Source organism: Sphingobium limneticum, from assembly GCF_008710155.1.
Classification (GTDB): Bacteria; Pseudomonadota; Alphaproteobacteria; order Sphingomonadales; family Sphingomonadaceae; genus Sphingobium; species Sphingobium limneticum.
Genome location: NZ_VYPZ01000005.1, coordinates 168186 through 223332 on the forward strand (window position 1 = coordinate 168186; position 55147 = coordinate 223332).

General features: G+C 65.7%; 59 protein-coding genes (2 of these 59 only partly in view). 22 read left to right on the top strand and 37 right to left on the bottom strand.

What is annotated here, in order from left to right; genetic code table 11:
- Together F4U94_RS08555 and hemC are read right to left on the bottom strand one after the other, a co-directional pair.
- Positions 1 to 189 carry the beginning of a uroporphyrinogen-III synthase gene (locus tag F4U94_RS08555; protein WP_120251260.1) on the bottom strand. The gene continues 483 nt to the left of window position 1, outside the view, so only the first 189 of its 672 coding nucleotides appear in the window; it begins with the start codon at positions 187 to 189; the stop codon falls past the left edge of the window.
- Positions 186 to 1112, bottom strand: a complete 927-nt coding sequence (hemC, locus tag F4U94_RS08560) for a hydroxymethylbilane synthase (RefSeq protein ID WP_120251259.1) — start codon at positions 1110 to 1112, stop codon at positions 186 to 188. The genes F4U94_RS08555 and hemC overlap by 4 nt, the downstream gene beginning before the upstream one ends.
- 44 nt (positions 1113 to 1156) lie before the next feature.
- On the opposite strand from hemC, the gene tsaD reads away from it, so the two are divergent.
- The 3 genes from tsaD to F4U94_RS08575 are packed head-to-tail and all read left to right on the top strand — an operon-like array spanning position 1157 to position 4734.
- Complete coding sequence (tsaD, locus tag F4U94_RS08565; protein WP_120252231.1) at positions 1157 to 2191, top strand: tRNA (adenosine(37)-N6)-threonylcarbamoyltransferase complex transferase subunit TsaD; 1035 nt, start codon at positions 1157 to 1159, stop codon at positions 2189 to 2191.
- Positions 2188 to 3159 (top strand): NAD(P)H-dependent glycerol-3-phosphate dehydrogenase, encoded by a 972-nt coding sequence (locus F4U94_RS08570; RefSeq protein ID WP_120251258.1) that lies wholly within the window; start codon positions 2188 to 2190, stop codon positions 3157 to 3159. Before tsaD ends, F4U94_RS08570 begins: the two co-directional genes overlap by 4 nt.
- A gap of 54 nt (positions 3160 to 3213) precedes the next feature.
- A complete protein-coding gene (locus F4U94_RS08575) occupies positions 3214 to 4734 on the top strand; it encodes a lipopolysaccharide biosynthesis protein (RefSeq protein ID WP_120251257.1) in 1521 nt (506 codons plus the stop codon).
- A gap of 47 nt (positions 4735 to 4781) precedes the next feature.
- Here the strand turns inward: F4U94_RS08575 and F4U94_RS08580 are convergent, their stop codons facing one another.
- On the bottom strand, positions 4782 to 5783 hold the full coding sequence (locus F4U94_RS08580; RefSeq protein ID WP_120251256.1) for an adenosine kinase: 1002 nt from the start codon (positions 5781 to 5783) through the stop codon (positions 4782 to 4784).
- A 126-nt stretch (positions 5784 to 5909) separates the two neighbouring features.
- Between F4U94_RS08580 and F4U94_RS08585 the strand changes: the two genes are divergently transcribed.
- Both F4U94_RS08585 and F4U94_RS08590 read left to right on the top strand, forming a co-directional pair.
- Complete coding sequence (locus F4U94_RS08585) at positions 5910 to 6581, top strand: EI24 domain-containing protein (protein WP_120251255.1); 672 nt, start codon at positions 5910 to 5912, stop codon at positions 6579 to 6581.
- The gene (locus F4U94_RS08590; RefSeq protein ID WP_120251254.1) at positions 6578 to 6952 is read left to right on the top strand and encodes a hypothetical protein; all 375 of its coding nucleotides are present in this window, start codon (positions 6578 to 6580) and stop codon (positions 6950 to 6952) included. Before F4U94_RS08585 ends, F4U94_RS08590 begins: the two co-directional genes overlap by 4 nt.
- Before the next feature lie 399 nt (positions 6953 to 7351).
- Here the strand turns inward: F4U94_RS08590 and queG are convergent, their stop codons facing one another.
- A complete protein-coding gene (gene queG, locus F4U94_RS08595) occupies positions 7352 to 8377 on the bottom strand; it encodes a tRNA epoxyqueuosine(34) reductase QueG (RefSeq protein WP_120252230.1) in 1026 nt (341 codons plus the stop codon).
- Between the two features lie 55 nt (positions 8378 to 8432).
- On the opposite strand from queG, the gene F4U94_RS08600 reads away from it, so the two are divergent.
- Positions 8433 to 9410 (top strand): ABC transporter ATP-binding protein, encoded by a 978-nt coding sequence (locus F4U94_RS08600; protein ID WP_120251253.1) that lies wholly within the window; start codon positions 8433 to 8435, stop codon positions 9408 to 9410.
- Positions 9407 to 10597 carry an ABC transporter permease gene (locus F4U94_RS08605; RefSeq protein ID WP_120251252.1) on the top strand — a complete coding sequence of 397 codons (1191 nt, stop codon included), beginning with the start codon at positions 9407 to 9409 and terminating at the stop codon, positions 10595 to 10597. The genes F4U94_RS08600 and F4U94_RS08605 overlap by 4 nt, the downstream gene beginning before the upstream one ends.
- Before the next feature lie 3 nt (positions 10598 to 10600).
- Here F4U94_RS08605 and F4U94_RS08610 read toward each other — a convergent pair whose 3' ends face one another.
- The 13 genes from F4U94_RS08610 to htpX all read right to left on the bottom strand — a co-directional run bounded on the left by F4U94_RS08610 (position 10601) and on the right by htpX (position 23117).
- A complete protein-coding gene (locus F4U94_RS08610; RefSeq protein ID WP_120251251.1) occupies positions 10601 to 12370 on the bottom strand; it encodes a hypothetical protein in 1770 nt (589 codons plus the stop codon).
- Positions 12348 to 12746 carry a GtrA family protein gene (locus F4U94_RS08615; protein WP_120251250.1) on the bottom strand — a complete coding sequence of 133 codons (399 nt, stop codon included), beginning with the start codon at positions 12744 to 12746 and terminating at the stop codon, positions 12348 to 12350. Before F4U94_RS08615 ends, F4U94_RS08610 begins: the two co-directional genes overlap by 23 nt.
- Positions 12747 to 12751: 5 nt before the next feature.
- Positions 12752 to 14275, bottom strand: coding sequence for an NAD(P)/FAD-dependent oxidoreductase (locus F4U94_RS08620; protein WP_120251249.1), 1524 nt, complete (start codon positions 14273 to 14275; stop codon positions 12752 to 12754).
- Between the two features lie 266 nt (positions 14276 to 14541).
- On the bottom strand, positions 14542 to 14874 hold the full coding sequence (locus F4U94_RS08625) for a UrcA family protein (protein WP_120251248.1): 333 nt from the start codon (positions 14872 to 14874) through the stop codon (positions 14542 to 14544).
- A gap of 177 nt (positions 14875 to 15051) precedes the next feature.
- A complete protein-coding gene (gene purH / locus F4U94_RS08630; RefSeq protein ID WP_120251247.1) occupies positions 15052 to 16641 on the bottom strand; it encodes a bifunctional phosphoribosylaminoimidazolecarboxamide formyltransferase/IMP cyclohydrolase in 1590 nt (529 codons plus the stop codon).
- Between the two features lie 155 nt (positions 16642 to 16796).
- The gene (locus F4U94_RS08635; protein WP_120251246.1) at positions 16797 to 17075 is read right to left on the bottom strand and encodes a type II toxin-antitoxin system RelE/ParE family toxin; all 279 of its coding nucleotides are present in this window, start codon (positions 17073 to 17075) and stop codon (positions 16797 to 16799) included.
- On the bottom strand, positions 17072 to 17350 hold the full coding sequence (locus F4U94_RS08640) for an antitoxin of toxin-antitoxin stability system (protein ID WP_120251245.1): 279 nt from the start codon (positions 17348 to 17350) through the stop codon (positions 17072 to 17074). The genes F4U94_RS08635 and F4U94_RS08640 overlap by 4 nt, the downstream gene beginning before the upstream one ends.
- 66 nt (positions 17351 to 17416) lie before the next feature.
- Positions 17417 to 19183 carry a heparinase II/III family protein gene (locus tag F4U94_RS08645; RefSeq protein ID WP_120251244.1) on the bottom strand — a complete coding sequence of 589 codons (1767 nt, stop codon included), beginning with the start codon at positions 19181 to 19183 and terminating at the stop codon, positions 17417 to 17419.
- Complete coding sequence (gene rpe, locus F4U94_RS08650; protein ID WP_120251243.1) at positions 19180 to 19842, bottom strand: ribulose-phosphate 3-epimerase; 663 nt, start codon at positions 19840 to 19842, stop codon at positions 19180 to 19182. The genes F4U94_RS08645 and rpe overlap by 4 nt, the downstream gene beginning before the upstream one ends.
- 123 nt (positions 19843 to 19965) lie before the next feature.
- Complete coding sequence (locus tag F4U94_RS08655) at positions 19966 to 20457, bottom strand: diguanylate cyclase family protein (protein ID WP_120251242.1); 492 nt, start codon at positions 20455 to 20457, stop codon at positions 19966 to 19968.
- Positions 20458 to 20507: 50 nt separating this feature from the next.
- Positions 20508 to 21818 carry an RsmB/NOP family class I SAM-dependent RNA methyltransferase gene (locus F4U94_RS08660; protein ID WP_120251241.1) on the bottom strand — a complete coding sequence of 437 codons (1311 nt, stop codon included), beginning with the start codon at positions 21816 to 21818 and terminating at the stop codon, positions 20508 to 20510.
- A gap of 25 nt (positions 21819 to 21843) precedes the next feature.
- Entirely contained in the window at positions 21844 to 22164 is a 321-nt protein-coding gene (locus F4U94_RS08665) for a hypothetical protein (RefSeq protein ID WP_120251240.1), read from the bottom strand.
- Entirely contained in the window at positions 22164 to 23117 is a 954-nt protein-coding gene (htpX, locus tag F4U94_RS08670; protein WP_172598791.1) for a zinc metalloprotease HtpX, read from the bottom strand. Before htpX ends, F4U94_RS08665 begins: the two co-directional genes overlap by 1 nt.
- Before the next feature lie 90 nt (positions 23118 to 23207).
- On the opposite strand from htpX, the gene F4U94_RS08675 reads away from it, so the two are divergent.
- From F4U94_RS08675 to F4U94_RS08685, 3 genes are all read left to right on the top strand, one after another.
- A complete protein-coding gene (locus tag F4U94_RS08675; protein WP_120251238.1) occupies positions 23208 to 23381 on the top strand; it encodes a DUF1674 domain-containing protein in 174 nt (57 codons plus the stop codon).
- A 173-nt stretch (positions 23382 to 23554) separates the two neighbouring features.
- Positions 23555 to 24022, top strand: coding sequence for a hypothetical protein (locus F4U94_RS08680; protein WP_172598790.1), 468 nt, complete (start codon positions 23555 to 23557; stop codon positions 24020 to 24022).
- 172 nt (positions 24023 to 24194) lie between these two features.
- A complete protein-coding gene (locus F4U94_RS08685) occupies positions 24195 to 25073 on the top strand; it encodes a UTP--glucose-1-phosphate uridylyltransferase (protein ID WP_120252228.1) in 879 nt (292 codons plus the stop codon).
- A gap of 15 nt (positions 25074 to 25088) precedes the next feature.
- Here the strand turns inward: F4U94_RS08685 and F4U94_RS25345 are convergent, their stop codons facing one another.
- The 6 genes from F4U94_RS25345 to F4U94_RS08710 form a co-directional block, all read right to left on the bottom strand.
- Positions 25089 to 25220, bottom strand: a complete 132-nt coding sequence (locus F4U94_RS25345; RefSeq protein ID WP_269462511.1) for a hypothetical protein — start codon at positions 25218 to 25220, stop codon at positions 25089 to 25091.
- A gap of 134 nt (positions 25221 to 25354) precedes the next feature.
- Positions 25355 to 25969: a single-stranded DNA-binding protein gene (ssb, locus tag F4U94_RS08690; protein ID WP_120251237.1), complete on the bottom strand. Its 615-nt coding sequence runs from the start codon at positions 25967 to 25969 to the stop codon at positions 25355 to 25357.
- 97 nt (positions 25970 to 26066) lie between these two features.
- The gene (feoB, locus tag F4U94_RS08695) at positions 26067 to 27920 is read right to left on the bottom strand and encodes a ferrous iron transporter B (protein WP_120251236.1); all 1854 of its coding nucleotides are present in this window, start codon (positions 27918 to 27920) and stop codon (positions 26067 to 26069) included.
- On the bottom strand, positions 27917 to 28189 hold the full coding sequence (locus F4U94_RS08700) for a FeoA family protein (protein ID WP_120251235.1): 273 nt from the start codon (positions 28187 to 28189) through the stop codon (positions 27917 to 27919). The genes feoB and F4U94_RS08700 overlap by 4 nt, the downstream gene beginning before the upstream one ends.
- A 103-nt stretch (positions 28190 to 28292) precedes the next feature.
- Positions 28293 to 28958: a COQ9 family protein gene (locus F4U94_RS08705; RefSeq protein WP_120251234.1), complete on the bottom strand. Its 666-nt coding sequence runs from the start codon at positions 28956 to 28958 to the stop codon at positions 28293 to 28295.
- 10 nt (positions 28959 to 28968) lie between these two features.
- Positions 28969 to 29850 (bottom strand): DMT family transporter, encoded by an 882-nt coding sequence (locus tag F4U94_RS08710; RefSeq protein WP_120251233.1) that lies wholly within the window; start codon positions 29848 to 29850, stop codon positions 28969 to 28971.
- A gap of 73 nt (positions 29851 to 29923) precedes the next feature.
- Here F4U94_RS08710 and F4U94_RS08715 point away from each other — a divergent pair, with 73 nt between their 5' ends.
- Positions 29924 to 31018 carry an alkene reductase gene (locus F4U94_RS08715; protein WP_120251232.1) on the top strand — a complete coding sequence of 365 codons (1095 nt, stop codon included), beginning with the start codon at positions 29924 to 29926 and terminating at the stop codon, positions 31016 to 31018.
- Positions 31019 to 31162: 144 nt separating this feature from the next.
- Here the strand turns inward: F4U94_RS08715 and ribH are convergent, their stop codons facing one another.
- The 6 genes from ribH to F4U94_RS08745 all read right to left on the bottom strand — a co-directional run bounded on the left by ribH (position 31163) and on the right by F4U94_RS08745 (position 36014).
- Positions 31163 to 31585 (bottom strand): 6,7-dimethyl-8-ribityllumazine synthase, encoded by a 423-nt coding sequence (gene ribH, locus F4U94_RS08720; protein ID WP_120251231.1) that lies wholly within the window; start codon positions 31583 to 31585, stop codon positions 31163 to 31165.
- 12 nt (positions 31586 to 31597) lie between these two features.
- Positions 31598 to 32881 (bottom strand): 3,4-dihydroxy-2-butanone-4-phosphate synthase, encoded by a 1284-nt coding sequence (ribB, locus tag F4U94_RS08725; RefSeq protein ID WP_120251230.1) that lies wholly within the window; start codon positions 32879 to 32881, stop codon positions 31598 to 31600.
- A 97-nt stretch (positions 32882 to 32978) separates the two neighbouring features.
- Entirely contained in the window at positions 32979 to 33587 is a 609-nt protein-coding gene (locus tag F4U94_RS08730; RefSeq protein ID WP_120251229.1) for a riboflavin synthase, read from the bottom strand.
- Positions 33588 to 33692: 105 nt separating this feature from the next.
- The gene (ribD, locus tag F4U94_RS08735; RefSeq protein ID WP_269462510.1) at positions 33693 to 34679 is read right to left on the bottom strand and encodes a bifunctional diaminohydroxyphosphoribosylaminopyrimidine deaminase/5-amino-6-(5-phosphoribosylamino)uracil reductase RibD; all 987 of its coding nucleotides are present in this window, start codon (positions 34677 to 34679) and stop codon (positions 33693 to 33695) included.
- Between the two features lie 30 nt (positions 34680 to 34709).
- Positions 34710 to 35231 carry a hypothetical protein gene (locus F4U94_RS08740; protein WP_120251227.1) on the bottom strand — a complete coding sequence of 174 codons (522 nt, stop codon included), beginning with the start codon at positions 35229 to 35231 and terminating at the stop codon, positions 34710 to 34712.
- A gap of 81 nt (positions 35232 to 35312) precedes the next feature.
- Complete coding sequence (locus F4U94_RS08745; protein ID WP_427772514.1) at positions 35313 to 36014, bottom strand: energy transducer TonB; 702 nt, start codon at positions 36012 to 36014, stop codon at positions 35313 to 35315.
- Positions 36015 to 36321: 307 nt separating this feature from the next.
- Between F4U94_RS08745 and F4U94_RS08750 the strand changes: the two genes are divergently transcribed.
- Positions 36322 to 36906: an EF-hand domain-containing protein gene (locus F4U94_RS08750; protein WP_120251226.1), complete on the top strand. Its 585-nt coding sequence runs from the start codon at positions 36322 to 36324 to the stop codon at positions 36904 to 36906.
- Positions 36907 to 37113: 207 nt separating this feature from the next.
- On the opposite strand, the gene F4U94_RS08755 is transcribed toward F4U94_RS08750, so the two are convergent.
- From F4U94_RS08755 to F4U94_RS08765, 3 genes are all read right to left on the bottom strand, one after another.
- The gene (locus F4U94_RS08755) at positions 37114 to 38379 is read right to left on the bottom strand and encodes a DUF445 domain-containing protein (RefSeq protein ID WP_120251225.1); all 1266 of its coding nucleotides are present in this window, start codon (positions 38377 to 38379) and stop codon (positions 37114 to 37116) included.
- Between the two features lie 84 nt (positions 38380 to 38463).
- Positions 38464 to 41634, bottom strand: a complete 3171-nt coding sequence (locus F4U94_RS08760) for an efflux RND transporter permease subunit (protein ID WP_120251224.1) — start codon at positions 41632 to 41634, stop codon at positions 38464 to 38466.
- Between the two features lie 83 nt (positions 41635 to 41717).
- Positions 41718 to 42890, bottom strand: a complete 1173-nt coding sequence (locus F4U94_RS08765; RefSeq protein WP_120251223.1) for an efflux RND transporter periplasmic adaptor subunit — start codon at positions 42888 to 42890, stop codon at positions 41718 to 41720.
- A gap of 247 nt (positions 42891 to 43137) precedes the next feature.
- Between F4U94_RS08765 and F4U94_RS08770 the strand changes: the two genes are divergently transcribed.
- Positions 43138 to 43386 carry a GlsB/YeaQ/YmgE family stress response membrane protein gene (locus tag F4U94_RS08770; protein WP_120251222.1) on the top strand — a complete coding sequence of 83 codons (249 nt, stop codon included), beginning with the start codon at positions 43138 to 43140 and terminating at the stop codon, positions 43384 to 43386.
- Positions 43387 to 43449: 63 nt separating this feature from the next.
- Here the strand turns inward: F4U94_RS08770 and F4U94_RS08775 are convergent, their stop codons facing one another.
- The 3 genes from F4U94_RS08775 to F4U94_RS08785 form a co-directional block, all read right to left on the bottom strand.
- The gene (locus F4U94_RS08775; RefSeq protein ID WP_093082464.1) at positions 43450 to 43704 is read right to left on the bottom strand and encodes a GlsB/YeaQ/YmgE family stress response membrane protein; all 255 of its coding nucleotides are present in this window, start codon (positions 43702 to 43704) and stop codon (positions 43450 to 43452) included.
- Between the two features lie 204 nt (positions 43705 to 43908).
- Positions 43909 to 44208, bottom strand: coding sequence for a CtrA inhibitor SciP (gene sciP / locus F4U94_RS08780; RefSeq protein ID WP_120251221.1), 300 nt, complete (start codon positions 44206 to 44208; stop codon positions 43909 to 43911).
- Positions 44209 to 44313: 105 nt separating this feature from the next.
- Positions 44314 to 44613 carry a hypothetical protein gene (locus F4U94_RS08785; RefSeq protein ID WP_120251220.1) on the bottom strand — a complete coding sequence of 100 codons (300 nt, stop codon included), beginning with the start codon at positions 44611 to 44613 and terminating at the stop codon, positions 44314 to 44316.
- A 163-nt stretch (positions 44614 to 44776) separates the two neighbouring features.
- Here F4U94_RS08785 and mnmA point away from each other — a divergent pair, with 163 nt between their 5' ends.
- The 5 genes from mnmA (at position 44777) to thiL (ending at position 49524) form a co-directional block, all read left to right on the top strand.
- Positions 44777 to 45883, top strand: a complete 1107-nt coding sequence (gene mnmA / locus F4U94_RS08790) for a tRNA 2-thiouridine(34) synthase MnmA (RefSeq protein ID WP_120251219.1) — start codon at positions 44777 to 44779, stop codon at positions 45881 to 45883.
- 174 nt (positions 45884 to 46057) lie between these two features.
- Complete coding sequence (hisG, locus tag F4U94_RS08795; protein WP_120251218.1) at positions 46058 to 46720, top strand: ATP phosphoribosyltransferase; 663 nt, start codon at positions 46058 to 46060, stop codon at positions 46718 to 46720.
- Complete coding sequence (gene hisD / locus F4U94_RS08800) at positions 46710 to 47999, top strand: histidinol dehydrogenase (RefSeq protein ID WP_120251217.1); 1290 nt, start codon at positions 46710 to 46712, stop codon at positions 47997 to 47999. Before hisG ends, hisD begins: the two co-directional genes overlap by 11 nt.
- A gap of 73 nt (positions 48000 to 48072) precedes the next feature.
- A complete protein-coding gene (nusB, locus tag F4U94_RS08805; protein ID WP_120251216.1) occupies positions 48073 to 48519 on the top strand; it encodes a transcription antitermination factor NusB in 447 nt (148 codons plus the stop codon).
- Positions 48520 to 48609: 90 nt separating this feature from the next.
- The gene (gene thiL / locus F4U94_RS08810) at positions 48610 to 49524 is read left to right on the top strand and encodes a thiamine-phosphate kinase (protein ID WP_120251215.1); all 915 of its coding nucleotides are present in this window, start codon (positions 48610 to 48612) and stop codon (positions 49522 to 49524) included.
- On the opposite strand, the gene F4U94_RS08815 is transcribed toward thiL, so the two are convergent.
- Complete coding sequence (locus F4U94_RS08815) at positions 49521 to 50147, bottom strand: DUF1345 domain-containing protein (RefSeq protein ID WP_120251214.1); 627 nt, start codon at positions 50145 to 50147, stop codon at positions 49521 to 49523. The two genes, thiL and F4U94_RS08815, sit on opposite strands and share 4 nt — an antisense overlap.
- A gap of 67 nt (positions 50148 to 50214) precedes the next feature.
- Entirely contained in the window at positions 50215 to 50790 is a 576-nt protein-coding gene (locus F4U94_RS08820; protein ID WP_120251213.1) for a Clp protease/crotonase-like domain-containing protein, read from the bottom strand.
- 128 nt (positions 50791 to 50918) lie between these two features.
- On the opposite strand from F4U94_RS08820, the gene ruvA reads away from it, so the two are divergent.
- The 4 genes from ruvA to F4U94_RS08840 all read left to right on the top strand — a co-directional run.
- A complete protein-coding gene (gene ruvA / locus F4U94_RS08825; protein ID WP_120251212.1) occupies positions 50919 to 51527 on the top strand; it encodes a Holliday junction branch migration protein RuvA in 609 nt (202 codons plus the stop codon).
- Positions 51524 to 52546 (top strand): Holliday junction branch migration DNA helicase RuvB, encoded by a 1023-nt coding sequence (gene ruvB, locus F4U94_RS08830; protein WP_120251211.1) that lies wholly within the window; start codon positions 51524 to 51526, stop codon positions 52544 to 52546. The genes ruvA and ruvB overlap by 4 nt, the downstream gene beginning before the upstream one ends.
- A 138-nt stretch (positions 52547 to 52684) precedes the next feature.
- Positions 52685 to 54427 carry an AMP-dependent synthetase/ligase gene (locus tag F4U94_RS08835; protein ID WP_120251210.1) on the top strand — a complete coding sequence of 581 codons (1743 nt, stop codon included), beginning with the start codon at positions 52685 to 52687 and terminating at the stop codon, positions 54425 to 54427.
- Between the two features lie 114 nt (positions 54428 to 54541).
- Positions 54542 to 55147, top strand: the 5' portion of a protein-coding gene (locus tag F4U94_RS08840) for a 3-keto-disaccharide hydrolase (RefSeq protein ID WP_120252226.1). Its footprint extends 162 nt past the window's final position; only the first 606 of its 768 coding nucleotides appear in the window; its start codon is at positions 54542 to 54544; the stop codon falls past the right edge of the window.

Sequence of the window (55147 nt, forward strand, 5' to 3'; positions counted from 1 at the left end):
CCCGGCGAACGTCACGCCATTGGCGCTGGTCAGCAGCAGCGCGTCGAAATCCTCCGGCACCGGCGGCGCCCAGTCGATCGGCTGGGGCGCGAACAGCGGATGCACCCGCGCATCCAGGCCCAGCGCCGCCGCCTTGGCCGCCGTCCTGCCCGCCGCCGGTTCGGGGCGCAGGATCAGGACGCGCCTCACCCCTCGAACAGCGCGCGCAGCGCCGGGCTGGCCCGCTCCAGCAGCCCAAAGCCGATCGCTTCGGCCGCCGGCTCGTCGCCACGCAGCAGCCGCGCTTCCTCACGCACCGTTTCCTGCCCATCCGGGCTGATGATCTCGGCGATCAGATACAGGCCGTCAGCTTCCACCCGCGCCAGTGCCGCGATCGGCGAATGGCAGGTGCCGCCCAGCCCCTTCAGCACGCCGCGTTCGGCCATCACCGCATCGAACGTGTCGCGATCATTGATCGCCGCCAGCGCCGCTACCACGGCATCGTTGGCGGCCAGCGTCTCGATCCCCACTGCGCCTTGCGACGGCGCAGGCAGCATCAGGTCGATCGGAATCGTCACGCCGACATCGCTCTGGTCCAGCCGGTCCAGCCCCGCCGCCGCCAGCAAAGTCGCATGCACCTCGCCCGTCGCCAGCTTGGCCAGCCTGGTCGCGACATTGCCGCGAAATAGGGTGATGGTCGCATCGGGCCGCAACCGCTTCACCTGCGCGGCGCGGCGCGGCGAACTCGTCCCTACCAGCGGATTGGCAGGCAGCGCGTCGAAACTTTCCACCCCGACCAGCCGGTCGCGCACATCGGCGCGCGGCAGCATGGCGGCGATACGGAAGGCGTCCGGGCGCAGCGTCTCCACATCCTTCATGCTATGGACTGCAAAATCGATCTCGCCGGCAACCAGCGCCCGGTCCAGTTCCTTGGTCCACAGCGCCTTGCCGCCGATATCGGCCAGCGCCCGGTCCTGTATCCGGTCGCCACTGGTCTGGACGGTAATGATCTGTACGGCATCCTCCGCCCAGCCATGGACGGCGCAAAGGGCGCGGGCGGTCATATGGGCCTGGGCCAGTGCCAGGGGCGATCCTCTGGTGCCGAGGCGCAACGGTCGATCAGTGAAAAGCATATGCGGCTTGCTCTAATGGCCGTGGGCATTAGATGGAAGCGACAATGACCATCATCCTCGGCCTGGAATCGAGCTGCGACGAAACCGCGGCGGCGCTTGTGACGGCCGATGGCCGAATCCTGGCGCATCGCCTCGCCACGCAGGAGGAAGCGCACCGCCCCTATGGCGGCGTCGTCCCCGAAATCGCCGCCCGCGCTCATGTGGAAGCGCTCAGCCCGTTGATCGAGGCGGCGCTTGCCGACGCAAAGATGACGCTGGCGGACGTGGACGTGATCGCGGCGACTGCTGGCCCTGGGCTGATCGGCGGCGTGATGGTCGGCCTCGTCACCGGCAAGGCGCTCGCCCATGCGGCCGGCAAGCCGCTGGTCGCGGTCAATCATCTGGAAGGGCATGCGCTTTCGCCGCGCCTGGCCGATCCGACGCTGCAATTCCCCTATCTGTTGCTGCTCGTATCGGGCGGCCATTGCCAGTTGCTCAATGTGAAGGGGCCGGGCGATTATGCGCGGCTGGCCACCACGATCGACGATGCGGCGGGCGAAGCCTTCGACAAGACGGCCAAGCTGCTCGGCCTTGGCTATCCCGGCGGTCCGCAGGTGGAAAAGGCGGCGGCGCAGGGCAATCCCAAGGCGGTGCCGCTGCCGCGCCCGCTGGTCGGCACGGCCGAACCGCATTTCTCCTTCGCCGGCCTCAAAAGCGCGGTGATGCGCGCGGTCCAGTCCGGCCAATATGCGACCGAAGACATCGCCGCATCGTTCCAGCAGGCGGTGATCGACTGCCTGATCGACCGCACCCGCCGTGCGCTGGCGACAAGCGAGGGCGTCACTGCGCTCGTCGTGGCGGGCGGCGTGGCCGCCAATCAACCGATCCGCACCGCGCTCGAACAGCTGGCCGCAACGCATGACCTGCCCTTCGTCGCGCCGCCGCTATGGCTATGTACCGACAATGCGGCGATGATCGCCTGGGCCGGGGCGGAGCGCTATGCGGTCGGCCTTGTCGATGATCTGACCGTACCCGCCCGGCCGCGCTGGCCGCTCGACCCGGCGGCGGAAAAGGCGCGTGGAGCAGGAGTGAAGGCATGAAGGCTGGAGTCATAGGGGCAGGTGCCTGGGGCACGGCGCTGGCGCAATTGCTGGCCAGCGACGGCCAGCCGGTCGCCCTGTGGGCGCTGGAGCCCGATGTCGTGGATGCGATCAATCGCACCCATGAAAATCCGCTCTATCTCGCCAATATTCCGCTCTCGCCTTCGATCGCGGCGACGGGCAGCATGGCCGATCTGTCGGATTGCGACCTGCTGCTGGTGGTCAGCCCCGCCCAACATCTGCGCAGCGTCGTCGCGCAGGCGCCGGCAGGCGTCCCGCTCGTCCTGTGTTCCAAGGGGATAGAGGCCGGCACCAGCCTGCTCATGTCGCAGGTCGCGCAAGAGGCGCAGCCGACCTCGCCCATCGCCGTCCTGTCCGGCCCCACCTTCGCCCATGAAGTGGCGAAGGGCCTGCCGACCGCTATCACCCTGGCCTGCGAAGACCGCGAACTGGGTCAGCGCCTGGCCGCCCGGATCGCCCGGCCCGCCTTCCGCCCCTATCTGTCGGACGACGTCATCGGCGCGGAGATTGGCGGCGCGGTCAAGAATGTGCTGGCCATCGCCTGCGGTGTTGCGGAGGGGGCGGGCCTGGGCCTCAACGCCCGCGCTGCGCTGATCAGCCGAGGCTTTGCCGAAATGACCCGCTTTGGCCTGGCGCGCGGCGCGCGGGCGGAAACGCTGGGCGGACTGTCGGGTCTGGGCGACCTCGTCCTCACCTGTTCCTCCACCAATTCGCGCAACTTTTCCCTCGGCAAAGGGCTGGGTGAAGGCGGCAGCGCCGCCGACCTCCTGTCCAACCGTCGCACCGTGGCGGAAGGGGCGCATACCGCGCCCGTCCTGCGCGATGCCGCCCGCGCCGCTGGCGTCGAAATGCCGGTGGTGGAGGCGGTCTGCGCCCTGCTGACGGAGGCCGCGCCGCTGGCGCAGGTCATCGACGCGCTGCTCGCCCGGCCGCTGCGCCCTGAATAACCCGTCGCGCTGCCGCTGCATTGCGCCTACAACGAACAGATATAGCAACAGAGAATGACACAAGGGGTTCACAGTTCGTTGGCGACAGAGGCGTCTCCATCCAAGGATCAGGATGATATCGCCGCTCTGGCCAAGGGCGGGCGGACCAATATCTTCGGTTTCCTGCTGCGGCTGGCCGCGCGCCTGCCATTTTTGTTCATCGCGGGGCGCTGGTATGGCGCCGAAGCGCTGGGCCGCTTCGCCTATGCCGTGCTGGTGGTGGAATTCGTCGCCCAGATCGCGACGCTGGGCCTGAAGCGCGGCCTGGCCGGCGCATTGTCGCAGACGGAACGGCCGCATAATCATGTCGTGACCGACGCGATGGTCGTGACCCTGCTCGCGGCCTTGCTGGGTTCGGCGATCCTCATCGCCTTTCCGCAGGCGATGTTTCCCAACAGCAGCATCAACGGCCTCGACCGGTTGCTGGCGCTGGTGGTGATCGGCGTGGCGGGATCGGACGTGGCGCTGGCCGCTTGCGCCTATCGCTTCGATGTCGGCGCGACCGTCCGGGCGCGGTCCATCATCGAACCCTGGACGATCAGCATCGGCGCCTTCGCCTTCGCTTTCTACTCGACCCGCGACGGCCTCATCCTTTCCTATGCCGTGTCGATGATCGCGGCTTTCGTCGCGTCCATCATCCCGATGATCCGCCATTATGGCCGGCCCACCGGCTGGCGTCCCGATCCGGGCCGGCTCTGGCGCCTCGCCCGTCGCAACCTGCCGTTGGCGGCGGCGGACGGGGTCGAATGGGGATCGCGCCGGCTCGACATGGCGATATTGGGCCTGTTCGTCAGCCCGGCGGTGATCGGCATCTATTATGTCGCGCAGCAGGTCGCGTCGCTGCCGCAGAAATTGAAGACCAGCTTCGACCCGATTCTCGGCCCGGTCATCACCCGCAACCTGGCGGAAAACAACTTGGCCGCCATCGCCAAGCAGGTCAGCCAGGTCGGCTTCTGGATCATCGCGGCGCAGGCGGGCATCGCCCTGGCGCTCGGCATTCCGGGCGAAGCGGTGATGGGGCTGGTCGGTCCGCATTTCGTGGGCGGCACCGGCGCGCTCGCCTTCCTGCTGCTGGCCGAAGTGGTCGCGGCCACCGCAGTCGTCAGCGAATCGGCGCTGGTCTATATCGCCCGCCATCGCAATCTCATGATCTCCCTCTTCATGATCGGGTTGCAGGCGGCCTTCAGCTTCGCCCTGATCTTCGCGGCGCGGGCGCTGGGCATGGAAGTCATGTGGATTGCCGCCGCGCCGGCGCTGGCACTTTGTCTGGCGCTGGGCGTGAGCGCCTTCGTCAAGGCGCGGCTGCTTTCCAGCCTGCTCGACGCGCCGATCAACGCCTGGCGCTGGCCGCTGCTGAGCGCGGCGGGTGTGGCCTGTATCGTCGGGGCGGGCTTCGTCGCTCTGCCGGCCCGTTTCGAATGGGTCGAACTGGCGGTGGGCGTCTGGGCGATATTGGGCGCCTACGGCCTCGTCATCTGGCGCTGGGGCTTCGGCTCCGACGACCGCGCCCTGTTCCGCAAGCAGAAGCCCGCATAAAAAAAAGGCCCGCCTCTCGATGGAGAGGCGGGCCTTTTTCGGTCAGGTCAGGCGAACAGCTTGTCGCGGATCACGCCCAGATCTTCCTCGGGGCGCGCTCCCCAGTGGGAGATGACTTCGGCGGCGGCGGCGGCGCCCAGCGCCAGCGCATCTTCTACGCTGCGCCCGTCGATATGCGCGGCCAGGAAGCCGGCGGCGAACAGATCGCCCGCGCCGGTCGTGTCGATGATCTGCGCGACGGGGGCGGCTGGCGCTTCATGGCGTACGCCGTCGACGATGGCGACCGCGCCCTTTTCGCTGCGGGTCGACACCAGCACCGGCACCTTGTCGGCGAAGCGCGCCAGCGCGGCATCGAAATCGTCGACCTGCGCCAACGACTGGATCTCGCCCTCATTCGAAAAGAGGATGTCGATCAGCCCCTGTTCGATCAGGTCGATGAAGTCGGCGCGATGGCGGTCGATCACGAAATTGTCGGACAGGGTGAAGGCGACCTTGCGGCCGGCGTCATGCGCGGCCTCGATCGCGGCGCGCATCGCCACGCGCGGCTGGGCCGGATCCCACAAATAGCCTTCCAGATACAGGATGCCGGCCGAGCGGATCATGTCCAGGTCCAGCGCCGCTTCGGGCAGGAATTGCGAGGCTCCCAGGAAGGTGTTCATGGTCCGCTGCGCGTCCGGCGTCACCAGGATCAGGCAGCGGGCGGTCGGAATGTCGCCCTGTACCGCGGGCGTGTCGAACCGGATGCCCAGCGCATGGACGTCATGCGCGAAGACCGCGCCCAGCTGGTCGTCATTGACCTGACCGATGAAACCGCACTTCTTGCCCAGCGCCGCCAGGCCGGCCAGCGTGTTGGCGGCCGATCCGCCGCTGATTTCCTTGGCCTGGCCCATATCGGCATAGAGCGTCTCTGCCATGTCGGCGTCGATCAGCTGCATGCCGCCCTTGGTCAGGGCATGCTGCGCCAGAAAGGCGTCGTCGCTGCGGGCGATCACGTCGACGATGGCGTTGCCGATCGCGACGACATCCAAAGTGGGGGCAGAAGCGGTCACGCACTATCCTTAGTCTGATGGAAGAAATAAAATTTCACGGCCTTTACCGGTCCGGCCGGCCCCATGCAACTTTCCCCTGCAACGCCGGTGATTGACCTGATGGCCGGGCGGTAGGATAGCTGGGCGATGGTCCTGACCGCTGCCCTGCGCGCCTTTCCCTCCATCTTTCACGGCGCAGCGCTGCGCCTGTTGATCAAGACGATCATACTGACCCTGCTGCTTTTCGCCGGGCTGGCGGCCGCTTTCTGGTTTGGCTTCCACGCGCTGCGCCTGCATTTCGGCTGGGGAGGCGGCAGCTGGGGCAATTGGGGCGAGGCGACGGCGACAGCCCTGCTGATGGTCGCGTCCGGCTGGCTGCTGTTCCGCGCCACCGCGATGGCGGTGATGGGCCTGTTCGCCGACGATATTATCGAGGCGGTGGAGCGCGACGATTATCCCCATGTCACCGCGCGTCCGGTCGGCTGGGCGCGCAGCCTGCGCTTCGCCTGTCGATCGGTCGCCCGGACGGTCGGCTGGAACCTGCTCGCGCTGCCCGCCTATATCCTGTTGCTGGTGACGGGGGTGGGAACGATCGGGCTGTTTCTGGCGCTCAACGCCTATCTGCTCGGCCGCGACATGGCCGACATGGTGGAGCCGCGTCATCCGACCCTCCCGCCGCTCAGTCGCAGCAGCCGGTGGCTCATGGGCCTCGTTTCGGCGCTTCTGTTCCTGGTGCCGGTCGCCAACCTGCTTGCGCCGATCTTCAGCGCGGCTATGGCGGTCCACATGCTGCTGGGCCGAAAGACGAAGACATCATGAAGACCCTCCGTTCGGGCCTGACGTCCCTGCTGGCCCTGCCGCTGGCCGCCTGCGGCGCCGGGACGGTGGTGCCGCCCGCCCGGCCGATCGCGCCGCCGCCCGGCCCCCCGGCCAGCGCCTTCATGAAGCAGGGACCGCTGATGGGCGCCGACGCGCGGCGGTTGACCCAGATGTTCGGCGAACCCCGGCTCGACATTCGCGAGACGACGGTGCGCAAATTGCAGTTCGCCAACGGCCGTTGCATCCTCGACGCCTATCTCTACGCGCCTGCGCGCGGCAAGGAACCGGTCGTCACCCATGTCGACGCGCGCAGCCCGACGGGCACCGACGTCGATCCGGCCGCCTGCGCCACGGCGTTGCAGGCGAAATAATCGCGGCGGCAAAGTTCACACCGTTACACGGCTTTTCGCCCCGAAGCGCTCGCAACGCGCTCGCGAGGCGTTCCCAAGGCTTTACCAACGCCTCTCCAAGGCTTCCGCGAAGCGTGCGCGCTTGCGCCTGCGATTGCCGCTGTGGGCAGGAGGGGAAAAGCCGGGCCATCCATGAGGATAGATCAGAGCCAATCCTACATTGGAAGGATTTTGCTTGGACCGATGGGACGAGGCGAAACCAGCTATAAGCCCCTCCCTTTTAAGGGAGGGGTTGGGGTGGGTGGTGAGCGAAGCGAGCCTTCTGCCTATAGACGATAGAGCGCCGCTGCGCGGCGTACCCACCCCCAGCCCCTCCCTTAGCAGGGAGGGGAGAAATACCGGCCGCTCTTTCCCCGCCGTTTACCCCGTCAGCTTCCCGATCGCCCATGTCGCCGCTTCCGCCACGACCGGGTCTTCGTCCGCGACCAGCGCCTCCAGCCGCGCCAGCAAACGCGTGTCACCGCTATTGCCCGCCGCGATCGCGGCGTTGCGGACCATGCGGTTGCGGCCGATGCGCTTGATCGGGGAACCGGAGAAAATCTCGCGGAAGGTCGCGTCGTCCAGGTCGAGCAGGTCGCCGATCGCCGGCGCGGCCAGTTCGGCGCGGCCGATAAACGCCTTGTTCGCGGCCGCATGGTCGGCGAACTTGTTCCACGGACAGACCGACAGGCAATCGTCGCAGCCATAGACGCGGTTGCCGATCCCGGCGCGCAAATCCTCCGGGATCGGCCCCTTATGCTCGATGGTGAGGTAGGAGATGCAGCGCCGCGCATCGACGACATAGGGGGAGGGGAAGGCGTCGGTGGGGCAGGCGTTGATGCAGGCGCTGCAACTGCCGCAATGGTCGCGCTCGCCGCCATCGGGTTCCAGCGCCATTTCGGTGTAGATGGCGCCCAGGAACAGCCAGCTTCCATGGTCGCGGCTGACCAGATTGCTATGCTTGCCCTGCCAGCCTAGGCCCGCGCCCTGCGCCAGCGGCTTTTCCATCACCGGCGCCGTATCCACGAACACCTTCAGGCTCCCCGCCTGCTGCTCCACCAGCCAGCGGGCCAGCGCTTTCAGCGCTTTCTTGACGACGTCATGATAATCCTTGCCCTGCGCATAGACCGAAAAGCGCGCCCGGTCGGGCACATCGGCCAGCGCCAGCGGATCGCGCCCCGGCGCATAGCTCATGCCGAGCATTATGACGCTGCGCACGTCGGGCCACAGCCCCTTGGGCGACCCCCGCTGCTCGGCCCGATCCTCCATCCACAGCATGTCGCCATGATGGCCCGCGTCCAGCCATTGGCGCAGCCGCTCCCCGGTCCTGGGCGCGACATCGGCGGGCGCGATGCGGCAGGCGGCAAAGCCCAGCCGCGCCGCTTCCGCCTTCAGGCGCTGTTCCAAGGGTTCGGCCAAGGTTTTAATAGGCACGGGCACGGGTCCAGACTATCAGGGCGGGATGATCGGCGACATAACGGCCTCGTCCCCCGCCTCCATCCCGGCCTATGCCGTAGAGGGGCATGGGCTTGTCAAGACTTTCGGCAGCTTCCGTGCGGTGGATGGCATCGACATCGCCGTGCCGGCGGGCACCATCTATGGCGTGCTCGGCCCCAATGGCGCGGGCAAGACGACGCTGCTGCGCACGCTGCTGGGCATCATCGACCCGGATGAAGGGCATCGCACCCTGCTGGGCGAGGCGCAGCCGCTGCGCATGGCGAGCCAGGTCGGCTATCTGCCCGAAGAGCGCGGCCTCTACCCCTCGATGAAGGCCTATGAAGCGGTCGCCTTCATGGGCGCGCTGCGTGGTCTGCCGCTGGCCGAGGGACGCAAGCGGGCGAAGGCGATGCTGGACGCGCATGGCATGGGCGCGGCTATGGACAAGCCGATCCGCCAATTGTCGAAGGGCATGGCCCAGACGGTGCAGCTGTTCGGCACCATCGTCCATGGTCCCCGGCTGATCGTACTGGACGAGCCTTTTTCCGGTCTCGACGCGATCAATCAGGAGAAATTGGAGGCGCTGATTCGGCAGCAGGCGCGCGATGGCGTCACCATCCTCTTTTCCACCCATGTCATCGCCCATGCCGATCGGCTGTGCGAGCGGATCGCCATCGTCGCGGGCGGGCGCATCCGGTTCGAAGGGACGCCGGGCGACGCGCGCGACCGGCTGCGGTCGCAGGTGCGGCTGCGCACGCGGACGAGCGATGGCGCCTGGCGCCGCGCTTTGCCGGCCGACACGATGGCGGAGGAGGGGACATGGCATTTCGCCCTGCCCGACGAAGGGATCGAACCCTTGTTGCGCGCGCTGATCGACGGGCAGGCGGGAATCGAAAGCCTGTCGATCGAGCGGCCGGGCCTGCACGACGCCTTCGTCGCGATCGCAGGCGAAGCGGCGGCGCGACAGATGCAGGGTGACGGGACGCAGGAGGTGCAGCCATGATGCAGTTGTGGCGCGCCGCCTTCGTCATCGCCCGGCGGGATTTTACCGCCGTCGTGTTGTCGCGGACCTTCATCCTGTTCCTGCTCGGGCCGATGCTGCCGATCCTGATCGGCTTTGCCTTTGGCGGGCTGGGCGACAAGATCAGCAGCACCGATCTGCGCCCGATCGTGGGTGTCGCCATGTCGGCGGCGGACGCGGGCGCGCTGGAGCGGGCGCATGATCGGCTGGCGCAGCGGATGGGCGACCAGTCCTTGCCCCGCCTGCGCACGGTGCCGTCCGCACCCGCGCCGCGCATCCAGCTGGCCCGGCCGGATTCGGAGGTGGTGGCGATCCTGTCCGGTTCGCTCAATCGCCCGGTGCTGACCGGCAAGGCGGAGGATCTGGACAAGTTGCAGGGCGATATCAGCCTTCTGTCCACGGCGGCCCTGACGGAACGCACGCTGAAATTCGTGACCGTCGAACGGCAGGAAGTGACGACCAGCCTGGGCGCGCAGGCGCAGGCGCGCTTGCTGATCGGCCGGGTGGCGCAGGTGGTGATGTTCTTCCTCACCATATTGCTCGCGGGCATGATCCTGTCCAATCTGGTCGAGGAAAAGACCAACAAGATCATCGAGATATTGGCCGCCGCCGTGCCGATCGACGCGATCTTCCTCGGCAAATTGATGGCGATGCTGGCGATGAGTTTCGTGGGCATCGCCTTTTGGGGCGGCACGGCCTTCGCCATCTTCCTGGGCCTGCATGGCGGGGGCGGGCCGTTGCCGGCGCCGGCGGTGGGCTGGCCGCTCTTCCTGCTGCTGGCGGTGCTCTATTTCGCGATGGCCTATACGCTGCTCGGCTCGCTCTTCCTGGGCATCGGGGCGCAGGCGGCGACGGTGCGTGAGGTGCAGACATTGAACATGCCGATCACCATGGCGCAGATGCTGATCTTCTTCTTCGCCAGCTATGCGGTCGATCATATGGGGTCGCCGGCGGAGGTCGCGGCCTGCATCTTCCCGTTCAGTTCGCCCTTCGCCATGATCGCGCGGGCGGCGCAGGACGGGGCGGTCTGGCCGCATCTGGTCGCTCTGGTCTGGCAGGTGAGCTTCGTGGCGCTGATCATCCGGGTGGGCGTGCTGTTGTTCCGCCGGCATGTGATGCAGTCGGGCGGCAGCTGGTGGAAGCGGCTGTTCAGGCCGGCGACCCGTTGATCCTTAGCGCATTTTGAAGTCCGCTTTGATCCGATAGAGGCGCAATGGCGCCTTGGTGGGTATCGGTTCCAGCCAGGCGGGAATCCTGCCCCTGGCGAGCAGCGCTGCCAGCCCCTTGGCATTTTCCTGTCCGTAAAGCCGATATTCGGTCAGGCCGTCGCAGGTCAGGATGTAGCGGGCGCGGGTTCGGCCGATCACGATGCGCGCTTGATCGGGCACATCGACGAAACCTTCGATCACGGCGGTGATGCCGGCCGCGTTGCGATGATGGGCGGTGCCGATGACGCTGTGGTGCGTCTGGACGAGAATGTCGGGGCCAAGGTCGAGCGGCGCGAACAGGGTGCTTGTGGGAAGCGCCTTGAGCGGGGCCAGCACGGAGGCTGCGCGGCAATTGGCGCTGACGGCCTTGGCAGGCTCCGGTTTGGCGGCGATGGCCACCCAGGCGGCGCACAGGCCGGCAGGCGTCAGCAATACCAGCGCGACCGACCCCAGCACCCGCACCAGCGCCATGAGGGATGCCTGCGCCTTGTCGAACAGGCGCAGCAACAGCCAGGCGATACCGGGCAGGGCAAAGACATGGGCGACCGACAGCGCCCGCATCACCAGCAACGACACAAGGGTCGCGCCGGCCAGCAGCATCAGCAGCGTCAGCCAGCGCATCCGCGCTTCGCCATGGGTGTGCCGCGCGGCCATCAGGCTGGCGCCAAGGCCCAGCAGCGGGGGCAGCAGGATAACGCCCTGCATCGACAGGCTCTGTTCCCAGATCGGCCGGCCTTCCATGACTTGCAGATACCAGAGCCGGTAGGCCACCGGGCCCAGCGCGGCGAAGGGATCGCCCGACAGGCATGGCCCGCCGGTGACGAGGAAGGTGGCGATGGCTGCCCCGCCGCCGATCGCGGCGATCAGGAAGCGGGATCGGGCGGTTGCGGTGCCGATCAGCCGGGCCGCGATCGCCGTCGCCAGCGCCAGCGCGACCAGCGGCCAGAGATAGACGAAGGACAAGGCATCGCACTGGCGCGCCAGCAAGGCTTGCGGCCCGCGCAACAGGGCGAGCAGTATGAGCGCGGCCCCGCCCAATGTCAGCGCAAAGCCTATGAAGCGCGGCGCCTGATCGCGCGCATGCCAGTGGCGCAGGGCGAAAGTAGCACCGAACAGCGCACCATAGGGCAGCGCCTCGCTCGAAATCTGGAGCCAGAGGGCGATCGCCAGCCCCGCGACGATGCCGCCGCGCAGGGGCCGGGTATCGATCGCGCCGCAGAGCGCCAGCGCCGCCAGCATGATCTGCCAGCCATGATGGTCGATGCGCAACGGGGTGAATTGCACCAATATGCTGGGCGCGGTCAGCAGCAGCGCGACGCCGAGCAGGGCGATGCCACTGCCGGCCACGCGGCGCGCGGCGATGAACAGGGCGGCAGTCAGCCCGCCCAGCAACAGCAGCGGCACGGTGGCGCAGGCGACCAGTTCCGCGCCGGCCGCGCCGATCATGGGGGTGAGCAGCAGCATCAACGCCGCGATGGGCATGTCGACGATTCGCGACCAGTGCATCGGGCCGCCGACCGGCGGGTTCACGCGATGCTGGCTGACATCCCAAAAGGCTTGCCCGCCGATCCAGTCGCGCACCTGCGCCAGCCGCATCGCATCATCAGGATCGCGAAAGCCCAGCGTCGGCAGGTCGCCCCGAAACAGCCAGAGCATCGCCATGCTGCACAGCAGCCATAGCAGCAGCGCCCATAAGGTGGCGCGCGGGGCGTCAGGCGCGCGCGAAAATGCCATATTTGCGAATCGCATAGACGGACAGGAAACTGACCGGCACCGACAAGAGCTTGGCAATGGCAGGCAGGATGCCGACGGCGCTCAGCGCGCCGACCAGCACCATGGTGATGCCCATGCCGACACCGGCGCTCAGGACGAAGCCGATGCGCTGCGCATGCGTCGGGCCGTCCGTCAGGTCGAAGACGAAGCGGACGGAAATGATCCAATGGACGATCAGGCCGACCAGATAGCCGCCCAGCGCGGCCATCATCGGCGCGGCGCCGCCATGGTCCAGCATCAGGAAGGTGGCGAAATCGCTGCCCAGCGCGCAGATGCTCGCCAGCAGATAGCGGGCGAACATCAACCGTGCCAGCAGCGCGCCGATCCGCGCTGTCATGCGCGTCAGGCGGCCTTCAGGCGCGAAGGGACCGCGCGGACGCTGGACAGGGCAGCCTGTGCGTCGGCGTCCTGGCCTTCATCGCCAGCCTCATGATATTCGGCATCTTCATTGACCTGCCACACGTCATGGACGCGCGCGCCCGCGACGATGTTGCGCACGGTCAGCATCGCCGTCATCATCGCATGGTCCTGATTATTATAGCGGTGCATGCCGTTGCGGCCGACCAGATGCAGCGTGGGGTAACGGGCTTCCAGTTCGCTGCGCATCGCCAGCACATTGGCGGCATAATCGTCGTCATAGACGGGATAGGCCTTTTCCTGACGCACCACTGCGCCGCCCACGACATCGTCGGGGCTGCAGAGGCCAAGCTGCGCCATTTCGCGGGTAGCGAGCGCGATCAGGTCGGCGTCGGGCGCGGACCACAGGCCGTCGCCCTCGAAACAGAAATATTCGAGGCCCACGCAGGCCAGCGAAGGATCGGGCACCATTTCGGGCGACCAGCTGCGGAAATTCTGGATGCGGCCGACCTGCACCTTGCTGTCGTGGATATAGATCCAGTTGTCGGGGAAGATATCCTCCCCCTTCACCATCAGCGCCACGGTCAGGAAGTCGCGATATTTCAGCTCCATCGCCTGCGGCAGCGTCTCGGGCAGGGGGTGAATACGGCCCGCCAGCTCGCGCATCGGCGCCGACGAAATCACATGGGCGGCATCGATGGTGACGTCGCCATCCGGACCGGTCGCGATCAGGCGCCAGCGCTCGTTCGCCTTATCCTCTTCCAGCCGCTTGAAACTGTGCGCCATCAGCACCTGGTTGCCGCCTTCGACCACCTTGTCGCGCGCGGCTTCCCACATCATGCCGGGGCCAAGGCGGGGATAGCGGAACGTCTCCAGCAGCGTCTTGGTCGCCATGCCGTCATTGGGCTTCTTGTTGAGGCCAAGGCTGCGCTTCAGCCCATCGACCACCGCGCCCCAGAGCGACAGGCCCTTGATCCGCTGCGCCGCCCAGTCGGCCGACATTTCGTTGCAGGGCATGCCCCACACCTTCTCCGTATAGGTTTTGAAGAAGATGGAGAAAAGCTTGTGGCCGAACGCGTTGACGGTCCAGTCCTGAAAGGAGCGGACGTTGCGGTTCGGGAAGAGCCGGGCCTTGGCGAAACTCGCCATGCAGAGCGTCGAGCGCCAGATGCCGAGGTTCCACAGCGCTTCGAACGCGCGAAGCGGATAGCTGTAGAATTTGCCCTCATAATAGATGCGGCTCATCCGCGGACGCTGGATGAAATCGTCGGGCAGGATTTCATTCCACAGATCGACGACCTGCTGCGACTTGGAGAAGAATCGGTGTCCGCCAATATCGAATCGGAAACCGTCCAGTTCAACCGTGCGGCTGATGCCGCCGACATAGACCGGGTCTTTCTCGATCACCGTGACGTTAAGTCCCTGCTTTGTCAGCAGATAGGCGGCGGTCAGCCCGGCCGGGCCGGCACCGATGATGGCAACGTCGACGCTGTGATCGGTACGCGGCATGGCAGGCAGTTCCCCGAGAGATATTTCGTGCCTCCGGGACTGAAGGAAATCCTCTAAGGAGTGGTTAATAGGCGGTAAGCATGACGGGCTGCCCACGACAAAGGGCCGCTCCAATATTGTGGAACGGCCCTCGCCATTTCCCTTCGTGGGGAAATGATTCGGCGATTTGGAGCAGCCGATGCGATTGCATCGGCTCGGCTGCTCCAAGTTTTTGGTTTGCCGCGTTTTCCGAGTCAGCAGGTGGTTCCACCTGTTTAGAAAACGCTCTAGCTCTGGCGCTGGGCCAGGGTGCTCAGATCGGCGCGCGCCCCGTCGATCGCGCTGCCATAGCAATCGCGATAGCCGTCGGTAGCGGGCAGGACCGATCCGTTCACATAGCCGCATACCTGCTTGGACGCGCGGACAATGCGGGAATCGGCGCGGCGCATGCCGTTGGTGCTGGCAAGGTTGAGGTCGGCCACCGACACGGCGATGCTGCGCGTTTCGGTGCCGGCATGGCCGTCCACCACCACATCCATGTCGTTGCTGCCGGCGCTCGCCACGCCGGGCAGCGCAAGGGCCATCGTGGCGGCCAGCGCCACCCACGTCTTTCTGGTCATCCTATATCTCCTGTCGAACATGTTTTTATCGTTCGCCCCACGTCTGACGTGGAAGTAGGGTCGCCCCTATAAATAAGCGTGCCCGGCAGGGTTGAAAAGAGGCCACTTCACAAAAATTGGCGGTTTTCCGCGATTTTTGCGGGTGCGAAGACTTTGCCTTCGCACCCGCAACAGCTTTTAGTGGCGGAAGTGGCGCATGCCGGTGAAGACCATGGCGAGGCCGGCGTCGTCCGCAGCCGCGATCACTTCGTCGTCGCGGATCGAGCCGCCCGGTTGGATCACGGCCGTCGCGCCGGCTTCCACCGCGGCCAGCAGGCCGTCGGCGAAGGGGAAGAAGGCGTCGGAGGCGACCGCCGATCCGATCGTGCGCGGCGTCGCCCAGCCGGCCTTTTCGGCGGCGTCCTTCGCCTTCCACGCGGCGATGCGTGCGGATTCGAGGCGGTTCATCTGGCCCGCGCCCACGCCGGCCGTGCTGCCGTCCTTGGCATAGACGATGGCGTTGGACTTCACATGCTTGGCCACGGTCCAGGCGAACAGGCAGTCCTTCAATTCTTGGCTAGTCGGCGCGCGCTTGGTGACGACCTTCAGCGCATCCTGCGTCACCTGGCCATTGTCGCGGCTCTGGACCAGCAGGCCGCCCGCGATGCTCTTGATCTGCAGGCCGGGGCGGGCCGGATCGGGCAAGTCGCCGGTCAGCAGCAGGCGCAGATTCTTCTTCTTGGCAAAGATCGCTTTGGCTTCGTCATCGGCGCCGGGCGCGGCGACGACTTCGGTGAAGATGCCGCTGATCGCTTCGGCGGTCGGGCCGTCGAGCGGGCGGTTGACGGCGATGATGCCGCCAAATGCCGATACGCTGTCGCAGGCGAGCGCGGCTTCATAGGCTTCGATCAGCGTCTCGCCGGTGGCCACGCCGCAGGGGTTGGCGTGCTTCACGATCACCACGGTCGGCGGGCCATCACGAAATTCGCTGACCAGCTCCAGCGCGGCGTCGGCGTCGTTATAATTATTGTAGCTCAGTTCCTTGCCCTGAATCTGCTCGGCCTGGGCGATGCCCTTCGCCGACGGGCCGACGGGCAGATAGAGCGCGGCCGACTGGTGCGGATTTTCGCCATAGCGCAGGGTCGAACCCAGCTTGCTCGCGACGGCCAGCGTTTCGGGGAAGGCGGTGCCCTGATCGGCGAAGGCGAACCAGCTGGCGATCATCGAATCATAGGCGGCGGTGGCGGCATAGGCCTTGGCCGCGAGCAGGCGGCGGAAGTCGTAGCTGGTTGCGCCGCCCTTCTGCGCCATTTCCTCGATCAGCCGGGCATAGTCGGCCGGATCGGTGACGATCGCGACGCTTTCATGATTCTTGGCGGCAGAGCGGACCATCGACGGGCCGCCAATGTCGATATTCTCGATAATTTCGTCGCGGTCCGCACCCTTGGCGACCGTCGCGGCGAAGGGGTAGAGGTTGACGACTACCAGGTCGATCGCGCCGATGGCATGTTCGTCCATCGACGCGACATGCTCGGCATTGTTGCGCACGGCCAGCAGGCCGCCATGCACCTTGGGATGCAGCGTCTTGACGCGGCCGTCCATCATTTCGGGGAAGCCGGTCAGGTCGGAAATATCCTTCACGTCCAGGCCGGCTTCGCGCAGTGCCTTGGCCGTGCCACCGGTCGACACCAGTTCGACGCCATGACGCCCAAGCGCCTCGCCCAGTTCGATGAGGCCGGCCTTGTCGGACACGGACAATAGGGCGCGCTTGATGGTGACGTCAGTCATGAGGCTGTGGCTTTCCTATGGCAAAGAGCGGTACGGCTTTGCGCCGGTCCCTTAGTGCCAGATGGGGCAAAAATACAGCCCCGAGGCATGTTTGTGCCGATGAGAAGGGCAGGGGTGCGATAGCGGACGGGAAAGGATGGCTTTTCTGGAACCCGTCATTCTGGCGGCCATTGCCGTGCGGCGTGGACGATGGTCAGAATCCAGACGATATCATCCCGCACTTCATAGACGAGCCGATAGTTCCGATGGGGGCTGATTTCGCGCGTACCGGCAACCAGTCCCGTGTGGCCGATGAAAGGAAAGTCGGCCAGTCGTCGGGCCGTGTCGCTAAACGCCTTGTCCATCCGGATAGCGGCATCGCTATTGTCGGCAGCGATATGGTCCCAAATGGCGACGCGGTCGTGTCGGGCCTGGGCCGACCAGCGGACCTTCATTCGGAGCGGGTGGCCGCCGCGCGCCGTGCCGCGAATTGCGCTTCCACCTCTTCGTCCGTCAGGCTGTCGCCTGCTGCGATCGCTGCCCGCGCATTGCCGACCTTGGTTTCCAGAAAGGCCTGATAACTGCGCTTTTCCCGTTGTTCATGGATGAAACCGCGCATCAGTTCGCGCAGCACCTGCGATGCCGGGCGATGGAGCGCGCTGGCTTCGGCCATGAAGTCGTCCCTAAGGTCCGCTTCCAACTTCATCGTGAACAAAGCATCTTTGGCCATGGCAGATCCTTTCGTCATGACATCGTATATACGATGTTCATACCAACCGCTAATGGCTATGCCCGTTCAGTTCATCCGCTTGAAGATCCAGCCGATGCTCGATCCGCCGGGCAGCGCTTCGGCGGTCACGACCAGCTGACGGGTCGGATGCGGGCGTCCGTCGCCATCGACCCACAGGCTGTCTTCGACGCTTAGTGCGCCGGCGCCCGCGCGAAACTGCCAGAGTGGGCCGAGGTCGATGCGCAGCAGCGCGCCCATATTGTCGGCGGTCAGGGTGGGTTCCACGCCCGGCGCCAGATGGAAGCGCAGCTGCACCGGCTGTTTCGATGGCTTGCGGCGGCGCTCTGCCGGGGTCAGCATATCCTCGCCGCGAATTTCCTTGCCGTCGCCGCTCATCAGCAGCAGGCGGCGATGCACATAGCCCATGCGCCGGACATAGCCGTCATGAGACAGGTCCAGCCGGCTGCCATTGTCCAGCTCCTGCCGGTTCAGCTCCACCTCGGTCACGCCTTTGCCCAGCGTGCCGTCGGGCAGCAAAGCGGTGGAATTGCTGTCGTTCAGGACCAGCGTGCTGTGCGCCGCCGTGGTGCGCAGGCCCTGCGCCAGATCGCGGGGAATCCACGCGCCTTCCAATGCCGCGCCGCCGCAATTGACGATCAGGCGCAGCGGCCCGTCGCTGATCTCGATTGCGCCGGTCGATGCGCAGCCGGCCTCGGCCAGCCGCGCGACCGGCGGCGGGGCGGCGTCGATCTGCACCACGGTCGCGCCGGCGGCGATCCGTTGATAGCCCCAGTCGCGCGCCTGTCGCAGCGGCCGGGCGCGCACCCGGCTGGCGCCGACCACGGCAGCCACCGCATCCGGCGCGATCGCGCCAGCGCCCTGCCAGCTGCCAAGCCCGCCATCGCCATGGGTCAGCCCCAGCAGGGCCGGCACCGCGCGCGCCAGCCCTTCGCCAAGACAAGCGGGCGCCGGTTCGCGCCGCACATCATAGACGGCCTGCACCATGGACAGCAGCATCACCGCTTCCAGCTGTGCCAGCGGGGATCGCGACACGATGCCGCCATCGGCGTGAAAACCGCTGTCGATCGCGCGCTTGAGGCCCGCTTCGCCGAACAGCTTGCGCGCATTGCCGCCGGGGATCAGCAGAGACGCTGCGACGATGCCGCTCCAGGCGACGAGCCGGGGAAGTCCCATCGGCCCCTTGTCGGCGCTGCGATCCAGATGCCGGGCGGTGCGCGCGATGCAGTTGAGGACGAGCGAGCGATAGACTAGGTCGCTGGACGAGAGGATCAGCGGCGCATGGGCGGTCCAGAACAGCAGGCGCCAGCCGGCATTGTCCGCGCGCCAGGCCGGCTCGCTGGGCGTTTCATGATGGGTCGCCAGCCATTTGCGCATCACCGTTTCGGCGATCGGCGCCCCCTGTTCGCGCGACGCTGCGCTGGACAGGTCGCGCAGCCAGCGGAAGCTGTGCAGATAATCGGCGAAGGCGGGGCCGACCGTCAGCCGGGCAAAGTCCAGCTTCTCGACCGGCAGCTTCTGTCCCCGAAACAGGAAATAGCCCGCCCGCATCGCCGCGCCTGCGCGCCCGTCGCCGGGAATGGCGTCGTCCGGCACGGCCAGCAGCTTGAGCGGATATTTGCCCTTCAGCTTGCGGCCGTGGATCGGCGTCTTCCAGCTGAGCAGATAAAATTGATTGGCGATCTTCTGGGCCAGCGACAGCCCCTTGTCATCCGCGACGCGGATGAGCCGCTTGCCCTGCTCTATGCTGTCGTCGGCCGCCTGCGGGGCGGTGTCGAGCGCGGAGCGGGGAGAGATGCGCCGGGGTTCGCTCACCCGCCCCGCAGCTTCCGGATATTGTCGGCATAGGCGTCAGGCCCGCCGCGGAAGGTGGCGGTGCCGGCGACCAGCACGTCGGCGCCGGCCGCGATCGCCTTGGGCGCGGTCGTGAAATCGATGCCGCCATCGACCTGCAAGTGAATGTCGCGACCGGTCTTGTCGATCATCTTGCGGATCGCCTCGATCTTGCGCAACTGGTTCTCGATGAAGCTCTGCCCGCCGAAACCGGGATTGACGCTCATCACCAGGATCAGGTCGACATCATCCATCAGATAGTCGAGCATCTTGGCCGGCGTACCGGGGTTCAGCACCACGCCCGCCTTCACGCCCAGCGACTTGATATGCTGGACGGAGCGGTGGATGTGCGGCCCGGCTTCGGGATGGACGGTGATGATGTCGGCGCCAGCCTGGGCAAAGGCGTCCAGATACAGGTCCACCGGAGAGATCATCAGATGGACGTCGAACGTCTTTTGCGTGTGCGGGCGCAGCGCCTTCACTACGGCCGGGCCGATGGTGATATTGGGCACGAAATGCCCGTCCATGACGTCGATATGCACCCAGTCGCAGCCAGCGGCGTCGATGGCGCGGACCTCCTCACCCAGGCGGGCGAAGTCGGCGGACAGGATGGAGGGCGAAATGAGAATAGGACGGGTCATTAACCGTTCGCCTTAATCACCGCCGGGGCGCAGGGCAACGGACATTTTCAGGCGAGTCGCGATTGTTGTTTGGAAGCCGCACCAGCCCTCTCCCGCGCATTTTTCAAATCGACTCCAACCCCTTTAAAGCATGACGAAAATCGTGGGATCGAGGCGCTGGGAAGCGACCGCGCCTTTGGGCAGCAACTGCTTGACGCCATGCAGGCCGATGACGTCGTCAACCTCGTTCAGCACCGGCGCGGCGATCAGGCGCATCGCGCATTCCCCCATGCCGTCGGCCTGATGAATATCGACGTCCAGCGTGAAGCCGCGCTTGTGGCGGATGGCATAGGCGCGCAGCCGCTCCATCGCCTCGCGCGAATCCGGGGCGTAGAGGGAGGCGGAGAGCGGGCGGGAGACTCTGCTGTCCCGTTCCAGCCCGAAGATATCATAGACCCCCGCCGTCCAGCTGATGCTGTTATCGCTCAGGTCGCAATGCCACAGGCCAAGCCCCCGTTCGGCCAGCGCCGCATCGTTGCGGGCGATGCTGGAATCGAGCAGGACGGGGGCAAGATGCGCACGCAGGTCGTAGAGCGGCCAGCTATGATGCAGGGGTAGAGGCTCGATCGGACGCATGGCGGACCTTAAAAACAAGAGCCTTTCCATAGGCTAATCTTGGTTAAGGCTTAGTTTGCCTGTCTGGCAAGCCGCGCGATGAAAAATCCGTCGGTGCCGCCCTGCGCCGCCAATGTGTCGGGCAGGGTGCGCAGCCAGCCTTGCTCCGTCGCCGCCATGCCTTCGGGCAGTTCGGCCGGGTTGATCGGCAACAGGGCAAAGTCGGGATGGGCGGCCAGAAAGCGTTCGACCTGCTCCTCGCCCTCGGCCCGCTCCAGCGAACAGGTGGCGTAGATGATGTGCCCGCCCGGCTTCAGCCAGCCGGCGGTGCGGGCCAGCAATTCACCCTGCAACTCCGCCAGCTCCGCAATCTGGCGCGGGCCGATGCGGTGCAGCACGTCGGGATGGCGGCGATAGATGCCGGTCGCGGTACAGGGCGCGTCGAGCAGGATCGCGTCGACCGGCGCTTCCGGCTGCCACTGGCGCAGGTCGGCTGCCGTCACTTCGGCGGACAGGCCCGTGCGCGTCAGATTTTCGCTGAGCCGCTCCAGCCGTTTCTTCGACTGGTCGATGGCGGTCACGCGCCATCCGGCCGCCGCCAACTGCATGGTCTTGCCACCCGGAGCAGCACACAGGTCCAGCACGGTGCGATCCTCGCCCGCTCCCAGCAGCCGCGCGGCGCAGGAGGCCGCGATATCCTGCACCCACCAGGCGCCCTCGGCGAAGCCGGGGAGGTCGGGAATATGCGTGCCTTCGGGCAGGCGGACATGGCCGGGCGCGAAGGATGTGCCACCCAATTGCGCTGTCCAAGTCGCTGTCTCACTGGCCTCGCGCAGGCTGACATCGACCGGCGGTCGCACGCCATAGGCATGGGCGGCGGCCTGCGGCATCGCATCGCCCCACTGGCCGGTCCAGCGTTCCGCGACCTGCGCCGGCAAGGTCGGGGGCACGGGCAGGCTGGGTTCGCCGCGCGTCACCGTGCCGAACACGCCATGGACCAGCTTGCGCGGGCCGCCATCGACCAGCGGCAGGGCGGTGGCGATCGCGGCATGGGGCGGGGTGTCGAGCGCCAATGTCTGGGCGAGCGCGATGCGCAGCACCATCCGCGCCTTGGCATCGTCGGGCAGCACCTGTTTCGTCGCGCCGTCGATCATCGCGTCGAGATCGGGCAGATGGCGCAGCACTTCGGCGGCGATGGCATGGACCAGTGCGCGATCGGCCGGCGGCAATCCCTGCGCCGCGCCATGCAGCGCCAGTTCCAGCGGATCGCCCCGTCGCAACACCGCGTCCAGCAGCTTGAGCGCTGCACGGCGGGCGGGAAAGCCTGGGACGTCGTCGGCGCGAGGGGGCTTGGGGCGGCTGCGATCTTGGGGGCGGGGCATCAGCGGCCCCTACGCGCTTTCGCCGTCAAAGAAAATGGGAGACGCCAAGGCCGATTGCGAAGAACAGGGCGACCCAGAAGAGGATGCCGACCCATAGCGCTAGCCAGTCTGATCGGCGGGGCTTGGGATGGCTCCCCTTGGGCACGACCCGTAAGGATGAAGGGATGCGTTTTGTGCCGAAGGTCGCAACGGCGATCACCCGCCGGCCCACCCCATGAAAGAAGCGGGCGGTATGACCTGAAAATATATGTTCGGCGACCATGCCGACCGCCTGCAAGGCATCGACTGCGCCCACCACCAGCCGGCCGGTGAAGGCAATGGCCTCGATCACTTCGTCGATCGGCATCAGCGCCCGTTTGGGTCGAGGGCGCTGCGGCGCCGTGGCTGGTCCCTGGGCGGCGCGGTATGGGGAGATAGGGCCGAAGCACGCGGCGCTGCCGGCATTGCCGGGGAACGAAGCGCCGGCGCGCCCATGTCGGCGGCGATATCCTGCAAGGCGGCGATGCGCTTCTCGGTCGCGGGGTGGGTGGAGAACAACTCGCTCACATGGGTTGGCACGATATAGAGCTGTGCCGCCGCCGGATTGCGCTCCGCCACCGGATTGGGGATGCGTTCGGCCTGTCCCGATATCTTGGCGAGGGCGGAGGCGAGCGCTTGCGGGTTGCCGCTAATCTCCGCTCCGGCGCGGTCGGCGCCATATTCGCGGGTGCGGCTGATCGCCGTCTGCACGATCATCGCGGCAAAGGGCGCGACGATCACCGCCAGCAGACTGGCGATCATATTGCCATGCCCATCCCGGTCGTTGCCGCGAAAGAAGAGGCCGAAATTGGCCAGCATCGAAATGGCGCCGGCAATGGTCGCCACCATCGTCATGATCAGCGTATCGCGATTCTTCACATGGCCTAGTTCATGCGCCATCACGCCTGCCACCTCGTCTCGGCTCAACATCGCTAGCAAGCCGCTGGTCGCGGCGACAGCGGCGTTTTCGGGGTTGCGGCCGGTGGCGAAGGCGTTGGGCGCGTCCTGATCGATGATATAGACGCGCGGCATCGGCAGCACGGCCCGCTGCGCCAGATCGCGCACCAGATTGTAGAAATCGGGCGCGCTGTGCGCATCGACTTCCCGCGCGTCGTGCATGCGCAGCACGATCTTGTCGGCGTTCCAGAATGTGAAGAGGTTCATGCCTGCCGCCGCCAGCAGCGCGATGATCGCCCCGCCGCTGCCGCCCAGCGTATAGCCTAGCGCCATGAACAGCGCCGTCAGCGCCGCCAGCAGCATGGTCGTCTTCATCCCGCTCACTTGCACTCCGCTCCTTTGCGGCCCAGATAGCGGGCCTCAGCCATGAATATGGGGTGGATCGGCCCCGTTCGCAATTGAAAGGCCGCACTTATGGGAACCTTCAACGGCAAGCGCCCGGCGCATGTGAAGCCGCCCGCCCACCTGTCCAAAAACCCGCCCGTGCCGCAGGCCGACGCGCTCGACGCGCCCTCGCGCCATGAGGAGGAACTCAGCCCGGTCCGCTATGGCGACTGGGAGCGCAAGGGCATCGCCATCGACTTCTGATCCGCTAAATCCTTGACTCCATTCGTCTGATTCCGCTCGCCATGCTCCGCTCGCCGTCGATTATGCACGGCTGCCGATGGCCCGTGCCGCGCCTGCGGGGAGCCAAGCGCCCCTGCTCTGGCCTTTTATCCCGCAAGGGCTGAAGGCTTGAAGCCAAGAGGAGATTTTGGGGCGTGGGCGTACATTTGGTTTCGGATGTGAATGTGAAGTCGGTTTCGGGCTATGCGCCGGAAGATGCGGCGCTGCTCTGCGCGGTCGGGCGGCTCGTCTGCGCCTGGACGATGCTGGAACAGAGTCTGGAAGCCAAGATCGGGCTGTTGCGAGAGGGCATGGGGGACGTTCGCGTCGTGGGCGCCCGCACGCGGCCCAGCATGGCCAAGCTGATGACCGAATTGCGCACGATGGTGGCGATGCGTGATCGCCGCAACGCCAGCGCATTGACCGAGATTTCCGCGATCGAGCGCGACATACAACGGATCGACCGGTTCCGTGCGCTGATCATCCAGGGTTTTCATCATCCCGAGGAGGGCGGCTTCACCTGCCGCGACGGACGCAACAATATCCAGCATGTCGCGTTTGAGCATCTGGACGGTGAAATTGCGGCGCTGGAAAGCGTCGCGAACCGTCTGCTCGCGGTCTGAAAATGGCGGGGGTGGGTGGTGTTTCCGCACCACATGCTCCACGTCATCTTTCGGACGAATGTCTTCATGCGTTCTGCGTGATTTCATCATAGTTTAATATTTGCGTGGCGCTTGACCTTTCGTGTCTGGACGGCAATCCAAAGCCGGGTCGCGTCCGCGCAAAGGGGAACCCATTTTGACCAAGCCAATTCGCAAAGCCGTTTTTCCCGTCGCTGGCCTTGGCACGCGTTTCCTGCCCGCGACCAAGGCGGTGCCCAAGGAATTGCTGCCGGTGGTCGATCGCCCGTTGATCCAATATGCGGTCGATGAAGCGCGCGAGGCGGGCATCGAGCAGATGATCTTCGTCACCGGTCGCGGCAAGGGCGCGATCGAGGATTATTTCGACATCGCCTATGAGGCGGAGGCGACCCAGCGCGAACGCGGCAAGGATCTGTCGGCGCTGGACGGTACGCGGCTTGAGCCCGGCAACGCGGTCTTCATCCGCCAGCAGGAGCCGCTGGGTCTGGGCCATGCCATCTGGTGCGCGCGGGACATTATCGGCGACGAACCCTTCGCCATCCTGCTGCCCGACGAGTTCATGAAGGGCGCGCGCGGCAATGGCTGCCTCAAGCAGATGGTCGATGCCTATGAGAAAGTCGGCGGCAATCTGGTCTGCGCGCTGGAAATTCCGATGGACGATACGCCCAATTATGGCGTGATCGATCCGGGGACGCGCGACGGCGCATTGACGCAGGTGAACGGGCTGATCGAGAAGCCTGCGCTCGGCACCGCGCCGTCCAACCTGATCGTTCCGGGCCGTTATATTCTCCAGCCGGAGGTGATGAAGATCCTGGAAACCCAGGAAAAGGGTGCGGGTGGCGAGATTCAGCTGACCGACGCGATGGCGGCCATGATCGGCAGCCAGCCCTTCCACGGCGTTACCTTCGAAGGCCGCCGTTTCGATTGCGGGTCCAAGGCCGGCTATATCGAAGCGAACCTGGCGCTGGCGCTGGAACGGCCGGATCTGGGCGAGCATATCCGCGCCTTCGCGACCGAAGAACTGGCCCGCTGATCGCCCAATATCGGGTCAGAGGGCGGGGATCAGCCGGATGATCAGCAGCGCAAGGCCCGACAGGGCGATGAAGCTGCCGATCGCCAGCTGCGCGGGGTGGACAATCTGCCGGACCGGCACGGCGATGGCTGTTTCGATTTTGCTCATGGTGCCGATATGGGCGCGCACCGCTCTTTTGTCTCACGCATCCTTCCGTTCAGACTGACCGGCTGGAACGATCATAAAGAAAAAGGCGGCTTCCCAACGGGAGCCGCCTTTTCTTTGATCGCTGTACGACAGGCTCAGAACGGCACTTCGTCGTCCAGGTCATTGTCGAAATTGGGGCTGCCGGCGCGGCTGGAACCGCCGCCGCTGCTGGCGCCACCCTGGGCGCGACCGCCGCCAAAGCCACCGCCCTGGTTGCCACCGCCGCCCGAGCCGCCACCGAAATCGTCATAGTCGCCGCCGCCAAAGCCGGCCGATCCGCCCTGCCAGTCGCTCACGCCCTGCTGCGAGCGACCACCGCCACCGCCATAGCCGCCGCCCTGGCCGCCACCGCTGCCCGGCGCGCCGTCCAGCATGGTCAGCACCGCGCCCGGACCCGACAGCGACACTTCCGTCGTATAACGGTCGTTGCCGGACTGGTCCTGCCACTTGCGGGTGCGCAACTGGCCTTCGACATAGATTTTCGAGCCTTTACGCAGAAAGCGTTCCGCGACCCCGACCAGCCCTTCGCCATTGATGACGACGCTGTGCCATTCGGTGCGCTCCTTGCGCTCCCCGGTCATGCGGTCCTTCCAGCTTTCGGACGTGGCGATACGCAAATTGCATATCTTGCCGCCATTCTGGAAGCTCTTGACCTCCGGGTCGGCGCCCAGATTGCCGACCAGAATGACCTTGTTGACCGAGCCTGCCATGATTCCTCCGAAAGATTAGCTGGCCCTTATAGCGGCGCGCGCCGGCAAATCCAGCCAGCTCGGTGCGTTGCGACAGGCTTTGCGGACCAGCCGATCCCTAGCCCAGCCCCAGCGCGATCGCCGTCCAGTAGGTGATGCCTGCCGCAACATAGGCCAGCACGAACAGATAACCGACCATGAAGCCGGTCCATTTCCAGCCCGCCGTCTCGCGCCGCGTCACCGCAATGGTGGAAATACATTGCGGCGCAAAGACGAACCAGGCGAGGAAGGCGAGCGCGGTCGCCAGCGACCAGCGCCCCTGCAACCGTTCGCCCAGCCCCTTGTCCAGCGCCTCCACATCGTCCTCGGCATCGATCGCATAGACGGTGGCGATGGCGGACACGGCGACTTCGCGCGCGGCCATGGATGGCAGCAGGGCCAGCGAAATGTCGCGGTTGAAGCCGATCGGTTCGACCAGCAGATGGATGCCGCCGGCGATCCGGCCGGCGATCGAATATTCGCTCTGGCGCACGCCGTCGGGCGCCTTGGGAAAGCTCATCAACACCCATAGCACGATGTTGGTGAACAGGATGATGGTGCCCGCGCGCTTCAGGAAGATCACCGCGCGCTGCCACAGGCCGATCAGCAGATCCTGTAGTCGAGGCCACTGATATTTGGGCATCTCCATCAGGAATCCGCTGCTCTGCCCCTTCGTCACGGTCAGGCGCAGCGCCCAGGCCGCGACCAGCGCGCCGACGATGCCGAAGACATAGAGCAGGAACATCACCAGCCCTTGCAGGCCGATGCCCCAACCAACCGTGCGGGCCGGGATGAAGGCGCTGATGATCAGGCCATAGACCGGCAGCCGCGCCGAGCAGGTCATCAACGGCGCGATCAGGATCGTGGTCAGCCGGTCCTTGGGATCGGAAATGGTGCGCGTCGCCATGATGCCCGGCACGGCGCAGGCGAAGGAGGAGAGGAGCGGGATGAAGGCCCGGCCCGACAGGCCGACCCGCGCCATCAGCGCATCCATGATGAAGGCGGCGCGGGCCATATAGCCGGTCGCTTCCAGAATCAGGATGAAGAAAAAGAGGATCAGGATCTGCGGCAGGAAGACGATCACCGCGCCCACGCCGCCGACCACGCCCTGCAACAGGAAATCGTGGACGATGCCCGGCGGCAGCGTGTTCGTCACCGCTTCGCCCAGCGCCGTCACCCATCCTTCCAGCATGTCGGCGGGCGCGCTGGCCCAGCTGAACACCGCCTGGAACATCACGAACAGCAAGGCGAGCAGCAATACGAAGCCGGCGACGGGGTGCAGCAGCACCCGATCCACCGCCGCCGTCAGCCGCCGCGAGGGCGTTTCCCGCACGATCGCCGCGCGGGCGATCCGTCGCGCTTCGGCGCGCACCGTGTCGAAATCGCGGGCGCCGTGGCCAGCATAGGGCCGGGGCGCGCCGTTCATCAGGCCGTCCAGTTCCTGGCGCAGATGATCGAGGCCCCGCTTGCGCACGGCGACGGTCGACACCACCGGCACGCCCAATTCGCGCGACAGGATATGGGCGTCCAGTTCCAGCCCGTCGCGGGTGGCCAGGTCGACCATGTTGAGCGCCACCACGGTGGGCAGGCCCAGCGCGATCAGTTCCAGCGCAAAGCGCAGATGATTGTCCAGGTTCGACGCATCGACCACGATGACCAGCGCGTCGGGCCGCTTCTCGCCATCCTGCTTGCCCAGGATGACGTCGCGCGTCACCTGTTCGTCCGGGCTGGTGGGATCCAGGCTGTAGGTGCCGGGCAAATCGACCAGTTCGACCGGGCGACCGTCGGTCAGGGCCAGCCGGCCCGCCTTGCGCTCCACCGTGACGCCCGGATAATTGCCCAGCTTCTGACGGGCGCCTGTCAGCGCGTTGAACAGCGCGCTCTTGCCGGCATTGGGATTGCCGACCAGCGCGACCAGCGGCAGCGCGCTCATGCCGGTTTGTCCTGCGACCCGACGCCGTCGGGGCCGGTGCGCACCGTAACGGCGGCGGCGTGGGTGCGGCGCATGGCGATGGTCATGCGGCCGACCTTGCACGCGATCGGTCCCTTGCCCAGGAAACCGCCATGGTGCAGCGCCTCCACGCTCGCCCCCTCGCACAAGCCATATTCACGCAAGCGCTGGCCTTCGGACGGGGTAAGGGCGGACCAGTCGATCAGATCGACATAAGCGGGTTGCCGCAACGGCAGTTCGGTCAGGCGCAAAGCTATGGACTCACAGTCTATTTTTGCGAGTGACTATCAATACCGATTGGTTAACGCCAGAAAAAACGCGTTTCCAGCCAATTGCCCGATCGAATTGTGCCGCTCAGATTGCGGGATAGCGCAGCCGCCCGATGAAGCGGGAGAGGCTGAGGTGCTCGCCGCCGCCCACGCCCTTCAGCTTGGCCTTGGCCTTTTCGAACTGCATCACATTCTCGATGCGCCGGCTCAGGAAGGCACGGCTGTCGGCATGGCCTTCGCTTTCATCGTCCACGAACACCAGCAGGGTCGCGGCATAGACGGCGGTCAGCGTCGTGCGCTTGCTATAATGGTTGAAATCGACGGCCGTGTCGCCCGCCGCGCGCCACATGACGTCGGCCGCGCGCCAGCCCAGCTTCCCCGCGCGCACCGCATTGGTCGGCAGCGCCAGAATCGCGATCGCGCGGCGCAGCGCTTCCCTGTCGGGCGCCAGCAGCGTCAGCCGCGCCTCGATCAGCGCGATGATCTTCTTGCGGATCGACAACGCCGCCAACTCGTCCGTCGGCACGGCCGCGATCATGCCGGCGTCGATGCTGGCGAACCAGGCGTCGATCATGTCGACGGGACCATCGGCAAAGGCGAGCGCGGCGATATCCGGGTCGATCCCCTTTTCCTGCGCCGCCATCGTCACTGCTTGACGGCGCCAGCCGTCGAAGGCGGCATGGCGCGCCAGTGCCGGTGCCAGCAAGACGCGGATTTCGTCGAGAGTGAGATCGTCCTGTGCTTCGCTCATATACCCTTATCTAGGCCCGTGACGGCAGGCGCACAAGCACCAGCGCGGCCGCGACGGCGCCCATGCCGATGAGATCGACGGGACTGAGCCATTCGTCGAACAGCAGCCAGCCCAGCAATGCAGCCACCGCCGGTTGCAGCAACAGGCTGACGCCCACGATCAACGGCGAAAACCAGCCGATCGCATAGGTGAGCAACCCCTGGCCAATGATCTGGCTCGACAAGGCCAGGATGACGAGCGGCGTCCAGTGGCCGGGCATCACCCGTTCCCCCAGCATCAGCGCGAAGGCCAGCAGCAAGGGCGCGCTGACCGCGCTGGACACGGCGAGGATCGACCAGCTTTCCAGCCGGCCGCGCGCCCGCTGCACCACCAGCAGATAGGCGGTATAGAGGATGCCGGCGAGCAGGCAGAGCAGATCGCCCTTCAGATTGCCGATCGACAGGTCGTAACTGCCACCCATCATGATGAGCGCGCCGATCGCCGCCAGGCTGAGCGCCGCCGCCTGCATCCGCTTTGGCTTTTGGCGCAGCACCAGCAGCGCCCAGGCCGGCAGGAACAGCCCGCTCAGATTGCCGAAGACGGTGGCATTGGCGACCTTTGTATAGACGATGCCAAGATGCCAGGCGGCCAGATCCGCCGCGAAGAGCGCGCCTGCCAGCGCCAGTGCGCCCCATTCGCCGCGTGTCGGCGGCATGCGGGTCAGGCCCGGCCGCGCCAGCAGCAGCAAAAAGGGCAGGGCGATCGCCAGCCGCCAGAAGGCCGCCGCCACCGGCCCCACATCCGACAGGCGCACCAGCACCGGCCCCAGCGGCAGAATCAAATTCGCCAGCAGCAGCGCCGGAAAGGCAAGGCGCGGCATGTTTATGTGCGCGGCGGGGGTTGAACTGGCCATGGCCGCTCCCTAGCTGGCTTTGTGCACCAAGTCCCGTTGCAAATTGCAACTTTGTTATAAGGGAGCCTTATTGATGACGACCCTGTTCGATCCGATCCAGCTGGGCGCCGTCGGCGCCGCCAACCGCATATTGATGGCCCCGCTCACCCGTGGCCGGGCGACCCGCGCCCATGTGCCCACGCCCATCATGGCGGATTATTATGCGCAGCGCGCGTCGGCCGGCCTCATCATAAGCGAGGCGACGGGCATCTCGCAACAGGGGCTTGGCTGGCCCTATGCACCGGGCATCTGGTCCGACGAGCAGGTGGCCGCATGGCGACCGGTGACGCAGGCCGTGCATGACAAGGGCGGCAAGATCGTCGTCCAGCTCTGGCACATGGGCCGCGCCGTCCACAGCGCCGTGACGGGCGAGCAGCCGGTATCGGCCAGCGCCACCGCCGCGCCGGGCGACGCGCATACCTATGAGGGCAAACAACCCTATGAAACCGCCCGCCCGCTGGCGCTGGAGGAAATTCCCGGCATCATCGAAACCTATGTCCGCGCCGCGCATAATGCGATCGCCGCCGGCTTCGACGGGGTGCAGCTCCATGCCGCCAACGGCTATCTGATCGACGAATTTCTGCGCGACAACAGCAATTTCCGCGATGACATCTATGGCGGCAGCATCGAAAATCGCGTCCGCCTGCTGCGCGAAGTGACGCAGGCGGTGGCCGATGCGATCGGCGCCGATCGCGTGTCGGTGCGCCTGTCGCCCAATGGCGAGACGCAGGGTGTGGACGACAGCGATCCCGCGACCCTGTTCGCGGCGGCCGCCGACGTGCTGGACGCGATCGGCATCGCCTTCCTCGAACTGCGCGAGCCCGGTCCGGACGGCAGCTTCGGCGCGACGGACGTGCCGCGCCAGTCGCCGCTCATCCGCCAGCATTTCAAGGGGCCGCTGGTGCTCAACAGCGATTATGACGCGGAGCGGGCGCAGGCGGATCTGGCCAGCGGCCTGGCCGATGCGATCAGCTTCGGCCGCCCGTTGATGGCCAATCCCGACCTGGTGGAGCGTTTACAGGACGGCGCGCCGCTCAACCCGCCGCAGGTGATGACGACCTGGTACGGGCCGGGCGTCGAGGGCTATACCGACTATCCGACGCTGGAACAGGAAAAGGCGGCGGCGTAAAGCTGTCCGGAACGGGCGTAATTTTGACGTCGCCCCGGGCTTGACCCGGGGTGACGAGATTTGTGAATGTCCGCTCCCCATGCCCGACAAAAAAGGGGCGGCTCCATCCGGAACCGCCCCTTTTTTATCCACAAGTCACGTCGATCAGGCGCCGAAACGGTCCCGCAGGGCCAGCATGGCGATCGCCGCCTTGGCCGCTTCGCCGCCCTTGTCCTTCTGATCGGGGCGGGCGCGGACTAGCGCCTGCTCTTCATTTTCGACGGTCAGGATGCCGTTGCCGATGGCGATGGCGTCCATGCTGAGCGCCATCAGGCCGCGCGCGCTTTCGTTCGACACGACTTCGAAATGATAGGTTTCGCCACGGATCACCACGCCGATCGCGACGAAGCCGTCGAAACGGCCACTTTCCGCCGCCAGCGCGATCGCGCCGGGGATTTCCAGCGCGCCCGGCACCGTCACGACCTCATATTTATGGCCGGCTTCGTCCAGCGCCGCCTTGGCGCCTTCGATCAGCAGGTCGTTGAGATGGTCGTAGAAGCGCGCTTCGACGATCAGGAATTTCGCCATGATGTTGGTTCCTTACAGCTCGATCGGACGCTGCCCAACCACGGACAGGTCATAGCCGTCAAGCGCGATCAGGCTGTGCTGGCTGTTGCTGAGCAGGACCATGTCATGCACGCCCAGTTCGGCGAGCAGCTGCGCGCCCACGCCATAGTTGCGCAGTTCGTCCATGCCGGCCGGGGCGGTGCCGGCATGTGCCTGCACGCAACGGGTGACGAAATCGCCCTCCTCATTGCCGGTCAGGATCACGATGATGCCCGATCCTTCCTGGCCGATAATCTCCATCGACTTGGCCAGCAGCCCGGCACGACCGCCCTCCGCACCATAGACATCGTCCAGCAGCGACAATTGATGCATGCGCACCAACGTCGGCTGGTCCGATGCGACATGGCCCTTTTGCAGGACCAGCTGCTCGCTCTGCGTCGCCTTGTTGTAGAAGCTGATCGCTTTCCAGTCGCCGCCCCACTTGCTCTGGAACGTGGTTTCCGAGCGGCGCTCGACCATATGGTCGTGGCGGCGGCGATAGGCGATCAGGTCGCGGATCGTGCCGATCTTCAGCTTGTGCTTCTGCGCGAAGATGATGAGGTCGTCGAGGCGCGCCATGGTGCCATCGTCCTTCATCACTTCGCAGATGACGCCGGACGGGTTGAGGCCGGCGAGGCGCGCGACGTCGACCGCCGCTTCGGTATGGCCCGTGCGCACCAGCACGCCGCCGTCGCGGGCGATCAGGGGGAAGACATGGCCCGGCGTCACGATGTCCGCCTTGCCCTTCGCCCCGTCGATGGCGACCGATACGGTACGGGCGCGATCGGCGGCGCTGATGCCGGTGGTCACGCCTTCGCGCGCTTCGATCGACACGGTGAAGGCGGTTTCGTGGCGGGTGCCGTTGTTGCGGCTCATCAGGTCCAGGCCCAGCTGATCGACGCGATCCTTGGTCAGCGCCAGGCAGATCAGGCCGCGGCCATGGGTGGCCATGAAGTTGATCGCATCGGGGGTCGCCATCTGCGCGGGGATGACCAGATCGCCTTCATTTTCGCGATCCTCATCATCGACCAGGATGAACATGCGGCCGTTGCGGGCCTCGTTGATGATTTCCTCGGGGCTGGCGAGCGCGGTGCCACCTTCGCGCTTGAGCAGATAGGCTTCCAGCTTGCCGAGCGTATCGGCGGTCGGATTCCAGTCGCTCTCGCCCAGCTTGCGAAGGCTGTTGGCGTGCAGGCCGGCGGCGCGCGCCAGGCCGGACCGGGACATGCCGCCATCGGTAACGAGGCTGCGGACGGAATCGAGAAGCGCGGACGACATGACAGAAACTCCTTCCCCTATGGGATGGCGTTCATATCACATTGCAATGTGATTATTTCAAGTGAGGAATCACAATAAGCTGTTCAGCCTGGCGCGATTATCGGGCGCGCAGGCTTTGCATCCGGTCCAGATAGCGGGCCAGTACATCGATTTCCAGGTTGAAGGTGCGGCCGTCGACCAGCCGGTCCAGCGTGGTCGCGGCGGCGGTGTGGGGGATGATGTTCAGGCCGAAATGCACGCTGCCGTCGGCCTGATCCTCCACGCTGTTCACCGTCAGCGAAATGCCGTCGACCGTGATCGACCCCTTGGCCGCAAGCGCGGCGGCCAGTTCGGCAGGCGCGCTGATGGTCAGCCGGGTCGAATCGCCCTCGGTCGTGGCCGACACCAGATGACCGATGCCGTCGACATGGCCGGTGACGATATGGCCGCCCAGTTCGTCGCCGACTTTCAGCGCCCGTTCCAGATTGAGCCGGCCGCCTTCCGCCCACAGGCCCGGCGCGGTGCGCGTCACGGTTTCGGCCGACAGATCGACCGCAAACCAGTCCGGGCCCTTTTCCACCACCGTCAGGCAGGCGCCCGAACAGGCGATCGACGCGCCGATGGCCACGCCGTCCATCGCATAGGCACAGCCGATGACGAGGCGCAGGTCGCCGCGCTGCTCATGGCTGCGGATGGTGCCGATGTCGGTGATGATGCCGGTGAACATGCGCTTCGATCCATTCACTATATAGAATGTTCCCCGGCGAAGGCTGGGGTCCAGCCCCGATCGTGGAACTGGACCCCAGCCTTCGCCGGGGAACATGATAAATCCCTAGGCGCTGCGCACCGCTTCGTAAACCTCCAGCCGATCGGCGCCCAACGCGCGCGTGTCGGTCATCCGCCAGCGGCCATGCGCGTGGGCAAGGTCGGTCAGGCCGATATCACCGATCCCGGCCAGTCCGTCGCCGATGACGATCGGCGCGCGATAGAGCAGCAGCCGATCGACCAGATCGGCGCGCAGGAAGGCCGCTGCCGCTGCTGCGCCGCCCTCCACCAGCAGATGGTCTACCCGGTCGAGCGTGGCGATATCCTGCGGCGCGCCAATCCGTTCCCAGCCGGCGGGCGCGTCTCCCCGAGTCAGCACTATGCGGCGCGGCGACCGCGCCTCCAGCCCGGCCAGCCGCACGTCCAGGCTGGGCGCATCGGCGCGCAGCGTGCCGCCGCCCACCAAAATCGCATCATGCCGCGCCCGCTCCATATGGGCATGGGCGCGCGCATCCGGCCCGGTGATCCAGCGGCTCGATCCGTCGGGCAGCGCAATGCGGCCATCGAGCGACAGGCCAAGCTTCAGCGTCACATGCGGCCGGCCCAGCGTCTGGCGCAGCACGAAGCCGCCCATGGCGCGCGCGGCTTCATCCGCCATCAGGCCCATCTCGACGGTGACGCCGCGCTCGCGCAGCCAGCTTGCGCCTTGTCCGTCGGTGCGCGGATCGGGATCGCGCAGCGCGATCACCACGCGCGCAACCCCGGCCCGCGCCATCAGGTCGGCGCAGCGCGGCCCGCGCGGGGACAGATGGAAACAGGGTTCCAGCGTGACATAGGCGGTGGCCCCCGCCGCCCGGTCCATCGCCTGATCCAGCGCCTGCGCCTCGGCATGGGGGCGGCCGCCCTTCTGGGTCCAGCCGCGCCCTACGACATGGCCGTCCCGAATGATCAGGCAGCCGACATTGGGATTGGGGGTGGAAAGGCCCCGCCCGCGCCCGGACAGGGCGATGGCGGCGGCCATATAGCGTCGGTCGTCAGCAGGCGAAGGCGACATGATCAGGGCCCGGAGCTTAGGGTTGGACGCTCAGGGTTGGGCGGCAGGCGCCGGCTTTGCGCTGGCCTGCGGTCCGGCCTTGCCCGTGGCTTCCGCCTTGGCCAGCCGGTCATCCAGCATCGCGTCGATCGCCTTCACCGCTTCCTTGCGCTTGGCGGTGTTGCGGGCTTCTTCCTCGCGCCATTCGATGCCGAACGCGTCCGCATAACCCTGCATCTTGGTCTGCTGCTTGACCAGCGCGGCCTCGCGCTTCGCAAAATCGATCTTCTGCTGCAGGATGATCGCTGCGTCGGACCGGTTCGCGTCCCAGCTCTGGACGTAGATGATCTTGTTGCGCGTGGGCATCGTGTTGGTGTTCGCGTCGATCACGAACGTCCACACGATGACATAGGTCAGCGCAATGGAAACGCCCAGCAGCGGCCATTTATGCTGCCGCTGCTGCTTGAAATAGCCCCAGAAGTCGCCAAGCGCACTTTTGGGGGAAACGGGACGGGGAAAGATCGCCATGCCGCCCTTATAGGACAGGGCGGGCGCCAATGCAAAATGGTCCATGCTTACCTCCATTTTCCTGCCCCCTCCCGATCGTCCGGAGGGGGCAGGGGGCGACACCGAAGGCGAAGGAGGGGCCGATTCTTATCGATCCGTTAGGGTGAACCGCACCGTCAGGGTCTTGGTCGATATGATCGCCACGCCGTCGCGGGTGGCGGGACGGAAACGCCATGTGCGCAGGGCATGGCGCTGGGTCGCCAGCCAGAAGCTTTCGTCGGTGGCGCTCACCTTTTCGATGGCGGTGACGCGCCCTTCCGGGCTGATGGTGACGCGCACGGTCACTGCGCCCTCTACGCCCTGGCGAATCATCGTGCCGGGATAGTCGGGCTGGAACGCGGCCTTCGCGCGGGGATCGATCGATGCCTCGGTCAGCACCGGCTCGCTCAGGGGCGGGGGTGGCGGAATATAGGGCGGCGTGGTTGGCCCGATGTCGCCATGCCCGTTGCTGCCGATCAGGCTCGTATCGCCGGTGGGCATGTTCACCAGCGGATCGAGCGCGGTCGGCCGTTCGGGTTGCGGTTGCGGCTGGGTCGGCAGCTTGGGATCGGGCTTCACATCGTCCACCGGGTCGAGCGGCGGTGGCGGCTCGATCGGAATATTGACGCCGGTAATGGGCGGCGAAGGGCTGAATGTGTCGATGACTTCCTTGGGGAGCAGCAGAAAGGCGCCGATCACCAGCGCATGCACCGCCACGGTGCCGCCCAGCCCCAGCGGGGACTTGCGCCCCGCGCCATAACGCGATTGTCCGCTTGCCTGCCCCGTCATTCCCATGGTCATGAGTCGCATCGTCTGGCTCCTCTTGGGCAGGCTGCGTTAAATCCGACGCGGATCGCCTGCTCTAACTTTTCGTTTTCGCATCGTTTTAAGCGGAAAACCGGTTCCCACTTTTCCGCACGATGCTCCATGTGTCGCATCCTCTCGCCGGTGCCCGATTCTCACGATGGAAACTCGTCCGCCGATGAAATGATACAACATCATTATATGATATGTTGCAACATCATTTTTAGGGTCTGCAATATAGGCGCCGCATCGGGACATATGGCGGCAAAGCGCAGCTGCGAGGGGAAGGGCGATCCCGCTTTCAGGAGCCTTCATGCATTTTCGCCCATGTCTTTCTGCTGTCCAACTCGCTGTCGCACTTCTGGCGTCGACACCTTTGCTGGCCCAGCCGCCGGCTGCGCCCGAAGGTGGCCCTTGGGCTGCCGATGCCGATGGGGACGGGCGCATCACCCGTGACGAGATGGCCACCTATATGGAGCGCCGCTTCGGCCTGATGGATCAGGATAGCGATGGGCTGGTGCCGGTACGGGCGATGCAGCGCATGCTGGGCCACGAACCGCAGGTGCGAGGGCAGACGGAATCGGCGCAACGCGGCCCCGGCAAGGGGCGCGGTGGACCCGGTGGGGGTGCTAGCCGAGGCGCTGGTGGTCCGCCGCCGGGCGGTCGTCCGCCCGAAGGAAAGCGCGCCGATGCCGGGTCGCCGCCGCCTCCGCCACCGGGTCGTGCGATGCCTTATCCCGAGGATAGTAATGATGATGGCCAGATCGACCGCGCCGAATTTCTCGCGCCCGCACTCGCTCTGTTTGCCGATCGGGATCGCAATGGCGACGGCGTACTGACCGCGGACGAACTGCCGCCTCCACCGCCACACGGACCTCCGGAAGAACCGGAAGATTAAGCCATATGGTCAGGAACCGGCTGCCTTCTCTCCTCTGCGCGGCCGGTTCCGCCGGGGCGTGTCGTTTGGCCCGATACGCCCCGGCATTTTTTGGGAAACGTGCTGGTGCGCATTTTCATTACCGCACCAGCCCGCTCCCCCACCCGGCCACCCATAGAATACTAGCGTTGGGTGGCCGAATGGAGGAGCGGGCCGGTGCGGGTCGTTTCAGAAGATCCTATCGATGGCATGGATCGCCAGGCCGACCAGCCCGCCGACCAACGTGCCGTTGATGCGGATATATTGCAGGTCGCGGCCGACCGCATTTTCCAGCCGTGACGTGACCGTGCCCGCATCCCATCCACGCACCGTGTCGCTGACAAGGCGGACGATCGCATCGCCATAGCTGGCCGTCGCCCCCACCGCCGCGCGCCGGACGAAACGGTTGATGACCAGCCGCAGCCGTGCCTCCTCCTGCAACGTTCCGCCCAGCGCGCGCAGCGCCTCGCCCAGTCGCCCGGCCATCGCCTTGCCCGGATCGCGCACCGCGCGCAGCAGCCCGCCGCGCGCCTGTTCCCACATCCCCTCGATCCAGCGCTGCATCGCCGGATTGTCGACGATCTCGTCGCGGATCTTGGCGACCTTCGCCTGCATCTCCAGATCGAATTGAAGGTCGAAGGCCAGCTTGGCCATGCCTTCCTCGGCCTTCAGGCGCAGGCTGTGGCCCGGATCGGCGGCCATGTCCGCCAGCATCTTGCGCAGGCCGGAAAGGATCGCATTGGCCAGATTTTCGTCCAGACCGGTCCAGCGCAGCACCTTGCCCGCACGTTCCTGCACCATCTGCCGGATCAGATGGTCGTTCGCCTCCAGCGTGCGGTCGGCCCATGTGATGATGCCGTCCATCACCGGCGCATGGCGGCCGTCGCGCATCGCCGCCTCGATCGCCTGACCCACCAGCGGGCCGATATTGATGGCGCGCAGACGCTGGCCGATCGCGCCCTTCACCATGCCGCCCAGCCGCTCCTGGTCCAGCGCCTCCAGCACGTCGGCGATCAGGCGCGACGCGCCCTCGCGCAGCCGTCCGTCGCTTTCGGAAGGACTGGCCAGGAAGCGCCCGGCCGCCGCCGCGACGTCAATATGGCGCATCCGCCGCGCGACCACGGCGGGAATCAGGAAATTGTCGCGCAGGAACAGCGCCAGCGTGTCGCCGATCCGATCCTTGTTGCGCGGGATGATGGCGGTGTGGGGGATGGGCAGGCCCAGTGGATGGCGGAACAAAGCCGTGACCGCGAACCAGTCGGCCAGCCCACCGACCATCGCCGCCTCGGCAAAGGCCTGGACGAAAGCGATGGCGGGATGGAGATGGACGGTGGCGCGCGCGGCGATGAACAGCGCGGCCATCGCCACCAGCATGCCCGTCGCCACCAGCCGCATCCGCTGGGCGGGGTGGGGCGTCAACAGGTCTTTGGGCCGGGGCAGGCGAAGCAGCGTCATGACCCCTTAACGGTTACGCTGCCGTTTCGTTCAGGCAAGGCATTCTTTTGGGCGGGTGGCCCGACTTCGCCTGAACGATCGCTGTCATTCGGCGGGGTGCACGGCGCTCCGCACCGGTTGCCCATCGTCGCCCGGCTTGTAGGTCAGCAGGCCCCGGCCCAGCCGCGGGCCGATCCAGCTTTCCAGGCCGATCGCCAGGCTGAAAATGGCCGGCACGATCACCAGCGTCAGCACCGTCGACAGCAACAGGCCGCCGATCACGGTGATGCCCATCGGCGCGCGCCAGGCGGCGTCGCCCGACAGCGACAGGGCGGTCGGCACCATGCCCGCGACCATCGCCACGGTGGTCATGACGATCGGCTGGGCACGCTTGTGCCCGGCATCGATGATCGCGACCTTCTTGGGCACGCCCTTCTCCATTTCCTCCAGCGCGAAGTCGATGACGAGGATGGAGTTTTTCGCCACGATGCCCAGCAGCATCAGCAGGCCGATGAACACGGGCATCGACACCGGCTGTCCCGCGATATGCAGCGCCAGCGCGCCGCCCAGCGGGGCCAGCAGCAGCGACCCCAGATTGACGAAGGGCGGCATCAGACGCTTGTAGAGCAGGGTGAGCACCGCCAGCACCAGCAGGATGCCGGAGAAGACGGCGATGATGAAATTCTGGATCATCTCCGCCTGCCACTTGGCGTCGCCCGCGTTCAGCTTTTGCACGCCCTGGATCTTGCCGGCGACGATGTCCTTCATCAGCGGCAGGGCGTTGATCTTGGCCATCGCCTGGCTGGTGACGATGCCCGGCGCCAGATCCGCGCCCACCACGACGCGGCGAATCTGGTTGTAGCGGCGGATCTGCGTCGGCCCGGCGCCAAAGCTGATGTCGGCAACGACCCGCAACGGCACCGATCCGCCCGACACGGTCGGCACCGGCAAATTCTGGATCGTGCCGATATCCTTGCGGCTGTCCTCCGCCAGGGCGACGCGGATCGGGATCTGGCGGTCGGACAGGGAGAATTTGGCGCTGTTCTGATCGATGTCGCCGATCGTCGCGATGCGGATCGACTGGCTCAATGCCATCGTCGTCACGCCCATGCTGGCGGCCAGGTCCAGGCGCGGCTTGATGATGATTTCGGGGCGCTGCAAATCGCCCTGCACACGCGGCGCGCGCAGTTCATGGATGCCGGCCATTTCATGAACCAGTTGGTTGGCGGTCTTTTCCAGCAGCGCCGGATCGTCCGACCCGAACATCATGATGATGTCGCGGCCGAAACCGCCGCCCGACTGCGACTGGAAATTGACGCGGGCATCGGCGACGGTCTGGAATTTGGGCGCAACCTTGCGTTCCCAATCGACCGAGCTGATCGGCCGATCCTTCTTCAGCGTCAGGAAGATGTCGGCGCTGGTCGGCTCGATATCGGCGAAGGCGGCCTCCACCATATCCTTGTCGGCGCTCAGCATGTCGGCGACCTTGCGGGTGATGGCTGTGGTCTGCTCCAGCGTGCTGCCCGGCACGGTTTCGATCTTCACCTGACTGAAATCGGTGTTGGTCGTCGGCTGGAAGGTCATGGGCAGCGTCGCGAAGGCGACGATGGTGGCGGCAAAGGCCAGGAAGCCGAAGCCCAGCGTCCAGACGCGATGGTCGGTGAAGAAGCCGGCTGCCTTGTTGCGGAATCCGCCGCGCGCGCGCCGTTCCTTCGCCTTCTCGTCATTCAACGACCAGCGCAGCACGCCCATATAGCGGTCCATCAGCCAGCCTTCACCATGACTTTCCTCACCGTGGGCCTTCAGGAAATAGGCGGCGATCATCGGCGTGATCAGGCGCGCGACGGCCAGGCTCATCAGCACCGACACTACGACCGTCATGCCGAACTGGATGAAGAATTGTCCGGCCAGCCCCGGCATCATCGCGACCGGCAGGAACACCGCAACGATCGCCATGGTGGTCGCCAGCACCGCCAGACCGATTTCGTCCGCCGCGTCGATCGACGCCTGATAGGCGCTTTTGCCCATGCGCATGTGGCGCACGATATTCTCGATCTCCACGATCGCGTCATCGACCAGCACGCCTGCCACCAGACTGAGCGCCAGCAGCGAAATGCCGTTCAGCGTGAAGCCCATCATGTCCATGAACCAGAAGGCGGGAATCGCCGACAGCGGGATGGCCAGCGCGGAAATCATGGTCGCGCGCCAGTCGCGCAGGAACAGGAAGACGATGACGACCGCCAGCACGGCGCCCTCGATCATCGCCGACATGGCGCTGTGATACTGGCCCTTGGTATATTCGACGCTGGTGTAGAGCTGCTTGTACTGAACCTTGGGATTTTCCTTTTTCAGCTGGTCCAGAACCTTCATCGCCTCGTCATAGACGGTGACGTCGGACGACCCCTTGGCCTTTTCCAGGCTGAAGCTGGTGACCTGACGGCCGTTCATCAGCGACAGGCTGCGCTGTTCGGCATACATGTCGCGCACGGTGGCCAGATCGGCCAGTTTGACGGTGCGGGCGCCGGAAATGGCGATCTGGGTATCGCCCAGCGAGCGCGCATTGGCGGCGTTGCCCAGCACGCGGATCGATTGTTCCGCGCCGGCGATTTCGGTACGGCCGCCCGCCGCGTTCAGATTGACCTGCTGCAATTGCGCATTCACCTGCGCGGCGGTGACGCCATAGGCCTGCAACTTGGCGGGATCGAGGATGACGCGAATCTCGCGGCTGACACCGCCGCCGCGCTTGACCGCGGCCATGCCGCTGATCGACAGCAGCCGCTTGGCGATGGTGTTGTCCACATACCAGGACAATTCCTCCAGCGTCATGTCGGTCGCTTCGGCGCTGAAATAGGCGATCGGGCCGCCGTCCACGTCGATGCGCTGGACCTGCGGTTCCAAAATGCCGTCGGGCAGGTCGCTGCGGATCTGGTCCACGGCGTTCTTCACGTCCGCCACCGCGCGATCGACCGGCGTGCCGATCTGGAACTGGACGTTGGATAGCGACTGGCCTTCGGACGCGAAGGATGTGATTTCGTCCACGCCGCTGATGCCGCGCACGGCCGCTTCGACTCGCTGGGTAACCTGGGTTTCCAGTTCGGTCGGGGCCGCGCCCGGTTGCGACACGATCACGCTGACCATCGGGAAGCTGACGTCGGGATTATTGTTGACGTCCATCCGCATGAAGCTGACGACACCGGCCAGCACCAGGGCGATGAACAGCACCAGCGGCGTCACCGGATTGCGGATCGCCCATGCGGACATATTGCGAAAATTCATGACGCGCTTCCTTCACCGGGCGCGGTCAGGCGCCCGTTTCCTCCCGATGCCCCCGATGCGGACGATCCGCCCGCAACGGTCTTTCAGCGGCCCTTGGCCAGTTCCGGCTTCACCTTCTGCCCCGGCGTCAGGAAGGCGCCGGCGGAGGTGACGATCTGTTCGGTGCCGGTAATGCCGCTGGTCACCGCGACGCCATTGTCGGACACCTGGCCGACGGTCACGTCGCGCCGTTCCACCTGGCCCTTGGCATTGACGACATAGACATAGCTGCCCTTGGGGTCGCTCTGCACCGCCGATTCCGGCAGCAGCGGCGCGGTACCCGAACCGCTGGTCAACATCGCCGAAGCAAAGCCACCGGGGCGGATCGCCGCATTATAGGGGATGGCGATACGGGCGATGCCCTGCCGCGTCTGCGGATCGACCACGGGCGATACCTGCCATACGCGGCCGGCGAATTTTTGCGTGCTGCCGATCGGCGTGACCGTGGCGCTGTTGCCCGCGCGCAGCGTCGCCAGATCGCCTTCGGCCACCTGCGCCTGCATTTCCATCTCGCCATCCTTGGCCATGCGGAACAGCGTGCCGCCGCCGGCCTGGACGATCTGGCCGGGTTCGACCGTGCGGGTCAGCACCAGACCGGATGCCGGCGCGCGAATGTCCAGTCGACCGGTGCGGGCCTGCTGTTCGGCCAGCTGCGCCGCCGCCACGCGCACCTGCGCTTCGGCCTGATCGCGGGTCGCGGTGCGCTGATCGATGTCGGCCGCGCTGATGAAGCCGCGCCCGACCAGCGCCTTGGCGCGATCGAGCTGGGCCTGTGCGAGCTTCGCATTGGCGCGCTGCACCTCCACCTGCGCGGCGAGCGATCGGACCTGTTCGGCCTGAACGGAGCGTTCGACGGTGGCCAGTACCTGGCCCGCGCGCACCCAGTCGCCCGGCTGCACCAGCACGCGCGTCACCATGCCGCCTTCGCCGACCACGCCAACCGGCATGTCGATCCGTGCGGCGAGCGATCCGGTCGCGCTGACGGTGCGGGCGACGGTGGACTGGCCGGGGCTGACGACGGTGACGACGGGCACCTGCGCGGTGGGCGCGGCGGTATCGCCCGCCTTATCCCCGCGCATGGATATGAAGGCGGCTGCGGCCACCAGCACCACCACCACGCCGCCGCCGATCAGCAGCAGGCGCTTGCGTCGCCGGCGCGCATCGTCATCGTCGATGACCGTCATGGAATCGCCCACCAACTGGGTTTCGTAATTCATCCCGCTTCTCGTCTCTCCGGCGCATCCGCCCTGTTGGCAGCTGTGTTATATGAATATAGCACCACCCTCAAGCCCCAATATCATGGTTCGAAGCGGGTCGGCAAAGCGATTATGCGCGATGGATGGCGCGGGAAGGGCGGCATATCGTGCCATTCCTTCCCCTGCGATCACATTGACTTGCCAAAATTGCCGGACTGTGGCGCTATGGGGAACGGGTCGATGCTTATATATAAAAAGGGAACGCAGCATGGACTTGCTGGGATGGATCGTGGTCGGCCTGCTTGCAGGCGCGATCGCGCGACTGATCATGCCCGGCCGCGATCCGGGCGGATGCGTGGTCACGATATTGCTGGGGATAGCCGGGGCTTTGTTCGCCGGCTTTGTCGGGCGACTCGCGGGCTTCTACGCACCGGGGCAGAGCGCCGGGTTCGTCGCCGCGATACTGGGATCTGTGGCCGTACTGGCCTTGTATCGCTGGTTCGCGGCGCGACGCTGAAATGAAAAAAAGAGGCTGCGCGGTGGCGCAGCCTCTTTTGCTTTTACAGGATGTCGTGCGGGTTCAGCGCACCGATCCGCGACGGACCAGATTGACGATCGCCAGCAGGATGATCGCACCGACCAGCGACACGAGGAAGCTGTACAGCGTCAGACCTTCGTTGATCGAACCGCCGCTGAAAATCAGGCCGCCGATGAAGGCGCCCACGATGCCGACGACGATATTGAGCAGGATGCCCTGCTGTGCGTCCGTGCGCATGACCATGCTGGCGAGCCAGCCGATGATGCCGCCGACGATAAGCCACAAGATGATGCCCATGATACTCTCCTTGACCACGCCCCCAGCGGGTTGGGTGCTGCATTCAACGGAGCAGAAGGCGTCCCGTTCCATGCTCCGAAAATGATTCCGGGACGGAAACCATCTTGGCTTTGCGTCGTTTGTGCCCCCCGCGAATGAAAAAGGGCCGCCGGATCATTGTCCGGCGGCCCCTTCATGTCCGCGGTCAGATCGCTTGAGCGGCGATCAATATTTCTGCTGCCGCTCATAGAGCGACTTATAATATTGGATGCGGGTGACGCGCAGGCCATGCATGCCCGAACGGTCGACCGCGCGCTGCCAGCCGGCAAATTCTTCCAGCGTCAGATTATAGCGCGCACAGGCTTCGTCCACGGTCAGCAGACCGCCATTGACCGCTGCGACCACTTCCGCCTTGCGCCGCACCACCCAGCGGGTCGTATCCGCAGGCGGCAGGCTGTCCAGCGTCAGAGGCTCTCCAAGCGGCCCGACGACCTGGGCGGGCTTGATTTTCTGGTTCTCGATCATTCTTACCCTCAAAGTGCGGCACTGGCGTTACCGATTTCGGCGTTGTTTTCCGATTATGTGCGTCAGCCCTGAAGAACGGCTAAAGCGCCACGGTAAACACAGCCTTCATCTTTCATGCCCCCTGGCTAAACGGCTCGCGATCAACGGGTTGAAGCTTCCCGCGAGACGCACGGCTTCGATCTTGCCGCCGGAACGTGGCGCGAAAATTCCCGCCAGTTCCTGGACCCAGTCATCGCTTCCGCCCTGCCCCCGCAGGACGCCCGCCACCGCCTGCGCGGTAGGACTGGCCGCCTGCGCAGCCGCCGTGGCAGCCCGCAAAAACGGCCAGGCCGGCACGCGCGGCCGGCTGAGGGGTCTGGGAGCGCCAGGTTTCAGCCCGCCGCCCCGAAGGAAACTCAGATCCATGACCCCCTTCTACCGACCAATGGATAAGGGTCCGTAAACTCGAAGACGGTTTCGTGACTCGTCCGGTCGCCAATCTGCGTCGATCCGGCCCGAAAGGGGGCAAATGGGCGTCACACTTTGTTAACTTTTGCGAAGCTGTGTCCCTTGCACTATATGCCCGCCCATGCAGCCTCAGTTTCAGCTTCCCCAGCCGCTCAATGAGCGGCGTATCGTCGTCGCCATGTCGGGCGGCGTGGACAGCAGCGTCGTCGCGGCGCTGGCCGCCAAGACCGGCGCCGAAGTCATCGGCGTCACGCTCCAGCTTTACGATCATGGCGCCGCGGTCGGCCGCACGGGCAGCTGCTGCGCGGGGCAGGACATACGTGACGCGCGCGCGGTCGCCGACCGTATCGGCATCGCCCATTATGTCTTTGATTATGAAACCGCCTTCCGCGATTCGGTGATCGCGGACTTTGCGGACGAATATATGGCCGGCCGCACGCCCATCCCCTGCGTGAAGTGCAATATGGGCGTGAAGTTCACCGATCTGTTCCAGATCGCGCGCGATCTGGGCGCCGACTGCCTGGCCACCGGCCATTATGTCCAGCGGATCGAGGGCGCGGCGGGCGCGGAATTGCATCGCGCCGCCGATCCGGCGCGGGACCAGAGCTATTTCCTGTTCGCCACGACTCAGGCGCAGCTCGACTATCTGCGCTTCCCGCTGGGAGGCCTGCCCAAGCCGCAGGTGCGCGAAATCGCTGCCGAACTCGGCCTGTCTGTGGCCTTGAAGCCCGACAGCCAGGACATCTGCTTCGTGCCCGACGGCGATTATGCCAAGATCGTACGGAAATTGCGCCCCGATGCGGACGAGGGCGGCGACATCGTCCATATCGACGGTCGCACGCTCGGCCGGCACAAGGGCATGATCCATTTCACCGTCGGCCAGCGCAAGGGACTGGATATCGGCGGCCAGCCCGATCCGCTCTATGTCGTGCGGCTGGAGGCCGAAAGCCGCCGCGTGATCGTGGGGCCGAAAGCGGCGCTCGCTGTATCGGGCGCGGTGCTCAGCGACATCAACTGGCTGGGCGGCGACTTCACCGGACCGCTGACCGCCAAGGTGCGCTCGATGGCCAAGCCCGTCCCCGCTCGCCTCGACGGCGACCGCCTGCTCTTCGACGCGCCCGAATATGGCGTGGCACCGGGCCAGGCGGCGGTCCTCTACGCCGGTGAGCGCGTCCTGGGCGGCGGCTGGATCGCACAGACGCAAGCGGCGATGGCGGAAGCGGCCTGACCTTCATTCACACCGTCATGTCGGACTTGATCCGGCATCCCGCTGTTCTTGGGGCACAATAGAAGAAGCGGAATCCCGGCCTGCTCCGGGACGAGGGTCAAGAATCAGCCGCAGCATCCTAGCATCCCCCCAAACCTTGCCCTTTTACGCCCCCGCGCGTAAGGCCCGCGCGTCATGACTCGCCCGCTCACCTTCGCCATCCCCAAGGGCCGCATCCTCGATGAAGCGCTGCCCCTGCTCGCCAAAGCCGGTATCGAGCCGGAGGCGGAGTTTCACGACAAGAAGAGCCGGGCGCTGCGCTTCGCCACCAACCGGCCCGACGTGTCGATCATCCGCGTGCGCGCTTTCGACGTCGCGACCTTCGTCGCCCATGGCGCGGCGCAGATCGGCATCGTCGGCTCCGACGTGGTCGAGGAATTCAACTATTCAGAACTCTACGCGCCGGTAGACCTCGACATCGGCCATTGCCGCCTGTCGGTCGCCGAGCCGGTGGACGCCGCGGACGAGGATCAGGCCGCGATGAGCCATGTCCGCGTCGCGACCAAATATCCCCACCTTACCCGCCGCTATTATGAAAAGCGCGGGCTTCAGGCCGAATGCGTGAAGCTGAATGGCGCGATGGAACTGGCCCCCTCGCTGGGCCTGTCGCGCCGGATCGTCGATCTCGTTTCGTCGGGCGCGACGCTCAAAGCCAATGGCCTCATTGAAACCGACATCATCATGCAGATCAGCGCGCGCCTGATCGTCAACCGCGCCGCTTACAAGATGCGTTCGGCCGAACTCTCGCCGCTGGTGGAGGCGTTCCGCGCCGCCGTGGGGGTGAAGGATGCCGCTTAACCTCTCCACCACCGATGCCGATTTCGCATCCGCCTTCACCGCACTGGTCGACGCCCGCCGCGAAGCGGACGAGGATGTGTCGCGTGATGTGACCGCGATCCTGAAGGCGGTCCGCGCCGGCGGCGACGCCGCGCTGGCCGACTATACGCAGCGTTTCGACCGCCACGATCTGGACGTCAGCGGCTGGGCCGTCACCCCAGCGGAAACCCGCGCGGCGCTCGACGGTATCTCGACCGAATTGCGCGACGCGCTGGAACTCGCCGCCGCGCGTATCACCACCTATCATGAAAAGCAGAAGCCGCAGGACAGCGACGGCGTGGATTCGGCCGGCGTTCGCCTGGGCGCGCGCTGGAACGCGGTCGATGCGGCGGGCCTCTATGTGCCGGGCGGCCGCGCCGCCTATCCCAGTTCGCTGCTGATGAACGTCATCCCCGCCAAGGTCGCGGGCGTGCAGCGCATCGCCATGGTCACGCCGACCCCGAACGGGGAGATCAACCCGCTGGTCCTGGCCGCCGCGCAGATTGCGGGGATCGAGGAGATCTGGCGGGTAGGGGGGGCGCAGGCCGTTGCCGCGCTTGCCTACGGCACCGACCGGATCAAGCCTGTGGACGTCATCACCGGTCCCGGCAATGCGTGGGTCGCCGAAGCCAAGCGTCAGCTTTACGGCGTGGTGGGCATCGACATGGTCGCTGGCCCGTCGGAAATCGTCGTCGTCGCCGATGGCAAGAACGACCCGGAATGGACCGCCGCCGACCTGCTCAGCCAGTCGGAACATGATCCGACCAGCCAGTCTATCCTCTTCACCGACGACGCAGCCTTTGCCGATGCGGTGGCTGCCGCCGTCGAGCGTCAGATCCCGACGCTCTCCACCAGCGCGGTCGCCCGCGCCAGCTGGGACGCCAATGGCGCGATCATCATCGTGCGCGATTTCGATGAAGCCATGCCGCTGGTCGATCGCCTGGCTGCCGAGCATCTGGAACTGGCCGTGGACGATCCCGAATCGCTCTTCGCGCAGGTGCGCCATGCCGGCTCCGTGTTCTTAGGTCGGATGACGCCCGAGGCCGTCGGCGATTATGTCGCCGGGCCGAATCACGTTCTGCCCACCGGCCGCCGCGCCCGCTTCTCGTCGGGCCTGTCGGTGCTGGACTTCATGAAGCGCACCAGCTTCCTCAGCCTCACGCCCGCAGCCATCGGCGCGATCGGCCCCGCCGCGGTCGCGCTGGCGCAGGCGGAAGGGCTGCCCGCGCATGCCGCTTCGGTGGCGCTACGCCTCAAATAATCAGCCGTTCGCTTCGAGCGAAGTCGAGAAGCGGTTCTCGACAAGCTCGAACCGAACGGAGTAGGGAATTACTATGAACGACCGCTCCAAATCCCGCTCCGCCGCGCGCCTCGCCGCGGTCCAGGCGCTCTATCAGCTCGAAATGGAGGGTACCCCCGTCCATATCCTGCTGCACGAATTCCATCAGCACCGCCTGGGCGCCACGATCGAGGACGTCACCTACGCCCAGGCCGAAGAGCCTTTCTTCGACGATATCGTGCAGGGCGTTGATCGTCGCCGCGACGAGATTGACGGCCTGATCACCGCCCGCCTGTCGAGCGGCTGGAGCCTCGACCGGCTCGACAAGCCGATGCGCCAGATCCTGCGCGCCGGCACCTATGAACTGCTCGCCCGGCTGGATGTCGGCACCGGCACCGTCATCAGCGAATATGTCGATGTCGCCCACGCTTTCTACGACAAGCGCGAATCGGGCTTCGTCAACGGCCTGCTCGACGGCGTGTCGAAGGACGTGCGGAAGTAACTGTCCGCAATATCGTTCCTCGGCGCAGGCCGGGGAACGTCTTTTTCGCATAACAGGCGCTGCGCTGCTGCAAATGCGTTAGAGTTGGCCATGTCCGCCGAATCCCGCTTCCTCACCCTGCTGCGCCTGCTGGCGAACGATCCCGCCGCGCAGGGGCTGAGCGACGATGTGGCTGTGCTGCCCTTTGGTGCCAGCCGCCTGATCCTGACCAGCGACACGATGGTGGAGGGGGTCCATTATCTCCCCACCGATCCGCCACAGGATATCGGCTGGAAGCTGGCGGCGGTGAATCTGTCCGACCTTGCGGCCAAGGGCGCGCGGCCGGTCGGCTGCCTTTTGAATTATGCGCTGTCGGGTGACGAGGCGTGGGACGAAGCCTTTGTCGCCGGCCTGGGCGAAGCGCTCGACCGGCATGCCATGCCTTTGCTGGGCGGCGACACGGTGAAGATGCCCGCCGGCTCCGCGCGCAGCTACAGCCTGACCGCGATGGGCGAAGCGACCGGGCCTGTCCCCACCCGCACCGGCGCGCAGCCGGGCGACCGTCTCTATGTCACCGGCCCGGTCGGCGATGCGGGCATCGGCCTGTCGCTGGCGACTGCTGACCCTGCCGCATCCGGCCCGTTGGTGGAGGCCTATCGCCGACCGCGCCCGCGCCTTGCCGAAGGCGCGTTGCTCGCGCCGGTCGCCAGCGCGATGATGGACCTGTCCGACGGCCTGCTGATCGACGCATCGCGCATGGGCGTGGCCAGCGGCGTCGCGATCGTCATCGACCATATCCCCCTGTCGGTCGCACTGGAAAAGGTGCGGGGTGCCAGCGTCGCCGTGCAAATCGCCGCGGCGCGGGCGGGTGACGATTATGAACTAATCTTCGCTCTGCCCCATGGCGTCGCACCGCCCGTGCGCGCGATCCCCATCGGTCATGTGGCCGACGGATCGGGCCTGACCCTGAAGATCGACGGCGCCGTCATCCCGCTGCCCGACAGCCTGGGCTGGGAACATGGCTAACTGCCGCCCAGCACGTTGATGGTGAAGGCCAGAATGCCGAGGTTGAACAGGAAGGCGGCGAGGCATTGGAACAACACCGTCCGGCGCATCCCACTGGCCGTTATCGACACGTCCGACGTCTGGAAGGTCATGCCCAGCGTGAAGGCGAAGTAGAGAAAATCCCAATAGCCCGGCTCGTCCGTCTCCGGAAAATCCAGTCCGCTACGATCGCGCCCCTTATCGCCGGGCAGGTAGAAATTATGGGCATAGTGCATCGCATAGACGAGGTTCGAAAACAGCCAGGCGATCAGCAACGTCGCCAGCAATAGCGCGATCGTCCACCCATTCGGCCCGCCATGCTGGCTGACCGCCACGCCGACCGCGACCAGAATGACCAGGCTGACGATCCCGGTCAGCAGCAGCATCAGTTCTCGATTCGCATCGTTCGCCTGCGTATTGCGCCGCATCGTGGCGGGCGCTGCGTCGATCAACGGCACGACGGACGCCATGAAGGCGACGGCGGCCATATCGAATCCTGCCATCGCCGCTTCATGCCAGGGCAGCATCAACGCCAGCGGCGCGATAAGCGCCAGCAGCGCCAGGAACATGCCATAACGCCAGGGGAAAAGAGAAGAGGAGCGCATGCCCGATATCAAAGGCGTCTGCGCCCCATCTGACAAGAGGTTACTGTCGGGTGCTTACTGACGGGGCTTATAGCACCGCCGCGATCAGCCCGCGCGCCTGCGCCTCATTGGCTTCCAGATACCAGTTTTCCGGCGCCTTCTCCAACAGCTCCTCCATCGTCACCTGCGATCCCAGGATCAGGTTGGCAAAGCCCTCATTCTGGATTTCGATCGACGATTCGATTTCGTTCAGCGTCGCCTTCAGCGTCGCGATGCAGGTGGACAGCGGCCCGGCCAGCTGGATATTTTTGGTGATGATCCGCTCATGGATCATCAGCCGCGTGCCGCGCGTCAGATAGCGATTCTCCGTCGCGAAGAAGCTCATGAAGGTGGCGCCGGCCGAATAGACCGCCGTGCGCCCCATGAACACCAGCCGCCGATCGGGATAGAGATCGGAATGAAAACGAATATCCTCGCCCATCAACCGGGCAATTTCCGGATCGCCGCCCAATGTGGAAATCTCCACGACGACAAGGCCGGTCTGCGGCGCGGTGGACAGGCAATTTTTGAAATGCAGATACATGCCATGGTCGACCACGCCCGACAGCATGATCGACGGAAATTCGAAATCCTTCGGCGACAACAGGGGGGCGGTCATCAACATCGGCGATCCTCAATTTTGCGACAAGTCGGCCTGCACTACGCGCCAGCCGCAAAAAGGTGCCGTGCTTTCCCACTGGCGCGGGCCGCAACAGGCTGTAAAGAACAGATCATGACCAAAGGGCGGAAGCTATGATCGCGAAACTCAAGGGGCTGCTGGACAGCACCGGCATCGACCATGCCATCATCGACGTGGGCGGGGTCGGCTATCTGGTCGGCGCCTCGTCCCGTACGCTCGCGGCCCTGGGGCCGGTGGGAGAAGCGGTGACGATCCACACCGAAATGCTGGTGTCGGACGACGCGATCCGCCTGGTCGGCTTCGCCCGTGCGGAAGAGCGCGACTGGTATCGGCTGCTCACCCATGTCCAGGGCGTGGGATCGCGCGTGGCGCTGGCGATCCTGTCCGCACTGGAACCGCATGACCTGCACCGCGCGATCGCGACCGGGGACAAGGCGATGATCGCGCGCGCAAATGGCGTCGGCCCGAAACTGGCCCAGCGCATCGTCAATGAATTGAAGGAAAAGATCGGCGCGGTGGCGACCGGCGGTCCGTTGGGGGCAGGCGGCGCGACGGCGATGCCGGTCGGCAATCACAGCAGCGACGCGCTGTCCGCGCTCCAGAATCTGGGCTTCAAACCCCATGAGGCCAGCGTGGCGGTCGCCGCCGCCGAAGAGGATCTGGGCGAAGGCGCCAGCCTCGACGCGCTGGTGCGCCTGGCGCTGCGAAAGGCGGCGAAGTGACCGACGACGATCGCCTCATTACCCCCGCCCGGCGTCCCGAAGATGTCGACGCGGCGCTGCGACCGAAATCGCTCGACGAGTTCGTCGGCCAGCAGGCGGCGCGCGAAAATCTGCGTATCTTCATCCAGGCGGCCAAGTCGCGGGGCGATGCGCTGGATCATGTGCTGTTCTTCGGCCCGCCGGGGCTGGGCAAGACCACCTTGGCGCAGATCGTCGCCAAGGAAATGGGCGTGGGTTTCCGCGCCACATCCGGCCCGGTCATCGCCAAATCCGGCGATCTTGCCGCCTTGCTCACCAATCTGGATGAGGGCGACGTCCTGTTCGTGGACGAAATCCATCGCCTCAACCCTGCGGTGGAGGAAGTGCTCTATCCCGCGATGGAGGATCGCGCGCTCGACCTGATGATCGGGGAGGGGCCATCGGCCCGCTCGGTCCGCATCGACCTGCCGCCCTTCACTTTGGTCGGCGCGACGACGCGGCAGGGGCTGCTCACCACGCCGCTGCGCGATCGCTTCGGCATTCCGGTGCGGCTGCAATTCTATACGGTGGACGAACTGGAACTGGTGGTGCGCCGCGCCGCGCGGCTGCTCGACCTGGCCATTACCCCCGACGGCGCGATCGAGATCGCCCGCCGTTCGCGCGGCACGCCGCGTATCGCTGGACGACTGCTGCGCCGGGTTCGCGATTTCGCCAATGTCGCGGGCGCGCCCAGCGTCGATCGCCAGGTCGCCGACGCGGCGCTCATGCGGCTGGAGGTCGATCATCTCGGCCTCGACCTGATGGATCGGCGGTATCTGATCATGATCGCCGACATTTATCGCGGCGGGCCGGTCGGCGTGGAAACGCTGGCGGCGGGCCTGTCCGAAGCGCGCGACACGATCGAGGAAGTGGTCGAACCCTATCTGATCCAGCTTGGCCTCATCGCCCGCACGGCGCGCGGCCGCTGCCTCAACGGCCCCGGTTGGAAGCATCTGGGCATCAATCCGCCGCAGGATGTGCAAAACGGCCTCTTCGATTAGGAAACAAACGGAAAAGCGTGGCCGTTACGGCAAGGCACCGTTATAGCCTTGCTTAACGCATAGGTGCGCATCAGACGTGCCGGAAACCGCAGGAGTCGAGCCTTGAGGGCCATCGAGAAATTCCCCAATCTGGTAACGATGTTCTTTGCGCGCGCGCAGGAAAAGGGCGACGCGTCCTTCCTCTGGCGCAAGAGCGGCGGCCAATGGCATAGCCAGAGCTGGACCGAGGTCGCGGGCCAGGTCGCCTCGCTTGCCGCCGCGCTGAAGGCGCAGGGGTTGAAGCCCGGCGATCCGGTGATGCTGGTCAGCGAAAACCGGCCCGAATTCTGTATCGCGGACCTCGCCATCATGGCGGCCGGCTGCATCACCGTGCCGACCTACACCACCAACACCACGCGCGATCACCAGCATATCCTGACCGACAGCGGCGCGCGCGCCGTGATCGTGTCCACCGCGAAGCTGGCACAGGCGCTGATGCCCGCCGTCGTCCGATCGCAGGCGTCCTTCATCATCGGCATGGAACCGCTGCGGGGCGCGCAGGGCACTTGCGCCTGTCATTTGTGGAGCGACCTGCTCGCCGCCTATCCGGCCGATGTGGACGCGATCGCCGCCGCCCAGACCGTGTCCCGCAACGATCAGGCCTGCATCATCTACACCAGCGGCACCGGCGGCGCGCCGCGCGGCGTGATGCAGCATCATGGGGCGATCCTTTCCAACGTGGAAGGCGCGGGCAAGGTGGTGGCGGAGGATTTCGGCTGGGGTGACGAGGTTTTCCTCTCCTTCCTGCCGCTCTCCCACGCTTATGAACATAGCGCCGGTCAGTTCCTGCCAATGCTGCTGGGCGGGCAGATCTATTATTCCGAAGGCCTGGAAAAGCTGGCATCCAATATCGAGGAAACGCGCCCGACCATCATGGTCGTGGTTCCGCGCCTGTTCGAAGTGCTGCGTACCCGCATCATCAAGTCGATCGAGAAGCAGGGCAAATTCCCCACCTATCTGATGGGGCAGGCGACGCGCATCGCGGCGAAGGAGCAGGCGGGCAAGGGATCGATTCTCGATCTGCCGATGAAGGCGCTGCTGTCGCGCACGCTCGTCCCCAAGATTCGCGCGCGCTTCGGTGGTCGGATGAAGGCTCTGGTGTCGGGCGGCGCGCCGCTCAACCCCGATGTCGGCCTCTTCTTCGACGCCATGGGTCTTACCTTGTTGCAAGGCTATGGTCAGACGGAGGCTGGTCCGATCATCAGTTGCAACTATCCGTCGGCCGGCATCGCCATGGACACGGTCGGCCCGCCGCTCGACGGGGTGGAGGTGAAGATTGCCGACGATGGCGAGATTCTCGTACGCGGCGAACTGGTGATGCATGGCTATTGGCGCAACCCGGCCGAAACCGAGAAGGCGCTCAAGGACGGGTGGCTGCACACCGGCGACATCGGTGAGATCGACGCCAAGGGCCGCATTCGCATCACCGACCGCAAGAAGGATCTGATCGTCAACGACAAGGGCGACAATGTCTCCCCGCAAAAGGTCGAGGGCATGTTGACGCTGCAAAGCGAGATCGGTCAGGCGATGGTCCATGGCGACCGCCGCCCCTATCTGGTCGGGCTGCTGGTGCCCGATGCCGAATGGACCCGCGAATGGGCGATCGAACAGGGTGTGGCACTGGACAGCGTTGCCGCCAATCCCGCCTATCAGGCGGCGCTACGCGCGGCGGTGGACCGGGTGAATGACGATCTGTCGGTGCTGGAGCGCGTCCGTCGCTTCATCCTGGCCGACGAACCTTTCACCATCGAAAATGAGGAAATGACCCCCTCGATGAAGATCCGCCGCCATGTGATCCGCAAACGCTATGCGGATCGCCTGGACGCGCTGTACAAGGGCTAAGGCATAGCGGGCCAGGTTCAAGGCGGCGCGTCGGCAAGGCCAATCCTCTGGACGAACGGCCCGCGATCCCGCAATAACCTCTTGTTGGAAGCGCATGGGAAAGGCGATCGGCGGATGAGGATATATGCGATCGCGGCCATGCTGTTGCTCATGGGCGCCGCGCCGGCCCCCGAACCGCGATGGGAGCCTATCTTCGACGGTAAGTCGCTCGATGGCTGGACGCCCAAGATCACCGGCCGCGCGCTGGGCGAAGATCCGCTCCATATGTTCATCGTGCAGGATGGCGCGATCCGCGTCTCCCACGCCCAGTACAAGCATTTCGATGGCGAGTTCGGCCATCTGTTCTGGAAGGCGCCGCTCGGCGCCTACCGCATCCGCTTCGAATATCGCCTGTTCGGTACATCCCTGCCCGGCATCAAATCATGGCAGGCGACCAATAGCGGCCTGATGTTCCACGCCCAGCCGCCCGAGACGATCCGCCGTGACCAGGATTTTCCCGTCAGTCTGGAAATGCAGCTGCTGGCCACGCCGCGCCCGACGGAAGAGCCGAGCGGCAATGTCTGCACGCCCGGTACCACGGTCCTTTTCGACGGCAAGCGCGATCCGCGCCACTGTATCTTGGCCAGCGGCTCGCCATTGCCCGCCGGTCGCTGGACCAGGGCGGAACTGGAAGTGCTGCCTTCCGGTGACGTCACCCATTATATCGATGGGAAGCCGGTG

Excerpts from the sequence above, each read along its gene's own strand:
- F4U94_RS08730 (WP_120251229.1), bottom strand. The coding sequence starts at position 33,587 with ATGTTCACCGGCATCATCACCGACATCGGCACCATCCGCAGCCATGAG.
- tsaD (WP_120252231.1), top strand. The coding sequence starts at position 1,157 with ATGACCATCATCCTCGGCCTGGAATCGAGCTGCGACGAAACCGCGGCG.
- feoB (WP_120251236.1), bottom strand. The coding sequence starts at position 27,920 with ATGAGCGCGCTGCCGCTGGTCGCGCTGGTCGGCAATCCCAATGCCGGC.
- F4U94_RS08770 (WP_120251222.1), top strand. The coding sequence starts at position 43,138 with ATGGACTTGCTGGGATGGATCGTGGTCGGCCTGCTTGCAGGCGCGATC.
- hemC (WP_120251259.1), bottom strand. The coding sequence starts at position 1,112 with ATGCTTTTCACTGATCGACCGTTGCGCCTCGGCACCAGAGGATCGCCC.
- ribH (WP_120251231.1), bottom strand. The coding sequence starts at position 31,585 with ATGGCGAAATTCCTGATCGTCGAAGCGCGCTTCTACGACCATCTCAAC.
- ribD (WP_269462510.1), bottom strand. The coding sequence starts at position 34,679 with ATGTCGCCTTCGCCTGCTGACGACCGACGCTATATGGCCGCCGCCATC.
- F4U94_RS08590 (WP_120251254.1), top strand. The coding sequence starts at position 6,578 with ATGAAGACCCTCCGTTCGGGCCTGACGTCCCTGCTGGCCCTGCCGCTG.
- F4U94_RS08835 (WP_120251210.1), top strand. The coding sequence starts at position 52,685 with ATGTTCTTTGCGCGCGCGCAGGAAAAGGGCGACGCGTCCTTCCTCTGG.
- purH (WP_120251247.1), bottom strand. The coding sequence starts at position 16,641 with ATGACTGACGTCACCATCAAGCGCGCCCTATTGTCCGTGTCCGACAAG.
- F4U94_RS08635 (WP_120251246.1), bottom strand. The coding sequence starts at position 17,075 with ATGAAGGTCCGCTGGTCGGCCCAGGCCCGACACGACCGCGTCGCCATT.
- ribB (WP_120251230.1), bottom strand. The coding sequence starts at position 32,881 with ATGTCGTCCGCGCTTCTCGATTCCGTCCGCAGCCTCGTTACCGATGGC.
- F4U94_RS08655 (WP_120251242.1), bottom strand. The coding sequence starts at position 20,457 with ATGCGTCCGATCGAGCCTCTACCCCTGCATCATAGCTGGCCGCTCTAC.
- F4U94_RS08750 (WP_120251226.1), top strand. The coding sequence starts at position 36,322 with ATGCATTTTCGCCCATGTCTTTCTGCTGTCCAACTCGCTGTCGCACTT.
- F4U94_RS08740 (WP_120251227.1), bottom strand. The coding sequence starts at position 35,231 with ATGGACCATTTTGCATTGGCGCCCGCCCTGTCCTATAAGGGCGGCATG.
- F4U94_RS08605 (WP_120251252.1), top strand. The coding sequence starts at position 9,407 with ATGATGCAGTTGTGGCGCGCCGCCTTCGTCATCGCCCGGCGGGATTTT.
- F4U94_RS08615 (WP_120251250.1), bottom strand. The coding sequence starts at position 12,746 with ATGACAGCGCGGATCGGCGCGCTGCTGGCACGGTTGATGTTCGCCCGC.
- F4U94_RS08640 (WP_120251245.1), bottom strand. The coding sequence starts at position 17,350 with ATGGCCAAAGATGCTTTGTTCACGATGAAGTTGGAAGCGGACCTTAGG.
- hisG (WP_120251218.1), top strand. The coding sequence starts at position 46,058 with ATGACTCGCCCGCTCACCTTCGCCATCCCCAAGGGCCGCATCCTCGAT.
- ruvA (WP_120251212.1), top strand. The coding sequence starts at position 50,919 with ATGATCGCGAAACTCAAGGGGCTGCTGGACAGCACCGGCATCGACCAT.
- F4U94_RS08820 (WP_120251213.1), bottom strand. The coding sequence starts at position 50,790 with ATGTTGATGACCGCCCCCCTGTTGTCGCCGAAGGATTTCGAATTTCCG.
- mnmA (WP_120251219.1), top strand. The coding sequence starts at position 44,777 with ATGCAGCCTCAGTTTCAGCTTCCCCAGCCGCTCAATGAGCGGCGTATC.
- F4U94_RS08760 (WP_120251224.1), bottom strand. The coding sequence starts at position 41,634 with ATGAATTTTCGCAATATGTCCGCATGGGCGATCCGCAATCCGGTGACG.
- F4U94_RS25345 (WP_269462511.1), bottom strand. The coding sequence starts at position 25,220 with ATGAGCAAAATCGAAACAGCCATCGCCGTGCCGGTCCGGCAGATTGTC.
- F4U94_RS08815 (WP_120251214.1), bottom strand. The coding sequence starts at position 50,147 with ATGCGCTCCTCTTCTCTTTTCCCCTGGCGTTATGGCATGTTCCTGGCG.
- thiL (WP_120251215.1), top strand. The coding sequence starts at position 48,610 with ATGTCCGCCGAATCCCGCTTCCTCACCCTGCTGCGCCTGCTGGCGAAC.
- F4U94_RS08600 (WP_120251253.1), top strand. The coding sequence starts at position 8,433 with ATGATCGGCGACATAACGGCCTCGTCCCCCGCCTCCATCCCGGCCTAT.
- F4U94_RS08765 (WP_120251223.1), bottom strand. The coding sequence starts at position 42,890 with ATGAATTACGAAACCCAGTTGGTGGGCGATTCCATGACGGTCATCGAC.
- F4U94_RS08775 (WP_093082464.1), bottom strand. The coding sequence starts at position 43,704 with ATGGGCATCATCTTGTGGCTTATCGTCGGCGGCATCATCGGCTGGCTC.
- F4U94_RS08625 (WP_120251248.1), bottom strand. The coding sequence starts at position 14,874 with ATGACCAGAAAGACGTGGGTGGCGCTGGCCGCCACGATGGCCCTTGCG.
- ssb (WP_120251237.1), bottom strand. The coding sequence starts at position 25,969 with ATGGCAGGCTCGGTCAACAAGGTCATTCTGGTCGGCAATCTGGGCGCC.
- F4U94_RS08570 (WP_120251258.1), top strand. The coding sequence starts at position 2,188 with ATGAAGGCTGGAGTCATAGGGGCAGGTGCCTGGGGCACGGCGCTGGCG.
- F4U94_RS08785 (WP_120251220.1), bottom strand. The coding sequence starts at position 44,613 with ATGGATCTGAGTTTCCTTCGGGGCGGCGGGCTGAAACCTGGCGCTCCC.
- F4U94_RS08660 (WP_120251241.1), bottom strand. The coding sequence starts at position 21,818 with ATGCCCCGCCCCCAAGATCGCAGCCGCCCCAAGCCCCCTCGCGCCGAC.
- F4U94_RS08710 (WP_120251233.1), bottom strand. The coding sequence starts at position 29,850 with ATGGCCAGTTCAACCCCCGCCGCGCACATAAACATGCCGCGCCTTGCC.
- rpe (WP_120251243.1), bottom strand. The coding sequence starts at position 19,842 with ATGACCCGTCCTATTCTCATTTCGCCCTCCATCCTGTCCGCCGACTTC.
- hisD (WP_120251217.1), top strand. The coding sequence starts at position 46,710 with ATGCCGCTTAACCTCTCCACCACCGATGCCGATTTCGCATCCGCCTTC.
- F4U94_RS08715 (WP_120251232.1), top strand. The coding sequence starts at position 29,924 with ATGACGACCCTGTTCGATCCGATCCAGCTGGGCGCCGTCGGCGCCGCC.
- F4U94_RS08755 (WP_120251225.1), bottom strand. The coding sequence starts at position 38,379 with ATGACGCTGCTTCGCCTGCCCCGGCCCAAAGACCTGTTGACGCCCCAC.
- nusB (WP_120251216.1), top strand. The coding sequence starts at position 48,073 with ATGAACGACCGCTCCAAATCCCGCTCCGCCGCGCGCCTCGCCGCGGTC.
- F4U94_RS08610 (WP_120251251.1), bottom strand. The coding sequence starts at position 12,370 with ATGGCATTTTCGCGCGCGCCTGACGCCCCGCGCGCCACCTTATGGGCG.
- F4U94_RS08745 (WP_427772514.1), bottom strand. The coding sequence starts at position 36,014 with ATGCGACTCATGACCATGGGAATGACGGGGCAGGCAAGCGGACAATCG.
- F4U94_RS08705 (WP_120251234.1), bottom strand. The coding sequence starts at position 28,958 with ATGAGCGAAGCACAGGACGATCTCACTCTCGACGAAATCCGCGTCTTG.
- F4U94_RS08665 (WP_120251240.1), bottom strand. The coding sequence starts at position 22,164 with ATGCCGATCGACGAAGTGATCGAGGCCATTGCCTTCACCGGCCGGCTG.
- F4U94_RS08620 (WP_120251249.1), bottom strand. The coding sequence starts at position 14,275 with ATGCCGCGTACCGATCACAGCGTCGACGTTGCCATCATCGGTGCCGGC.
- F4U94_RS08675 (WP_120251238.1), top strand. The coding sequence starts at position 23,208 with ATGGGAACCTTCAACGGCAAGCGCCCGGCGCATGTGAAGCCGCCCGCC.
- F4U94_RS08575 (WP_120251257.1), top strand. The coding sequence starts at position 3,214 with ATGACACAAGGGGTTCACAGTTCGTTGGCGACAGAGGCGTCTCCATCC.
- F4U94_RS08585 (WP_120251255.1), top strand. The coding sequence starts at position 5,910 with ATGGTCCTGACCGCTGCCCTGCGCGCCTTTCCCTCCATCTTTCACGGC.
- sciP (WP_120251221.1), bottom strand. The coding sequence starts at position 44,208 with ATGATCGAGAACCAGAAAATCAAGCCCGCCCAGGTCGTCGGGCCGCTT.